Raw genomic sequence first — 56,108 nt, 5'->3', positions numbered from 1 at the left:
CTGGAACAGGCGGTGCTGACGGTCGCCAACACGGTCAACCGCCAGTTCCTGCAGGTCGACAGCGTGCTCGCCAGCCTGCCGGTGCTGTTCTCCACCATCGAGGGGACGCGCGGCGAGGTCACGGCCGAGGCGGCCGGGCGCCTGCTGCGCGGCTTCAACGTCCAGAGCACGCTGTTTCGCGACGTCTTCCTGGTGCGGCGCGACGGGTCGCTCTGGGCCTCGGCCCGCGTCCGGGCGCGCCCGCTCGCCTTCCCGATGGAGGAGCTGATGCCGCGCCGCGCGACCGGCGCCATCGTGCTCGCGGGCCCGACGCACAACCGGATCACCGGCGAGTGGGTGCTCTACCTCGCCCGCACGGTCACCCTGCCGCGGGAGGGGGAACTCCTGGCGGTCGCCGAGATCCCGCTCGCCGCCGTCCAGGCGCTGCTCGGCGAGGAGGAGGCGGCGCCCGGATTGCGCCTCCTGCTCGAAGGCCCGGACGCGCGCCTCGTGGCGAGCCTGCCGCACGACGAGGTGGCGACCGGCCGGGTGCAGCCCCGGCGCATCGCCGGCCTGCGCGACGACGGCACGGCCTTTGACCTCCCGGCCGGCCCCGGAGAGGCTGGGCTGATCGCCGCCGCCCGGCCCACGCTCTACGGCGACGTCGCGGTGGTCGCCACGCTCGATCCGGCCGCCGCCTTCGCCGCCTGGGCGCGCGACCGCGACCGGCTGCTCGTGGTGGTCGCGGTGGCCGAACTCCTCGTGCTGCTGTGCGCCGCCGCGCTGTTCGCCGCGTGGCGCGCGCTCCACGACCTGCAGGAGGCGCGCGACCGGGCGCATCTGAGGCTGGAGAACGCCATCGAGGCGATGTCGGACGGTTTCGTGATGTGGGACCGGGACGACCGGCTGGTCACCTGCAACACGCGCTACCGCGACCTCTACGCGCTCAGCGCGCCGGCGATCCGGCCGGGAGCGACCTTCGAGGAGATCCTGCGCTTCGGCGCGGCGCGGGGGCAGTACCCCCAGGCGGGGGCCGACACCGAAACGTGGCTCCGGGACCTCATCGCCTGGCACCACGGCGCCAACGGGACGATCGAGCGCCTGCTGCCGGACGGCCGCTGGCTGCTGATCACCGAGCGCCGCACCGCCACCGGCGAGACCGTCGGCATCCGCACCGACATCACCGCCCTCAAGGGCGCGCTCGACGACCTCGCGGCGGCGAATGGGCGCGCGCGCGCCGCGATGGCGGAGGTGCAGGCGCAGAACGACGCCCTGCTCGAACGCGACCGCTCGCTGCGCAAGCAGAACCTGCTGTTCGACGCAGCGCTGAGCAACATGTCCCACGGCCTGCTGATGGCCGACCTCGCGGGCCGGCTCATCGTGCGCAACCGGCGCTTCGCCGAACTCTTCGGCCTCGCGGAGGACGCGGCGCCGGCCGGCGCGGCGTTCGACGCGGCCTTCGCGCAGATCGCCGCGAGCAGCTCCTTCGGCGCGGCGGCCGAGGAGATCCGGCGCCGCCAGCGGGACCTCGCCGGGCGCCAGCGCTCCGGCACCTTCACGGCGGCGGGCGCGGACGGGCGGGCGCTCACGATCACCCAGCGGCCGATGGCGGATGGCGGCTTCGTGGCGATCTACGAGGACGTCACCGAGCACCGGCAGGCCGAGGATCGCGTCCGCTTCCTGGCCCACCACGACGCGCTGACGGGCCTGCCCAACCGCGTGCTGTTCCGCATCCGCCTCGACGAGATGCTGCGGGGGGTGGCCGGCCCGCAAAGGGGTCTCGCGCTCCTCTACCTCGACCTCGACGCCTTCAAGGACGTGAACGACACCCTGGGGCATCCGGTCGGGGACGCGCTCCTGGCGGCGGTGGGCGACCGCCTGCGGGGCTGCGTGCCCGAGGGCGGCATCGTGGCCCGGCTCGGCGGGGACGAGTTCGCGGTGGCCTGCCTCGCGCCGGAGGCCGCCGTCGCGGCGGAGGGCCTCAGCACCGCGATCATCGCGGCCGTGAGCGCGCCCTACGACCTCGCGGGCCGCACCGTGACGGTGGGCGTGAGCATCGGCGTCGCGCTCGCGGGGGCGGAGGCCCCCGACGCCGACACCCTGCTCAAGCACGCCGACATGGCCCTCTACGAGGCCAAGGGGCGCGGACGCGGCGTGCACCGCTTCTTCGAGACGCAGATCGCCACGCGCCTGCACGCCCGCCTGACCCTGGAGACCGATCTCGCGGCGGCGCTCGGTGCCGGCCAGTTCGAACTCGCCTACCAGCCGATCGTCGACCTCCGGGCGGAGCGGCCCTGCGGCTTCGAGGCCCTGCTGCGCTGGAACCATCCCGTGCGCGGCGCCGTGAGTCCCGCGAGCTTCATCCCGCTCGCCGAGCAGACCGGGCTGATCGAGGAGATCGGCGCCTTCGTGCTCGACCGCGCCTGCGCGGATGCGGCCGGCCTGCCCCCCGGCCTCCGCATCGCCGTCAACCTCTCGCCGGTGCAGCTGCGCAGCGAAGGCCTCGTGGAGCGGGTCGCCGCCGCCCTGGACCGCGCGCGGCTCGACCCCGCCCGGCTCGAACTGGAGATCACCGAATCGGCCCTCCTCGAAAACAACGACCGCATCGCCGCCATGCTCGACCGCCTGCGCGGGCGCGGCGTGCGGATCGTGCTCGACGATTTCGGGACCGGCTACTCGTCCCTGAGCTACCTGCGCACCTTCCCGTTCCAGAAGATCAAGATCGACCAGTCCTTCGTGCGGGAGATGACGACGCGCGCCAACTCGCTCGCTATCGTCAGCGCCATCGTCGGGCTCGCCGACGAACTCGGCATGACCACCACGGCGGAGGGCATCGAGACCGCCGACCAGCTCGATTTCGTGCGCAAGGTCGGCTGCCGCGAGGCGCAGGGCTACTTCCTCGGCAAGCCGCGCCCGCTCGCGCAGGCCTGCGAGATCCTGCGCGGCCCCGCCCTCCCGCCACTCCCTCCCCTCCGGGCGATCGCCTCCTGAGGCCCCGCGCCCGCCAGCACAGGTGGGCTGGCCGAGGTCCATGCCTCGGAGTTGCGGATGGCCGGAGAGAATCCTTGAGAGCGGCTGCGCGATACCGCCCGGGAGCCACCCGCCGGTCACCCCGACAGGGCAGGCGCGACGATCGCGTGCGTCACCAGGCTGGCATTCCACATACCAGGAAGCAGGGCAGCGCCCGGTCGGACGAAAGTCCGGATGGTTCGGGCCGGCCTGCAAGATATGGCATGTCGCCGTGAAACAGGGATCATGTGGGCCGCCCCAGAACAGCCGGGCGGGGCGGCGGCCTGCGGACAACCACTAAGCACAGGTTGGCATACCACCGCGATCTGCCTTATGTGGATCTGCGGAAGATCCGGTGGATCGGAGGCCGAAAGCGTGGGCGGGCAGCCCGTGCCAGGCTTCCGTCTTGCCGGCACGGGCCGGGTGCCGAACCCGGCGAGGAGGATCCGCACCGCCCGTGTCAGCGCCGGGCGGTGCCTCGAAGCGTTCAGGTGATGCGATGGCGAGCGACAAGAGCTTCGCGGTGAAACCGATCGTGACCAATTCGAGCCTGCGTACGCTCGCGTACGAAGCCTTGAAGTCGGCCATCACCAACATGGACATCTACAGCAGCGACGAGGAGATCCGGCTCGACGAGCGCAAGCTCTCGCAGGATCTCGGGGTCAGCCGCACGCCGGTGCGGGAGGCCCTCACGGTGCTGGAGCAGGAAGGCTTCGTGCGCTCGGAGCCGCGGCGCGGCGTGTTCATCGTCAAGAAGACCAAGCGCGAGATCATCGGCATGGTCCACGCCTGGGCCGGGCTGGAGAGCATGGCGGCCCGTCTCGCCTGCACGCGTGCCACGGACGCCGAGCTGCGCTCGCTGCGCCAGACCTTCCCGGAATTCTTCCTCGACGCGCCGGCCGAGCACCTCACCGAGTACTCGGACGCCAACATCCGCTTCCATCAGAAGATCATCGCGCTCGGCCAATGCGAGGTGATCGAGGGGCTGGCGAGCAACCTCCTCATCCACGTGCGGGGCATCCGCAACATCGCCCTCACGCAGGGCAACCGAGCCTCGAAGTCGATCCAGGAGCACGTCCAGATCATCGCGGCCCTGGAAGCCCGGGACGCCGCCCTGGCCGAGCGCCTGGTGCGCGACCACGCCCTCGGCTTGGCCGAGCACGTCCAGCAATTCGGCGACTTCCTGGCCTGAAGGCCGCAACTCAATCCCGTTCGATCCTCAGCGCAGGTAGCCGAAGAAGAGCAGGATCAGGATGATCGGTATCGGAATACCGATCAGCCACAGGAGACCACCTTTCAGCATCTTCTCGTTCTCCGATCCGAATCCTTCGACCGGAGAGCAACGACGAGCTGTGATTGGAGTTCCGCGCAACCTTCAGGCGCCGTGGCGGGCCGGCAGCATCCGCCGCAGGGTGCCGTCGCGGCGGATCAGGTGGTGGTGCAGCGCCGCCGCCGCGTGGATGAGCGCCAGGAAGACCAGCAGGAAGGCGGCGAGCTTGTGCACGCCCAGGATCCTCTCGCCCACCGGCATGCCGCCCGAGATCGGCAGCGTCAGCGAGACGAGGCCGAACCAGCTCACCGGCGCACAGCAGGCGGAGGTGCCCGCCCAGCCGAGCAGCGGCACGAGCAGGATCAGGCCGTAGAGCGCCGCGTGCGACGCGTGGGCCGCCCGCCGCTGCCAGGCGGGGATGCCCGCCTCCAGCTCCGGCGCGCCCCGCGACAGCCGCACCAGGATGCGGGCCAGCACCAGCGCGAGCACGGTGAGCCCGAAGGACTTGTGCAGCTCGTAGAGCCGGTTCTGGAGGTCGCCCTCGCCGAGGTTCACCATCGTGATCGCCACCGGGACCAGCCCGGCGATCAGCACCGCGACGGCCCAGTGCAGGGCCTTCTGGGTCGGCGAGTAGTGGGCGGGCGTCATCGGCTCCTCCGTCAGGCCTCGGCGCAGCGGCGCAGGTCGCAGTCGAACAGCACGTCTCCGTCGCAGAGCAGGTAGCTGCGGGTCAGGGGGCGCATCGCCTCGCGCAGGGCCGCGATGGGGCGCAGGTCGAGGCCGGGACGGCCCGAGCCCATCAGCAGCGGCGCCACCATGACGTGCAGGCGGTCGATCGCGCCCGCGTCGATGAAGGCCGAGACCGTCCGTGCCCCGCCCTCGATCAGGATGCGGCCGAAGCCGAGCCGCCCGAGCGCGGCCACGACGGTGCCGGGCGGGAAGGTGCCTGGGCCGGCGACGCGCACCGCCTCCACGCCCTGCGGCACCGGGACCTCCGGGCGGCAGATCACGATCCGGCGCGCGCCGTCGTCGCGCAGCACCTGGGCGCAGGCGGGAATGCGTCCGGCCGGATCGAGGATGACCCGGGCCGGGCTGCGGCCCGCCACCCGGCGGACGGTCAGCAGCGGGTCGTCGGCCAGCACCGTGCCGATCCCGACGACGACCGCGTCGACATGCGCGCGCAACCGGTGCAGATGGTCGAGGGCGGCGTCGCGGTTGATATACTTCGAATCACCCGAGAGCGTGGCGATCCGGCCGTCGAGGGATTGACCAAGCTGGGCAATCACGAAAGGTTGATCGGGGGAACCGGTCGCCAGGGGCGCGAAAAGAGCGGCGGCGACCCCATCTGACGCGGCGTCCGCCCCGCGCGTTCCGCAAGGACGCGCAGGCGGCCGCCCGTCATCGTACACCACCTCGGCCTTCATCACGATCTCCCGACGCGGTCTCGTCCCGGGCGGCACGTCCCAGAGCAAGATCCGATCACGAGGCGATCGGATCTTGCTCTAGGTCTTTGATTTTGCCGCATTTTCTACGACGAACCGGTATCCACTCCGTCGGAAAATGCTCTAGGATCGCTTAATGCCCTTCGTCACGAATGTAGAAGAGCGGCGCCGCCGCGAACAGGTGCGCGAACAGGTGGATGTCGAGCGCGCCGTCGCCGAGATGCGCGCCGGACGTGCCGTGGCGATCCTGGCCGAGACGCCGGTCCTCGCCGTCTCGGCCGAGGCGGTCGAGGCCGCGGGCATGCCGGACCTGCCGGACTTGGGCGCGCGCCTGATCCTGCCCGCCCCGCGCCTGCGCCGGATCGGCCTCGCGAGCCGCGCGGAGGCGGGCGCCGTCGCGCTGCCGGTCCTCGATCCGGAGCGGATCGCCGCCCTCGCGCTCAAGATCGACGGCCGCATCGACGCCCCCGTGGCCCCGGCCGGCCGCGCGGACGCGGTCGCCCTCGAACTCGCGCGGCTGGCGCAGGTGCTTCCCGCCGTCGTGGTGGCGCCGGTCGCCGCCGTGCCCGAGGGCACGCTCGCCGTGGCACCCGGCGCCGTCGAAGCCTTCCGCACCCGGCAGGCCGCCGCCCTGGCGATCGTCAGCCGCGCGCCGGTTCCCCTCGACGGGGCGCCCGAGACCGAGTTCGTGGTCTTCCGCGGCGGCGAGGGCCTGCGCGACCAAGTGGCGGTGGTGGTCGGCCGGCCGGACCTCGCCCAGCCGGTGGCGGTGCGGATCCACTCGGCCTGCCTGACCGGCGACCTGTTCGGCTCGCTCAAGTGCGATTGCGGCGACCAGCTGCGCGGCACCGCCCGCTGGATGGCGGAGCACGGGGGCGGCATCATCCTCTACCTCGACCAGGAGGGACGCGGGAACGGCCTCGCGAACAAGATCCGCGCCTACGCGCTGCAGGCCAAGGGCTTCGACACCTACGCGGCCGACGAGGTGCTGGGCTTCGGCCTGGACCAGCGCCGGTTCGACTTCGCGGCCGCGATGCTGCGCCACCTCGGCGTCGCGGCGGTGCGGGTGCTGAGCAACAACCCCGAGAAGGTCGCGGCGCTCGCCGCGGCGGGCATCGCGGTCGTCGGCGAGCAGCGGGCGCTGGGGCGGGTGACGCCCGAGAACCTGCGCTACCTCGCCGCCAAGCGCGACGTCGCCGGCCACGCCCTCGACCTCGACGCCTTCACCTGCCTGTCGATCACCGAGCCGTAACCCGCCGTCGGGTCGCGCACGGCCCGGATCGCGCGACGCAACGCCGGACCATCCCGGACGTTGAGCGGCACGACGGCCGCGCCGGGCCGGCGCGCCGCCAAGGCGCCGGCCACCGCGCCGCGGAGCATGGCTGCAATGCGGCGCGGACGGCTTTGCCACGGTCGACCACGCGTGCTATCGGCCGGTGCCAACTCGTTGACGGCCCGAGGCTCCGCAGGCCCGGCCCGCACGTCCTCCAGGAGTTGGTTCATGGCCCGCATCGTTGCCGACAGCATCATCGAGGGCCTGACCTTCGACGACGTCCTGCTCCGGCCCGCCGCCTCCTCGGTGATGCCCGCCGAGGTCAAGCTCGGCACCCGGCTCACCCGCTCGATCCGGCTCAACCTGCCGATCATCTCCTCGGCCATGGACACCGTCACCGAGGCCCGCATGGCCATCGCCATGGCGCAGAACGGCGGGCTCGGCGTCATCCACCGCAACCTCGAACCGCACGAGCAGGCCGAGCAGGTGCGGCTGGTGAAGAAGTACGAGTCCGGGATGGTGCTCAACCCGATCACCATCCACCCGGACGAGACCCTGGCGGACGCCCATCTCCTGATGCGCCAGAACGGCATCTCGGGCATTCCGGTCGTGGAGCGCGGGCCGAACGGCTCGAAGGGCAAGCTCGTCGGCATCCTGACGAACCGCGACACGCGCTTCGCCACCGACACGGCCCAGCCGGTCGCCGAGCTGATGACCCGCGACCGCCTGATCACGGTGCGCGAGGGCGTGACGCAGGACGAGGCCAAGCGCCTGCTGCACCAGTTCCGGATCGAGAAGCTGCTCGTCGTCGACGACCATTACCGCTGCATCGGCCTCATCACCGTCAAGGACATCGAGAAGCAGGTCGCCTATCCGGGCGCCGTCAAGGACGAGCAGGGCCGCCTGCGCGTCGCCGCCGCGACCACGACGGGCGAGGGCGGCTTCGAGCGCGCCGAGCGCCTGATCGACGCGGGCTGCGACGTCATCGTGGTCGACACCGCCCATGGGCATTCCGCGAAGGTCCTCGACAGCGTGCGGCGGGTGAAGACCCTGTCCAACGCCGTGCAGGTGGTGGCCGGCAACGTGGCGACCCGCGAGGGCGCGCAGGCGCTGATCGACGCGGGCGCGGACGCGATCAAGGTCGGCATCGGGCCGGGCTCGATCTGCACCACCCGCATCGTCGCGGGCGTCGGCGTGCCCCAGCTCACCGCGCTCCTCGAAGCCGTGGAGGCGGCCCACGAGGCCGACGTGCCGGTGATCGCCGACGGCGGCATCAAGTATTCGGGCGACCTCGCCAAGGCGCTGGCGGCGGGCGCCTCCGTGGCGATGCTCGGCTCGCTGCTCGCCGGCACCGACGAGGCGCCGGGCGAGGTCTTCCTCTACCAGGGCCGCTGCTACAAGAGCTACCGCGGCATGGGCTCGGTGGGCGCGATGGCCCGCGGCTCGGCCGACCGCTACTTCCAGGCCGAGGTCAGCGACACCCACAAGCTGGTGCCGGAGGGCATCGAGGGGCAGGTGCCCTACAAGGGCCCGGTCGCCGCGGTGCTCCACCAGCTCGCCGGGGGCCTGCGCGCCGCGATGGGCTACGTCGGCGCCGAGGACTTGGCCGCCTTCCGCGAGCGGGCGCAGTTCATCCGCATCACCAATGCGGGCCTGCGCGAGAGCCACGTCCACGACGTGACCATCACCCGCGAGAGCCCGAACTATCCGAGCCGGGCCTGAGGAGGGGCGCGATGCCGGATCTGACGATCAGGGACCTCGACGAGGTGGTCTACGACACGATCGTCGACCAAGCCGAGGTGATGAACCTCTCCGTCGATGAGGTGGCACGCAACCTCATCCGCCTCGGCCTGCTCCACGACGTGGAGGGCCGGGTCGTGGTCGCGGACAGCATCCGCGCCAAGACGAAGGGTCCCGTCGAGGACAGCACGGACATCATCCGACGGGTGCGGGATCGAGGGTACGGCAGCGGCGCCTCCGCATGAGCCGCCGGCCGGGACGTGCTAGGGTGGCCGCATGTCGGATCTGACCATCACGAACATCGACGACGCGCTCCTCGAGGAGATCACCTTCCAGGCGCGGGTCACGCACCGCTCCGTCGAGGACGTGGCGCGCGACCTGATCCGTCTCGGTCTCCTCATGGACGGCCAGGGACGGGCCGCCGTGGCCGAGCACATCCGCGCCATTACCCCCGGCCCCGTGACGGAGGACAGCACGGACATCATCCGCAGGATGCGGGACGCCGTGTGATCGTGGTCGATGCCAGCGTCGCGGTGAAGTGGTTCGTCGCCGAGGCGGATTCGGCGCAGGCGGCCACGATCTTCGCGGCCGCCCTCGCCGCCACGCCCTGGCGCGCCCGCGTCACCCTGCTGCGCGACTGGCGCGACCCCGGAGAGCCGTGAGCCCGCGATGAGCGTCCAGGCCGTCCTCGCCCCCGTCTTCGTCCAGGTTCTCCTGACCTTCTGGCTCCTGATCTGGACCGGGCGGGCGCGCTTCGCCGCGGCCCGGTCCGGCGCCGTCGCGGTCGGGGACATCGCGCTCGGCGAGCGCTCCTGGCCCGCGCCGGTGCAGCAGGTCTCGAACGCCTTCGCCAACCAGTTCGAGCTGCCGGTGCTGTTCTACGCGCTCACCGCGCTGGCGCTCGTCACGCGCAAGGCCGACCTCGCCTTCGTGGTCATGGCCTGGATCTTCGTGCTCACCCGCATCGGCCATGCGGCGGTCTACGCCACCACCAACACGGTGATCCGCCGCTTCCAGGTCTTCCTGGCGGGGGCGCTGGTGCTGATGGCGATGTGGCTCGTCTTCGCGGCAAGGATCCTCCTCGCGCCCACGGCGTGAGGAGGACGAAGGGATTCAGGAGCGCGGCGGGCGCGGCGCACCGTATTCGAGCTGCGTCTTGGCGTCGTAGGGCCGGGGCGGGGGCGGCGTGAGATCGGGCGCGGGGGCCGGCGCGGTGGCGCAGGCGGCGAGCGCCAGGAGCAGGCCCGCCAGGGCGAGGGACGAGAGCGGCGACATGGATGGACAACTCCCGGATGGGACACGGCACAGCGGTGTCGCGGCGCATGAGGCCGAAAGCTTGGCCGTGATGGGCCGGGACGCCGGCGCAAGCGTGGCGGTTTCGCGATGACGCCCGCCGCCCGCCTCTCCGCCGCCATCGAGGTGCTGGCCGACCTCGCGGCGCGCCGCCGCCCCGTGGCCGACGCGCTCAAGGATTGGGGCCTCGCCCACCGCTTCGCCGGCTCGGGCGACCGGGCGGCGATCGCGAGCCTCGTCTACGACGCCCTGCGCCGCCGGGCCTCGGCCGCCTGGATCATGGGCGAGGACACGCCGCGCGCCGTGCTGATCGGAACCTTGCGCCTGCAGCGGGGCCTCGCCGGCCCGACCATCGCGGGCCTGTTCACGGGGGAACGCTTCGCCCCCCCTCCCCTCTCGGAGGACGAGCGCGCCCGCCTCGACACCGCGACGCTGGCGGATGCGCCGCCCCACGTCGCGGGCGACGTGCCGGACTGGGTGCTGCCCTCGCTCGCCCGCACCCTCGGCGAGGACCTCCTGCCGGAGCTGAAGGCGCTGGCGCGCCGCGCGCCCCTCGACATCCGGGCCAACACCCTCAAGGCCGATCGCGAGCAGGTGCGCGCGGCGCTCGCGCACCTCGCCCCCGTGCCCACGCCGCACGCCCCCCACGGCCTGCGGGTGCCGGTGCCCGAGGACGGGCGCGGGCCGGCCCTGCACGTCGAGCCGGAATTCTTGGAGGGCTGGTTCGAGATCCAGGACGAGGGCTCGCAGCTCGCCGCCGCCCTGGCCGGGGCGCAACCGGGCGAGACGGTGGTCGACCTCTGCGCCGGGGGCGGCGGCAAGACGCTGGCGCTCGCGGCCGCGATGGGCAACGACGGCCGGCTCGTCGCCACGGACGGCGACCCGCGCCGGCTCGCGCCGATCCACGAGCGCCTGCGCCGGGCGGGCGCCCGGGCCGAGGTGCGCACCCCGCGGGGCGGGCGCGCCGCCCCGGACGGGCTGGCGGATCTCGACGGCGCCGCCGACCTCGTCCTCGTGGACGCGCCCTGCACCGGCTCCGGCACGTGGCGCCGCAACCCGGACGCCAAGTGGCGCCTGCGCCCCGGCAGCCTCGCGACGCGGCAGGCCGAGCAGATCACGGTGCTCGACCGCGCGACCCGGCTCCTCAAGCCGGGGGGCCGCCTCGTCTACGTCACCTGCTCGCTGCTGCCGGAGGAGAACGACGAGGCCGTGACGGGCCTGCTCGGGCGCCGGGCGGACCTCGCCGCAGCCCCTCTTGCCAAAGCCTCCCTTGCCAAAGCCCCCCTGGCCTTGCCGCCCGACCTCTCCGCCGCGCTCCGCCGGACGGCCCACGGCGTGCAGATGTCGCCGGGTCTGACCGGCACGGACGGCTTCTACGTCGCCGCCCTCACCCGCCGCTGACCATCCCGCTCGCGGAGTACGGACGACGAGGCGCCGCGCACCCCGATCCGGGCGCGCGACTGGACAAGGCGGCCCCGCGATGGTTCAGGGTCGGCGGGGTTTTCGGAACGACCGGACATGGCGCTGCATCGCAGGACGTTGCTCACGGGAGCGGCCGCGCTCCCGTTCGCACGGCCTGCGGATGACGCCGCGGCGCAGGCCGCCGCGCAGGAGGCACCCCGCCCTCCGGCCGACAGGACGGATGCCGGCAAGCCGGGAGCCGACAGACCAGGGGCCGACAGACCAGGGGCCGACTTGGAGATGCTGCCCCTGTGGCCCGGCCCGATTCCCGGCGGGGGCGGACCCGAGGCGGGCGGCGCGGCCTTCGACGAGAGCCGCGAGGGCGTGATCCAGCGCGTGGCGCACCCGTGTCTCCTCGTCATGCGCCCGCCTCGTCCCAACGGCACGGCCGTGCTCGTCGCGGCGGGCGGCGGCTACCGGCGCATCGATATCGGGCACGAGGGCCTGCCCACCGCGCAGTGGCTGGTCTCGCTGGGCATCACCGCCTTCGTGCTCGTCTACCGACTGCCGGGCGAGGGCTGGGGCGCGGGCGCCGAGGCGCCGCTGCAGGACGTGCAGCGGGCCATGCGCCTCGTGCGGGCGCGGGCGCTCCGCTACGGCTACGATGCCGGCCGCATCGGCGTCATCGGCTACTCGGCCGGGGGCCACCTGATGGGCACGGCGGCGGTGCGCTTCGCCGCCCGGGTCTACGAGCCGGTGGACGAGGACGACGCGCTCTCGGCCCGGCCCGACCTCGCGGCGCTGATCTACCCCGTCATCACCCTGCGCCCGCCCTTCGACCGCACGTCGAGCCGGCGCGTCCTCGTCGGCGAGAGCCCGACGCGCTTCGCCACCGCGACCTACTCGGTGGAGACCCACGTCCGCACGCAATCGACGCCGACCTTCCTCGCCCAGGCGGCGGACGATCCCGTGGCGGTGGTGGACAATTGCCTGCTGATGTACGGCGCCCTGCGCGGTGCCGACGTGCCGGCCGAGATGCACCTGTTCGAGCGTGGCGGCCACGGCTTCGGCCTCGGCGTCCCGGGCTCGCCGCCGGCCGCGTGGCCCGGCCTGTTCGCGGCCTGGGGCCGGCGGCGCGGGTTCATCCGCGCCTGATCTTCCCCAGCGGAATTCATTTTCTTGCGCAACGCACCCCTTGTCATCCATGAGCCTCCATGCTCATGTCAGGAACTGGAAATTCGATGATTTGCGATGACGCAGTACCGAAGCCTGCTTCTCATGGCGGAGAATGCAACCCCTCAGCAGATCGAGGCAGTATCCGAACACCTCACTGAAGTCGTCTTCGAGAACGGCGGCAAGGTCGAGAAGACAGAGATCTGGGGGATGAAGTCCCTCGCCTACCGTATCAAGAAGAACCGCAAGGCCCACTTCGCGCTCCTCAACATCGACGCCCCGCCGGCGGCGCTCGCCGAGATGGAGCGGCAGATGCGGATCTCCGAAGACATCCTGCGCTTCCTCACCATCCGGGTCGAGGCGCTGGAGGCCGAGCCCTCCGCGATGATGCAGAAGCGTGATCGCGACGAGCACCAGGACCGCGAGCGCGATCCGGCGCGCACGACCCGTCGCAGCCGTGCCAAGACCCTGGATCCCCAGGCCGAACTCGACGCCTATTCGGAGGCGATCCTGACCGAACTCCGGGCGATCAACGAGCGCCTGGAAGGCGCCTCCTGAAGGCCGAGCGACTCGTGAGCAGGACCATGCTGGGCGCCTTGAAGGACGCCGTCCTCATCCTCGACGAGGTCAAGCGGTTGGGCGGCAACATCCAGAAGCTCGCCGACCGTGTCGAGGCGCTGGAGCAGCGGACCGATCAGGCGGAGAAGGACCGGGCCGTGGAGTTGGCTCACGATGAAGCTCGTGTAGCGAAGTTCGAGGCCCGGTTCGAGAGCAGGATTGTGGGGGTCGAGGCTCAGATGGTGAAAGTCGAGGCCGCCGCCCGCGTCGCCGTGGCCGAAACCTATGCCGCCCTTGCCGAGCGCGTGACGCGCCTTGAGATGGGGCCGCCCAACGGTGGTGGATCTCCGCGCCTCAATCCCCCGGGGCTGCCGGCGCCGGAGACGTGAGGAGCGGCCCGGCCCGGGCCGCTCCGTCTCGGGTGTCCGCTCAGAAGCAGCGGCGGGTGCGGTTGACGACCACGCGGCCGAACGGGCCCCGGCGCTTCGTCACCACGGTGGTGCAGCGCGGGCCGCGGCGCACGACGCGGCGGGTGACGTACTGCGCCTGTTCGATCGACGCGTCGGGGGCGACGATCCGCGACCCGGCGACCGGCAGGGCGGCGGCCGGACCGGCGGCCGCGAGGGTGGCGCCGAGAACCGCGGCGATGCCGAGGACGGTGGCTCTCATGGGAGTCTCCTGTGTCGTGGCTTCGGGAGGCGCCCCGTCTCGCCGCGCAGCGATGAACGGCGGGTTAATGCGATCGATCGTGACGCGCCGCCATGATCCGGGCGCCGCGCCGCGTTGCGCGGGGACCAAGGCTCGTCTAACTCACCCGTCATGACGGCCGAGCACGACAAGATCCTGATCATCGATTTCGGGAGCCAAGTGACCCAGCTCATCGCCCGCCGGGTGCGGGAGGAGGGGGTCTACTCCGAGATCGTGCCCTTCCACGCGGCCGAGGCCGCCTTCGCGGCCCTGAAGCCCAAGGCGGTGATCCTGTCGGGCGGGCCGGAATCGGTGACGACCGACACCTCGCCGCGCGCGCCTCAGGGCGTCTTCGAGGCGGGCGTGCCGGTGTTCGGCATCTGCTACGGCGAGCAGACCATGGCGGCCCAGCTCGGCGGCGAGGTCGAGGGCGGGCACCACGCGGAGTTCGGCCGCGCCGAGGTGGAGGTCATCGCCGATTCGGCCCTGTTCCGGGGCGTCTGGCACGTGGGCGAGACCTACCCGGTCTGGATGAGCCACGGCGACCGCGTGACGAAGCTGCCGGACGGTTTTTCCACCATCGCGATCTCGCCGAACGCCCCCTTCGCGGCGGTGGCCGACGAGGCCCGCCGCTTCTACGCGGTGCAGTTCCACCCCGAGGTGGCGCACACGCCCCACGGGGCGCTTCTCATCCGCAACTTCGTGCGCGACATCGCCGGCTGCTCCGGCGACTGGTCGATGCGCGCCTTCCGGGACGAGGCGATCGAGCGCATCCGCGAAAAAGTCGGCACCGGCAAGGTGCTGTGCGGCCTCTCGGGGGGCGTCGACTCGGCGGTCGCCGCGGTGCTGATCCACGAGGCGATCGGCGAGCAGCTCACCTGCGTGTTCGTCGATCACGGCCTCCTGCGCCTGGGCGAGGCCGAGGAGGTGGTGCGCCTCTTCCGCGACCACTACAACATCCCCCTGGTCCACGTGCAGGCGCAGGACCTCTTCCTCGGGGCGCTGGCGGGCGTCACCGACCCCGAGGTGAAGCGCAAGACCATCGGGCGCCTGTTCATCGACGTGTTCGAGGCCGAGGCCAAGAAAATCGGCGGGGCGCAGTTCCTGGCGCAGGGCACCCTCTATCCGGACGTGATCGAGAGCGTGTCGTTCACCGGCGGCCCCTCGGTGACGATCAAGAGCCACCACAACGTCGGCGGGCTGCCCGAGCGCATGAACATGACGCTCGTGGAGCCCCTGCGCGAGCTGTTCAAGGACGAGGTGCGGGTGCTCGGCCGCGAACTCGGCCTGCCCGACGCCTTCGTGGGCCGCCATCCATTTCCGGGACCGGGCCTCGCCATCCGCTGCCCCGGCGAGATCACGGCCGAGAAACTCGACGCGCTGCGCAAGGCCGACGCGATCTACCTCGAAGAAATCCGCAAGGCCGGGCTCTACGACACGATCTGGCAGGCCTTCGCGGTGATCCTGCCGGTGAAGACCGTGGGCGTGATGGGCGACGGGCGCACCTACGACCACGTCTGCGCGCTGCGCGCCGTCACCTCGGTGGACGGCATGACGGCCGATTTCTACCCCTTCGACATGGCCTTCCTGGGCCGCGTCGCGACCCGGATCATCAACGAGGTCAAGGGCATCAACCGCGTCACCTACGACATCACCTCGAAGCCGCCGGGCACGATCGAGTGGGAGTGAGGCTCAAACCACCGATATCCCGCCATTGTCGCCAAGCCGGCTGACAGTATTGCAGGTTCATTCAGCACGCGCGGCCCTGGCCCGAGTGCCTCGACTCGGCCTGTCACGTTTCTCCACGGACTCGGTCCCGGCACCCACGACATCGCCCAGCCGTTCGATGCGGATGGGCGCGCGCGAGGGGAGGTGCACGATGAGGTCGAGCCGTCCCCCGATCGCCTCGACGTAGCTCCTCAGGGTCGACAGGTACATGTCGGCCTGTTTCTCGATCTTGGAGACCGAGGGCTGCTTGATCTTGAGCGCGGACGCGATCTCCGCCTGGGCCTTGCCGGCTGCGCGGCGCAACTCGCCCAGGCTCTCGACCTCCACCTTCAACTCGCCGAAACGCGCCTCGACGCGCGCGCGACGGTCGTCGGGGAGCGCGGCGATCACATCGTTGAGCCTGCGTCCCATCACATCTTCTCCTTCACGGTGGCCAAACGGTCGAGATGTGCCTGATATCGCGTGTCTGCTTTGGCGATCAGGGTCTTGTAGAAGCGCTTCTCGTTCACTCCCGATTTGTCCCCGGCGACGATCAGGATCGCTTTCCGCTCCGGGTCGAACGCGAAAGCCACCCGCCAAACGCCGTCCCCGGCGTCGAAGCGGAGTTCCTTCATGTTCGCGAACGACGAACCGTTCAGGGTGTCGACATGCGGCCGTCCCAGCTGAGGACCGAACGCGACGAGCAGCTTCGCCGATGCCAGGAGTTCGTCTTGGACCGGCTGAGGCAAGGCTTCGAACTCCCCGTCGAACGCGTCGTCGAAGACCACCTCCCAGGTCATATATAGCTCCTAAGCTATGTCGGCAATGGTTAGGGCGCCCGCCTGCCTGCGGTCGGACGGATGCGTGTCCGTTGGGGAAGGTGGATGATATAGCGAGGCGTGGCGCGACCCGCACTTGGCCCGGGTCACTCATAGTTCCATCCGAGTCGAAGAGAATGGGTGGCGGGACCTAATCGATCGGGATGCGCCCGTTCTGCAGGATCGGTCATGGCCCGCCCCGGCCCCTCGGCACCCCCTCCCCGCATTCCCCAACCCCCTCAGCCGGCGTCCGAATGCTCCCTCCGGGCCAGCCAGGCGTCGCCTTGCGCCCCCCGTGAACCCATGCTACGGCCCCCGCGCCGGGGAGGGGGTCGTTCCGCGCCGGCGCCTTCCATCATCGACGGGCCGCGCGCCGCCATTGCTCCTGTTCCGGCGTGATGCGGGCGGGCCCGCCGGGCCAGGTAGAGAGAGATCGCTGGTGGCTCAGAACGGATCGGAATCGGGTTCCCTGCTCGGTGGCGTCGCCGGGCGCTACGCCTCGGCCCTGTTCGAGCTGGCCCGCGAGGAGCGCGCCGTCGATGCGGTCTCCGAGGGCCTGGACCGGTTCGATGCCCTGCTCGCCGAGAGCGCCGACCTCCAGCGCCTCGTGAAGAGCCCCGTCTTCTCCGCCGAGGACCAGGTCAAGGCCATCGAGGCGGTGCTCGCCCGCGCCGGCATCCAGGGCCTGCCCGCCAACTTCATCCGCCTTGCCGCCGCCAACCGCCGCCTGTTCGTGCTGCCGAACATGATCCGGGCCTTCCGCCGGCTGGTGCGCGCGTCCAAGGGCATCGTGCAGGCCGAGGTGCGCCTCGCCGAAACACCCTCCGACGCCGTGCTGGAGGAGATCAAGGCCTCGCTGCGCGACGTCGCCCGCGCGGAGGTCGACGTGGACCTGCGCATCGACCCCGCCCTGATCGGCGGCATCGTCGTCAAGCTCGGCAGCCGCATGGTCGACGCGTCCCTGCGCACCAAGCTCAACAGCATCCGCCTCGCGATGCGGGACGCCCGCTGACGGCCGCGTCTGAAGACGGCCCGCGACGCCCCGCCCCGACACCCAAACCCGAACGAGAGAAGGTCCGACGATGGACATCCGTGCCGCTGAGATCTCCGCGATCCTGAAGGAGCAGATCAAGAACTTCGGCCAGGAGGCCGAGGTCACCGAGGTCGGTCAGGTGCTCTCCGTCGGCGACGGCATCGCCCGCGTCTACGGCCTCGACAACGTCCAGGCCGGCGAGATGGTGGAGTTCGAGTCGGGCGTGCGCGGCATGGCCCTCAACCTCGAACAGGACAACGTCGGCGTCGTGATCTTCGGCTCCGACCGCGAGATCAAGGAAGGCCAGACCGTCAAGCGCACCGGCGCCATCGTGGACGTGCCGGTCGGCAAGGGCCTGCTCGGCCGCGTCGTCGACGCCCTCGGCAACCCGATCGACGGCAAGGGCCCGATCCAGTCGACCGAGCGCCGCCGCGTCGACGTGAAGGCCCCGGGCATCATCCCGCGCAAGTCCGTGCACGAGCCGATGGCCACGGGCCTGAAGTCGGTGGACGCGCTGATCCCGATCGGCCGCGGCCAGCGCGAGCTGATCATCGGCGACCGCCAGACCGGCAAGACCGCCATCGCGCTCGACACCATCCTCAACCAGAAGCCGGCCCACGAGGGCAGCGACGAGAAGGCCAAGCTCTACTGCGTCTACGTCGCGGTGGGCCAGAAGCGCTCGACGGTGGCCCAGTTCGTGAAGGTGCTGGAGGACAACGGCGCGCTCGACTACTCGATCGTGATCGCCGCCACCGCCTCGGACGCGGCGCCGATGCAGTTCCTGGCGCCCTTCTCGGGCTGCGCCATGGGCGAGTTCTTCCGCGACAACGGCATGCACGCCGTGATCATCTACGACGACCTGTCGAAGCAGGCCGTCGCCTACCGCCAGATGTCGCTGCTGCTGCGCCGCCCGCCGGGCCGCGAGGCCTATCCGGGCGACGTGTTCTACCTGCACTCCCGCCTGCTGGAGCGCGCCGCCAAGATGGGCGACGCCGCGGGCGCCGGCTCGCTCACCGCGCTGCCGGTCATCGAGACCCAGGCCAACGACGTCTCGGCCTACATCCCGACCAACGTCATCTCGATCACCGACGGCCAGATCTTCCTTGAGACCGACCTGTTCTACCAGGGCGTGCGCCCGGCGGTGAACGTCGGCCTCTCGGTGTCGCGCGTCGGCTCGGCCGCCCAGACCAAGGCGATGAAGAAGGTCGCCGGCAAGATCAAGGGCGAGCTGGCCCAGTACCGCGAGATGGCGGCCTTCGCGCAGTTCGGCTCCGACCTCGACGCGGCGACGCAGCGCCTGCTCAACCGCGGCTCGCGCCTGACCGAACTCCTGAAGCAGCCGCAATTCTCGCCGCTGAAGATGGAAGAGCAGGTCGCGGTGATCTACGCGGGCGTGAACGGCTACCTCGACCCGATCCCGGTCAACCGGGTGCGGGCCTTCGAGGACGGGCTCCTGTCGCTGCTGCGCGGCAAGCACGCCGACCTCTTGGAGGCGATCCGCTCCTCCAAGGACCTCAGCGACGATTCGGCCGCCAAGCTCAAGGGCGTGGTCGAGTCCTACGCCAAGTCGTTCCAGTAAGCCCCGGCGCGAGCCTCACGAGGGACACCCCAAGGGACAGCCGATGCCGAGTCTGAAGGACCTGCGCAACCGCATCGCTTCGGTGAAGGCGACGCAGAAGATCACCAAGGCGATGCAGATGGTCGCCGCGGCCAAGCTGCGTCGCGCGCAGAACGCGGCGGAGAACGCCCGTCCCTACGCCGAGCGCATGGCCGCCGTTCTCGGCAACCTCGCCAGCAACCTGACCGCCGGGGCGGAGACGCCCCGGCTCCTGTCGGGCACCGGCCAGGACCGGGTGCACCTGCTCCTCGTCTGCACGGCCGAGCGCGGCCTGTGCGGGGCGTTCAACTCCTCGATCGCGCGCCTCGCGCGCGATCACGCCCGGCGCCTCCTCGCCGAGGGCAAGACGGTCAAGATCATCTGCGTCGGCAAGAAGGGCTACGACATCCTGCGCCGCGAGTTCCGCGAGCAGATCGTGGAGCTGATCGAGCTGCGCGGCGTGCGCCAGCTCGGCTTCGAGAACGCCGAGGCCATCGCCGAGAACCTGCTCCGCCGCTTCGAGGCGGGCGAGTTCGACATCGCGACGCTGTACTACTCGCGCTTCCGCTCGGTGATCGCCCAGATCCCCACCGCCCAGCAGATCATCCCGGCCGAGATCGTGCCGGCGAGCGAGGCCGTGCAGACCGACGCGGTCTACGATTACGAGCCGGGCGAGGGCGAGATCCTGGCCGCGCTGCTGCCCAAGAACCTCACCGTCCAGATCCTCCGCGCGCTCCTGGAGAACGCCGCCTCCGAGCAGGGCGCGCGCATGAGCGCCATGGACAGCGCCACGCGCAACGCCGGCGAGATGATCAAGAAGCAGACCTTGATCTACAACCGGACCCGCCAGGCCATGATCACCAAGGAGCTGATCGAGATCATCTCCGGCGCCGAGGCGCTCTGACCGCACTCATTCAGGGATAAACAGACGATGGCGAACACCGCTACCCCCGGCGCCGGCTCCAACAAGGTCGGCCACATCACCCAGGTCATCGGCGCGGTCGTGGACGTGCAGTTCGAGGGCCACCTGCCCGAGATCCTGAACGCGCTGGAGACTTCGAACCAGGGCAACCGCCTCGTGCTCGAAGTCGCCATGCAGCTCGGCGAGAATACCGTGCGCTGCATCGCGATGGACACCTCCGAGGGCCTCGTGCGCGGCCAGGAGGTCACCAACACCGGCGCGCCGATCCGGGTGCCGGTGGGCGCCAACACGCTCGGCCGCATCATGAACGTGATCGGCGAGCCGATCGACGAGGCGGGCGAGATCAAGGCGGACAGCTTCCGCGCCATCCACCAGCCGGCCCCGACCTACGCCGAGCAATCCACCGAGGCGCAGATCCTCGTCACCGGCATCAAGGTGGTGGACCTGCTCGCTCCCTACGCCAAGGGCGGCAAGATCGGCCTCTTCGGCGGCGCGGGCGTCGGCAAGACCGTGCTGATCATGGAGCTGATCAACAACATCGCGAAGGCCCACAGTGGTTATTCGGTCTTCGCCGGCGTGGGTGAGCGCACCCGCGAGGGCAACGACCTCTACCACGAGATGATCGAGTCCAAGGTCAACATGGACCCGAAGGAGCACGGCTCGGCCGACGGCTCCAAGTGCGCCCTGGTGTACGGCCAGATGAACGAGCCCCCGGGCGCCCGCGCCCGGGTCGCGCTCACCGGCCTCACCGTCGCCGAGCATTTTCGCGATGAGGGCCAGGACGTGCTCTTCTTCGTGGACAACATCTTCCGCTTCACGCAGGCGGGCTCCGAGGTGTCGGCGCTGCTCGGCCGCATTCCGAGCGCCGTGGGCTACCAGCCGACGCTCGCCACCGACATGGGCGCGCTGCAGGAGCGCATCACCACCACCACCAAGGGCTCGATCACCTCGGTGCAGGCGATCTACGTGCCGGCCGACGACCTGACCGACCCGGCGCCCGCCACCTCCTTCGCCCACCTCGACGCCACGACCGTGCTGTCGCGATCGATCGCCGAGAAGGGCATCTACCCGGCGGTGGACCCGCTCGACTCGACCTCGCGCATGCTCTCGCCGACCATCCTGGGCGAGGAGCACTACAATGTCGCCCGCCGCGTCCAGCAGGTGCTGCAGCGCTACAAGGCGCTCCAGGACATCATCGCCATCCTGGGCATGGACGAGCTGTCGGAAGAGGACAAGCTGACGGTGGCGCGCGCCCGCAAGATCGAGCGCTTCCTCAGCCAGCCCTTCCACGTGGCCGAGGTCTTCACCGGCTCGCCCGGCAAGCTCGTGGCGCTCGAAGACACGATCAAGGGCTTCAAGGGCCTGGTCGAGGGCGAGTTCGACCACCTCCCGGAGGCGGCCTTCTACATGGTCGGCACCATCGAGGAGGCGGTGGAGAAGGCGCAGCGTCTCGCCGCGGCGTAACCCCGCCGGCGCGGCCGCGCCGCGCCAGGATCCTGACTGCGGGGCCGAGCGGCCCCGCGGCCTCACGTCTGCAACCGGGATCGATCCTTCGTCATGGCCACCTTCCAGTTCGACCTCGTCGGCCCCGAGCGGGTTCTCTACTCGGGTCCCGTCGATGCCGTGCAGCTCCCGGGCTCCGAGGGCGAGATGACGGTGCTGCCCGGCCACGCCCCGGTGCTCACCACACTCAAGACCGGCGTGCTGGTCATCACCGAGGGTCCCCAGCACGGCAAGCGCGTGCTGGTGCGCGGCGGCTTCGCGGAGATCAACGCCACCGCCCTCACGGTGATCGCCGAGCGTGCGAGCCCCATCGAGGAGCTGACGCCCGAGATCATCGACCGCGAGATCGCGGCGGCCGAGACGCTGCGCGACGCCACCGACGACCTCGACAAGCGCCAGGAGATCGACGCCTCGATCGCGCAGCTGCGCGAGTCGAAGGAGGCGCTGAAGTTCTGACCCGCCCCACGAAGGCGCCATCGCCGACCTAGAGCAAAACCCCTCGCCCGCTCCCGGGACGAGGGGTTTTTCGTGGCCCGATCAGGCCGCCGCGGTCTGGCCGCTCGGCGCGCCCGGGGGCCGCAGCGGCAGCGTCGGCAGCCAGGACGCCCCCTCCTTGACGACGTAGTCCCAGAAGGAGCGGGCGGCCGGCGACAGCACCTTGTCGGCCCGGCGGACCACGAACCACTCGCGGCGGATCGGCAGGCCCTCGACGTCGAGAAGGACGAGCCGGCGGCTCGCCACCTCCGCCGCGACGGTGTGGCCGGAGATCAGCGCCACCCCGAGGCCCGCCATCACGGTCTGCTTGATGGTCTCGTTCGAGCCGCTGTCGATGCCGAGCCGGGCGCGCTTGATCATCACGCCGGTCATGAACTCCTCGAACACCGTGCGGGTGCCCGAGCCGTATTCCCGTACCAGAAAGGGTTCTTCGGCGAGTTCGCGCTTGGTCAGCCCGACCCGGCCGGCGAAGCGGTGGCCGGGCGCGGCGATCACCACCAGCGGGTGCGGGCCGAACGACTCGGCCGAGATCGGGAAATCCCGCGGCGGCCGGCCCATGATCGCGAGATCGACCTTGTAGTCGCGGACGGATTCGAGCGTGGCGCCGCGGTTGCCCACCACGAGGTCGATCTCGACCGAGGGGTGGGAGTGCACGAAGCCGCTGATGATCTGGGGCGCGAAGTACTTCGCGGTCGACACGACGCCGATCGACACGCGCCCGCCGCTGCCGCCCCGCAGGGCCTTCAGGCGCTCCGAACAAGTCTCCAGCACCGTGTTGATGCTGTCGATCGCCCACAGCATCTCGCGCCCGGCATCCGTGGGCTTCAGCCCCGCGCTGGTGCGGTCGAACAGCAGCAGGCCGGCCTCGTCCTCAAGCGCCTTGATGCGCGCCGTGAGCGCCGCGGGCGTCACGTTCAGCTCCTGGGCCGCCCGGGTCATCGTGCCGAGCCGCGCGATGGAGGCCACCGCCTGAAGCTGCTTGAGCGAGAGGTTCCGCATACAATCCTGCCACGTTGGCCGCATGCTCAGTTTTTCTGAAGGCGCACGCAAGTTTTTTCAGATTTGCTCCGTGCATGATTGCACCGCATAGTCGCGTCAAGGTGACCTTAGGCGCGGTTCGTCCCGGCGGGCCGCGACTCGTCGTGGGCGCGGTTCAGCGTCGCCAGAAGCGAAAAGGGGACGGCGCGATGATGGTCGGCTCACGCCTCGCCGCCTGCCTCGGGGAGGACGAGGCGACCGTCGACCGTGCGGTGGCCGGCGTCATCACGGCGCTCGCCCGGGCCGCCGCCGAGACCGGCGCTCTCCTCGCCCGCGTCACGCCGAACGGCGCCGGCGGCTCCTCCCCCCAGGATCTTCCCGGCATGGTCGCGGCGGGCTTCGCCCGGGCGCTCCGCGAGGCTTCCGTCGCGGCGCTGGCGCAGCGCGGCGCGGCCCCCGAGGCGCTCGACCCCTCCGCCCCCATCGCCGCCGCCGTCTCGGCCCTCGACGGCGCGGCCAACCTCGCAGGCAACATGCCGGCGGGCAGCATCGTCTCGCTGCGTCCGGCCGGCCCGGACGCCTTCTCGTGCCCTGGGCGCGCCCAGGTCGCGGCGGGCGTCGTCACCTACGGCCCCCGCACCGAATTCGCGCTCGCGCTCGGCGGCCGGACCCGGGTCTTCACCCTGGACCCCGCCGAGGGCGAGTTTCGGCTCAGCCGCGAGGCGGTGACGATTCCGCTGACCAGCCCCCGCTACGCGGTCGACGCCGCCCAGGCGCGGTTCTGGGAGGCGCCGATGCGCGCCTTCGTGGACGATTGCCTGCGCGGCGCGGAGGGGCCGCGGGGCCAGGATTTCACGATGAGCTGGTGCGCCTCCCTCGCCGCCGGCGCGCAGCGCGTGCTCGCCCAGGGTGGCGTCCACCTGAGCCCCGGCGAGACCCGGCGCGGCGGGACGAACGGCCCGACCCTGCTGCTGCACGAGGCGCAGGCGGTTGCGCTCGTGATCGAGGCCGCTGGCGGCGCCGCGACGGACGGGCGCGACGCCCCGATCCTCGACCTGCCGGTGCTCGACCCGCACCAGTGCACGCCCTTCGTGTTCGGCTCGGCCGAGGAGGTCGCCTGCGTGGGCAAGTATCATGACGGGCGGCGCCACAGCGCGGGGCGCTCGCCGCTCTTCGGCCAGCGGGGCTTGCTGCGGGCCTGAGATCCGGGAGCCTTTGGGCCGGATCCCTTGGGCCTTTGGGTTGGTCGCCTTTTGCGCCGCGGCGCGGCATCCATGAGGGGCAGGAAGCAGTCACGGAACCGGCCGCGCGATGTCCGCCCTCCACCCGATCATCTCGGTGACGGGCTCCTCGGGAGCCGGCACCACCTCGGTGCGCAACACCTTCGAGCAGATCTTCCGCCGCGAGAGCGTGACGGCGGTCTACATCGAGGGCGATGCGTTCCATGCCCTCGACCGCGCCGCCATGCGCAAGGCGATGGCCGCCGAGCCGACGCTGAGCCATTTCGGCGAGCGGGCGAACCTGCTGCCGGAGCTGGAAGCGGTCTTCCGCACCTACGCCGAATCCGGCCGCGGCCGCACCCGCCACTACATCCACGACCGCAACGATTCCGATCGCTGGGGCGGCGCCCCGGGCACCTTCTCGGCCTGGGAGGATTTTTCCGAGGGCTCCGACCTGCTGTTCTACGAGGGCCTGCACGGCGCGCTCGCCAACGAGCGCATCAACATCGCGCAGTACGCCGACCTCAAGATCGGCGTCGTGCCGGTGATCAACCTCGAATGGATCCAGAAGCTGCACCGGGACCGGGCGACGCGCGGCTATTCCACCGAGGCCGTGACCGACGTGATCCTGCGCCGCATGCCCGACTACGTGACCACCATCTGCCCGCAATTCACCAACACGGACATCAACTTCCAGCGCATCCCGACGGTCGACACCTCGAACCCCTTCATCGCCCGCTGGATCCCCACCGCCGACGAATCGATGGTGGTGATCCGCTTCCGCGATCCGAAGGGCATCGACTTCCCCTACCTGATCTCGATGATCGCCGGCAGCTTCATGTCCCGGGCGAATTCCGTGGTCATCCCGGGCGGCAAGCTCGACCTCGCGATGCAGCTCATCCTGACCCCGATGATCCTGCAGCTCGTGGAGCGCCGCCGCCGGCTGCTGTGAGGCGGCCCCCGGCAACCGTTTCGTGATCGCGGCCCGGGCTGAGGCGCTCGGTTGCCGGCTCCCCTTGCGGACGCCGCCGCGCTATAGACCAAAGCATCATTCGCCGAAGTGGTCACCGGTTCGGCGATGAAAATGATGCAATATCAAAAGCCTTAGCAGAATTGCCTGGGGCAATTCTGCTAAGGTCCGAACCGGAAGCCTCGCCCGTGCTCAAGGCCTTGATCTTCGACGTGGACGGCACGCTCGCCGAGACGGAGCCCGTCCACCGCGCGGCCTTCAACGCCGCCTTCGCCGAGGCCGGGCTGGCATGGTCGTGGGACGAAGCTCTCTACGGCGACCTCCTGCAGGTCACGGGCGGGCGCGAGCGGCTGCTGCACTACCTCGCGCATCACCGGCCCGCGGAGGCGGCCCGCCTCGCGCCGCGCGTGCCCGAGATCTACGCGGCCAAGACCCGCGCCTACGTCTCGCTCCTCGCCTCGGACCGGCTCGCGCCGCGCCCGGGGGTGCTGCGCCTGATCGCGGAGGCGCGGGCGGCGGGCCTGCGGCTGGCCGTCGCCACCACCAGCCACCCCGACAACGTGGCGGCCCTGCTCGACCGCCTGCTCCCGGAGGGCGGCTTCGACGTGGTCGCGGCGGGCGATGCGGTGGCGGAGAAGAAGCCTTCCCCGGCCGTCTACGCGCTCGCCCTCGACGGGCTCGGGGTCGCGGCCGACGAGGCGGTGGCGTTCGAGGATTCGCTCAACGGCATCCGGGCGGCGCGCAGTGCGGGCCTGAGCGTCGTGGCGACGCCGAGCCGGGCGCTGCCGGACGACGATCTCGGCGAGGCGCAGGCGGTGATCTCCGACCTCGGCGAGCCGGATGCGCCGCATCGGCTGATCGCGGGCGCGCCCTGGCCGGGCGGCCACGTCTCCCTGTCGGCCCTGCGGGACTGGCATGCCCGGCAGGCGGCCGCTTGTCCTGCGGTCGGGATGGCGTAAGAGTCATGACGTATCGTCCGGTGCGGGACGCATCGGTGCCGCGGGTGCCCTGACGATGTCGAGCGAGGTGCCGAATCGGGAGCTGGCGGAGGCCGGACGGGCCGAGTTGCCCTATCGCCTCCGGCAGCAGGGGCTGCTCGGCGCGTTCGCCCGCTTGGCGCTGCAGAGCCGCGACCTCGACGGCCTGCTCCAGCGCGCGGCCGATGTCTGCGCCGAGGGCCTGGGCGCGCCGTGCAGCCAGATCCTCGAATACCGCCCCCAGGAGCACAGCTTCCTGATTCGCGCCGCCACCGGCTGGCCGGAGGGCACGGTGGGCAGCGCCTACCCGGCCGGCGACGAGGCGGCGCCCGCGGCCTACGCCTTCCGCACCGGGGCGGGCGTGCTGGCCAACGCACTCTCCGACTCGCCCCGCTTCCGCCTGCCCGACCCCTTCGCGCAGGCCGGCATCCGCCACGCGGTCAACGTGCCGATCGTGCTCGGCGAAGAGGGCCGCCGGGCCTACGGCGTGCTGGAGGTCTGCGGGCGCGCCGATCCCGGCTTCGACCGGGCCGATCAGGATTTCCTCGCCGGCATGGCGGCGCTGATCGGCCTCGCGGTCGAGCGCCAGCTCGCGGACCAGCGCCTGCGGGACGCCCTCGACCATCAGGCGCTGCTCGCCCGCGAGATGAGCCACCGGGTGAAGAACAGCCTCGGCGTGGTGGCCGGCCTCCTGCGCCTCCAGGCCCGCGACGCCCATTCCCACGAGGTGCGCTACGCCCTGGAGGATGCGGGCGCCCGCATCGCCACCGTGGCGCAGGTCCACGACCATCTCTGGCGCGGCCTGCACGTCAGCACGGTCGAGGTCTCGGATTTCGTGCGCGAACTCGTCGGCCGGCTGCAGGAGGCCGCCCCCGGCCACGCCCTGCACTGCGAGGCGGATGCCCGGGTGATCGCGGCCGATCAGGCGATCCCGATCGGCCTGATGGTGAACGAACTCGTCACCAACGCGGTCAAGTACGCCTACCCGGCGGGCACCGGCCCGGTGCGCGTCGCGGTGGCGGTGCGCGGCGACCGCCTGCGCGTCGACGTCTCGGACGAGGGCGTCGGCCTGCCGCCGGGCTTCGACATCCATGCCCGCCAGCGCAGCCTCGGGCTCAAGATCATCCACAACCTCACCCGCCAGCTCGACGGGCGCCTCTTCGCGGAGGCGAACAACCCGGGCGCGCGCTTCGTGCTGGAGATGCCGCTGGGCTGAGACTGCCTCAGGGAGAGGCAGCCTGCCCGCCGATATGTCTATACAACATCACGCGTCGCCGTTACGAAAAGGGCGGTTCGGGACAGCGGCGGGGACACGTGATGAGAGCGGCTGCGATCGGGATGTGCCTCGCCTCGGCGCTGGCGGCCACGGGTGTCGTGCAGGGGGCCGCGGCGCAGGAGACCAAGGTCACCATCGGCATGAGCGGCTGGACCGGCTTCGCGCCGCTGACGCTGGCCAAGGAAGCCGGGATCTTCAAGAAGAACGGCCTCGACGTCACCATCAAGAAGATCCCGCAGGCGAGCCGCCACCTCGCGATCCGGTCGGGCGACGTGCAATGCGCCGCCACCACGGTGGAGACCTGGGTGGTGTGGAACGCCAACGGCGTGCCGACGAAGCAGATCTTCCAGCTCGACAAGTCCTACGGCGCCGACGGCATGGCCGTGCGCAACGACGTCGCGGCGATCAAGGATCTCAAGGGCAAGACCGTGGCGGCCTCGGTGCCGGGCACCGCGCCCTACTTCACCCTGGCCTGGATGCTCAAGCAGAACGGCCTCTCCCTCAAGGACGTGAAGGTCGTCAACCTCGAACCCGGCCCGGCCGCGCAGGCCTTCATCGCCGGCCAGAACGACGCCGCGATGACCTACGAGCCCTATCTCTCCTCGGTCCGTGCCGCGCCCCAGTCGGGCAAGATCATCGCCACCACTCTCGACTACCCGATGATCATGGACACGTTCGGCTGCACGCCGGAGTTCCTGGCGCAGAACCCGAAGGCCGGCCAAGCCCTGGCCGACAGCTACTTCGAGGCGCTCGACCTCATCGCCAAGGATCAGGCCAAATCCTTCGAGACCATGGGCGCGGACGTCAAGCAGACGGGTGAGGCGTTCGGCAACTCCGCCAAGTTCCTGCGCTGGCAGGACCGCGCCGCCAACAAGGCCTTCTTCTCCGGCGAGATCCAAAAGTTCTCGAACGAGGCCGCCGACCTGCTCCTGGAGATCGGGGTGATCAAGCAGAAGCCTGAGATCGAGACCCTGTTCGACAGCCGCTACGTGCAGTAGCCCGTGCGCCCGCTCCAGCCGGTCGGGCAAGGCGCCCGCATCGTCCTCGGCATCGGCTTCTTCGTCCTTTTTCTCCTGGCCTGGAGCGTCGCGACCTTCGGCGGCTTCGTGCCCGCGACCTTCCTGGCCAGCCCGCTGGCCATGCTGCAGGACGGCTGGCTGCTGCTGACGCGGTTCGACTTCCTGCACGACATCGGCATGACCGTCTGGCGGGTGATGGGCGGCTTCGTCCTGGCCGCCGCGGTGGCGGTGCCGCTCGGCATCGTGATGGGCGCCTACAAGCCGGTCGAGGCGTTCTTCGAGCCCTTCGTGTCCTTCGCCCGCTACCTGCCGGCCTCGGCCTTCGTGCCGCTGCTGATCCTGTGGGCGGGCATCGGCGAGACGCAGAAGCTCCTCGTGATCTTCATCGGCTCGGTGTTCCAGATCATCCTGATGGTGGCGGTGGCCGTGGGGCAGGTGCGGCGCGACCTCGTGGAGGCCGCCTACACGCTCGGCGCCAGCGATTCCGGCATCATCCGCCGGGTCCTGATCCCCGCCACCGCCCCCGACATCGCCGAGATCCTGCGCCTCGTGCTCGGCTGGGCCTGGACCTACGTCATCGTGGCCGAGCTGATCGGCTCCTCGTCGGGCATCGGCCACATGATCATCGAGAGCCAGGCGCTGCTCGCCACCGGGCAGATCATCTTCGGCATCATCGTCATCGGGCTGATCGGCCTCGTCTCGGACTTCCTGTTCAAGGGGGCGAACCGGATGCTGTTTCGCTGGAAGCTCGCGTGAGCGCCCCCGCCGTCTCCATCGAGGGCGTCGCGCGGGAGTTTCCGGGCGTGGGCCGGCGCGGGCCGGTGCAGGCGCTGGCCCCCACCGACCTCACGGTGGCGCAGAACGACTTCATCACCATCCTGGGGCCGTCCGGCTGCGGCAAGTCCACGCTGCTGCGCATCGTGGCGGGGCTCGACCGCCCGACGCACGGCCGGGTGCTGGTGGGCGGGCGCGAGGTGCGCCGGGCGGGGCCCGACCGGGGCATGGTCTTCCAGTCCTACACCCTGTTTCCGTGGCTCACGGTGGCGGAGAACATCGCCTTCGGCCTGCGCGAGCGCGGCGTGCCGGCCGCGCAGCGGCGCGAGATCGTCGCGGCCTACATCGACACGGTGGGGCTCTCCGGCTTCGAGGGGCATTATCCCAAGCAGCTCTCGGGCGGGATGCAGCAGCGCACGGCGATCGCCCGGGCGCTCGCCAACGACCCGGCCATCCTGCTCCTCGACGAGCCCTTCGGCGCGCTCGACAACCAGACCCGGGGCCTGATGCAGGAATTGCTGCTCGGCATCTGGGAGCGCGACCGCAAGACCGTGATCTTCGTCACCCACGACATCGAGGAGGCGGTGTTCATGGCCTCGCGGGTGGTGGTGATGACGGCCCGGCCCGGGCGCATCAAGGCCGACCTGCCGGTCGACCTCGACCATCCGCGCCACTACACGGTGAAGACCAGCCCCGAATTCTCGCAGCTCAAGGCCCGCCTGACGGAAGAGATCCGCAGCGAGGCGGTGCTCGCCGCCCGGGAGCAGTGAGCGGACCGAGCGGGCGTCATCACCGCTCCGGCTTGAGTCCCGAGCGGCTGGCGAGTTCGTTCAGGGTCCGGACCGGCACCTGGGCCGGACCGGGCAGGCTGCGCTCGCGCTCGAAGCGCGCCAGGGCCGCCCGCGTCGTCGGCCCGAGCAGCCCATCGATCGCGAGCGGCCCGTAGCCGAGCTTCACCAGCGCCCGCTGGGCGAAGGCGATCTGCGGATCGCTGGCGGGCGCGGCGGCCTTGGCCGAGGCAGTGGCCGGCGGCGCGGCGGGCAGGGATTTTGGCCGCGAGGGCGGCACGACCGCCAGCGCCTTCTGGGCCGCGGCCCGGGCGGGCTCGCGCGGGGCCAGCGACGCGGTGGTCTGGGCGGTGGTCGGGGTCTCGCCCCGGATCACCTCGGCGATCGCGTCGCGCGGCGTCTCGGCGGGCTTGTCGGTAGGTCTGGCCGGCCGGGCCTGCCGCGCTTCGGCCGGGGAGGCCTCGGGCCGGCCCGAGCCGGACTTGCCGGAGTCCTGCTTGGCCGGATCATGTTTGGCGAAGAGCGGCGCGGGATGCCGGCCCTTCTGGGAATTCAGGGCATTGACGGCCACCGCCGAGATCGCGGCGAGCCCGACGATGCCCCCGACCACCCAGGCGGGCCGGCGCAGCACCTGGGCCACGCCCTCCTGCAGGCGCAGGACGCTGCGCGACGGCGCCGGCGCGCGGGGGCCAGGAGCCCGCGGGGCGGGCGCGCGCCGGGACGCGCCCGACGCCGACCGGGGGCGCGGCGCGGGCCGGGCCTCGGGCGTGATCGTCAGGTTGGGGTCGCTGGGCCGGGCGGGCGCCTCGGACATCGGATCTCCTCGGGCGGACACGTCAGCCCGCGCGCAGCAGCGGCAGGCCGGATTCGGGCAGCGGCGCGGTGCGGATCGGGACCGGCTCGCCCGGCCGGTGTCCGAGGCGGCCGTCGATCGGCAGGGCGAGCACGACGCGGGTGCCGCGGGCGGGGGCGCTCTCGAGCGTCATCTCGCCGTTGTGCAGGCCCACGAGGCCGCGCACCACCGACAGGCCGAGCCCGGTGCCCTCGTGCATCCGCGCGTAGGTCGCCGCCGAGCCCGCCTGGAAGAACGGGTCGCCGAGGCGCGGCAGGTCCGCCTCCGCGATGCCGATGCCCGTGTCGGCCACCCCCAGTTCGATGCGGTCGAACGTCCGCCGCACCGAGACCGTGATGCGCCCGCCGCGGGGCGTGAACTTCACGGCGTTGGACAGGAGGTTGATGAGCATCTGGCGGCAGGCGCGCGGGTCGGCCGTCAGGTCCGGCAGGTCGCGGGGCACCTCGCGCACGATCTCGATCCCGGCCTGGTCGGCCCGCAGCTGCATCAGGTCGCAGCAGCCGTGCACCACCGTGCCGAGGTCGAAGGGCTCGGGGGCGAGGTCGAAGCTGCCGCTCTGGATCTTCGACAGGTCGAGGAGGGCGTTCACGACCTCCAGCAGGTGCCGGCCGGAGCCGTGGATGATCGCCGCGTATTCGTGCTGGCGCTCCGGCGGCAGGGTCAGCTTGGCCTCGGCCGAGAGCATCTCGGAAAAGCCGATGATCGCGTTGAGGGGGGTGCGCAGCTCGTGGCTGACGACCGCGAGGAAGCGGCTCTTGATCTCGTCGGCGCGCTCGGCCCGCGCCCGGGCGTGGTCGAGTTCCTCGGCGTGGCGCTGGTGCTCGGAGACGTCGCGCGTCACCGCCACCACCGCCGCCTGCCCGGCGGCGCCCGCGCCCGCCGGGACGCGGTGGGCGCGCATCTCGGCCCAGATCACCCGGGCGGGCTGGTCGGGCCCGCGGGCCTCGACGTGGAGGCGGAACTGCACCGTGACCGGCAGGTCGCGCCCGCCGGCATCGTTGAGCGCCTTGAGGAAGGCCGGACGGTCCGAGACGTGGACGCGGGCGAGCAGGCCGCGCCCCTGGAGCGCGGGAGGCGCGGCGCCCATGAGCCGGACCGAGCCGCCGCTCGCCTGCAGCACGCTGCCGCTGCGGTCGTGCCACGTCACGAGGTCGTCGACCACGTCGAGCAGGAGGGCGTTGCGGGCCGAGGCCGCCCGCAGGCGGTCGCTGAGCGAGCCCTCCCGGCGCCGGTACTCGATGGCGAGCGAGAGGACGTGGCAGATCGCCGTGATGGCGAAGATCGGCATGGCGAGCCCCGCCGGCCAGGCGAGCCGCGCGGGCTCGGGCGCCGGACCGAGGAGCGCGATCGCCACCGCGCCCGCCGTCGCGAGCAGGGCCGCCACGATCGCGGCCCGGTGCGTGCCGGCCATCAGGGCCTCGATGGGAATCATCACCAGCCAGATCGCCGCCGCCGAAGTGGGACCGCCCGTGAGGTGGGCGAGGCAGACCACGAGCCCGGTGAGGGCCGCCGACGAGATGGCGTGGGCGAGCGTGAGCCCCCCGGTGCGGGACAGGAGGAAGGCCGCCACCACCGGCAGGATGAGGCAGACCGCCACCGCCGCCTCGATGCCGGACGGCACGCCGCGCCAGACGAGGTAGGGCGGCAGCAGCGCCATGGTCACGGCGCCGGTGGCCAGCCGCGAGATCAGGAACCGCTCGTGACGCGCCCGCTCCCCCGACTCCTCGGTGACCGAGTCGTGGACGAGCCCCGCGAGGCGGGCGTCGATCAGGGCCGCAAAGGCATTGTTGATACGCACACCGCCACGCCTGCGCAGGGAATCCCGAGGACCCGTGCGCCCCTCGACTCCGGAGCCCCGACCCTCGCAGAGGCGGCTTAAACGATCGTTAGAGCGCGCCCGGCCGGTCCGGACACCGCGCCGGCCGCGAGAGACCGCGTCCGATCAAGGCGTTAGGGCCGCCGCCACCGCATTCCGATTGGGGCCGGCCCCGAGAAAGGGGCCGGCCGAAGGTGCGGCGGCGCACGCGGCGGGCGCCGCCGGTGGCTCACCCGGTGACGGCGCGGGCCTCGTAGCCGGCGCGGCCGAGGGCCTGCGCCACGTCGAGCGCCTGCGCGCCGGTGGTGACGGACACCCGGCCCTGGTCGAGGTCGACCGCGACCTCGGCGGTCGGGTCGAGCCGCTGCACCGCCCGGGTCACCGCCTGCACGCAGCCCTGGCAGGTCATGCCCTCGACCCGCATCAGCAACGCGATCCGCTCCCCGGCGGGGACCTGTCCCTGGTGTGCCATCGTCCGTTCGCTCCTCGCCTGCCCGGCCGCGATTCCGCGAGGCCCGGGCCGCGAGCGGCATGTCGGGCGCCGCCGCCTGATCGGCAAGGGCCGGCCCGAAACGGTCGTCTAGCGTGTCTCCAAGTCCAGTATCGTGCCCGGCCACTGCGAGTTTGTGGACCGCAATACTGCCGAACGCAGGCCGGGATGTCGTAATCGGCGCGCGGGGCGCCCCGGGGAATGCGTGAAAAGGTCGGGGGTGGATCGCGGCGACGTCTTGCATCGCCGCGGGCGCCTGAGCGACAAGTGCCGAGGGAGCGTCGTCTGCCGGCGCCCGTGTTCGCTCCGGGAGTAGTACCGCCATGGCCCCCACGAACGGCCGGCGCGCCGATGGGCCTTCAGCGGGATGGGTGTCGCTCTGCCTCGCCGCACTGCTCGGCGGCGGCCTGTGCCTGGTGGTGGCGTTCCTGGCGGCCCCGGCGCTCGGCGTGGTGGCGGGGCTGGCCCTGGCCTGGGCGATCGGGGCGAGCCTCGCGGCGGGTTTCGCGCTGCGGCGGGCGCGGCGCCTCGCGGCCCAGGGCGAGAAACTGTCGGGAGAGATCGACCTGCTGTCGCGGCGCCTGCTCGCCGTCGAGCGCGGCGCCGCCCAGGCCTCGCCAGCGGGGATGGCCCCGTCCAACCTCCCGCCCCGTCCCGACCGGCTCGCCGAGGAGGTGGCCGAGGTGACCGCGGAGATCGGCCTCCTCGGCGGCATCGTGCGCGAACTCGCGGTGGCGGTGGCGGCGCAGGACACCGAACTGACACGCTTGAAGGAGCAGGCCGCCTCCGCCCCGGTGGCGCCCGTCCTGGCCCCCGTCCCTGCCCCCTTGCCGGCCCCTGCCCCGGCCGCCCCCGAGTCCCCTCCCCCGCCGGCCGCACCGTCCCCCGCGCCGACGATCCTGCCGCGGGCGAGCGTGGCCCCGCGCCCGTTCGTGCCCGAACCGGCGGTGCCGGCCCCGTCCGCGGAGGTCCGGCGGCGCGAACCCGAAGAAACCGCCCGGCGCCGCGAGCAGGCGATCCTCGATGCGCTGGCGGAGGTCGGGCCGGAGGTGCACCTCCAGCCGATCGTGAGCCTGCCCCAGCGCCGGGTGGCTTTTTACGAGGCGCTGGCGCGGCTGAGCCTCGGCGAGACGCGCCTGACCCCGGCCGAGTTCATGCCGGCCCTGGAGCGGCACGGCCTGACGATCGAACTCGACCGGCTGATGCTGGCGCGGGTGACCGCGATCAGCCGCCAGCTCGCCGCGCGGGGCAGCGCCGCGGCGGTGGCCTACGCGCTCTCGCCCGCCTCGCTGTTCGAACCCGGCTTCCTGCGGGCGCTGAGCCGGCTCATCGAGCTGCATCCCGAGCTCGCCGGCCGGCTGATCCTTTTTCTGCCGCAGCGCAGCTGGCGCTCGCTCGATGCCGAGCAGACGAGCGCGCTCGCGGCCTTGCGGGAGCGCGTCACGCTCGCCCTCGACCGGAGCGTCGATCTGCGCTTCGACGCACCCGCGCTCGCCGCCCAGGGCGTCGCCTACGCCAAGGTGCGGGCCGACCTGCTGCTCGGCCGGGGCGCCGCCGGCACCGACATCGCCGTGGAGGATCTGGCCGCCTCCCTTGCGCGGGGCGGCGTGCGGCTGGTGGCGGAGGGGGTCGACCGCGAGAGCGACGTGCCGGACCTGATCGACCTCGACCTGCCGCTCGCACAGGGAACGGCCTTCGCGCCGCCCCGGATCGTGCGCCCGGAGGTGCTCTCAGGCCACGCCGAGGCGCCCGCCCCGCCGCCGGACCCGGCCCCCGACGACCCGCCCCCGGTGCGCCGGCCTTTTCGGGATTTCTTGCGGCGGGCGGTCTGAGGACCGGCCCCGAGAGCATTGTCCGACGAAGGGGACGCCGGTTCGTCGCAGACCATGCGGCCCATCAAAGACGTGGAGCGGCGCCGGATGGCACCGTCACGGTCCACGACCGTCGCACACGGCCATGCCGTCGTGCGGCGACCGTCAGGACCGGATCGAGGAGGGTCCAGGAAGCGGTCGCGCGGCAGCCTCTCGGCGATGCGCCCTGTCATGCCGAACGAAGCGCGGGGAACCCTTCTCCCGTGCGGGAGAAGGGCAGGGATGAGGGTCCCGGGAGGGAGCCGCAGTAAGGCGCAGAGGATGGTGAGGGGAGCGGAGCGGGTCAGCTTCAAACACTGACCGAGGTGCTGGTAGCGGTCAGCGTTCCGCCTTCTTGCTGCACCCTCCCGGGACCCTCACCCCTGCCCCTCTCCCGCACGGGAGAGGGGATCCCGCGCTCGTCCATTGACAGCGGGGATTGCCGCGGAGACGACCTGTGCGGGTCAGCCCCCATGTCAGGCATCCGCCAGAAGCGCTGGCAGAAGCGCGGGGGTGTTGGCCGCCCGCCCCACCATCACGTGGTCGTGGACCGTGGCGCAACGCGATCGGGCGTTGCGCTAGCGCCCGTAGGGGTAGCAGCGCGTGCGGTCGAGGTCGCGGCCGAGATGGGCGGCAAGCGCGCGGATCGCCGCGGCCTGCTCGATGTAGGGGTCGCGGTTGCCCGGACCCACGACGATCGGACAGGAATCTTCCTGCCAGGGCACCATCGCGGTGGCCAGGCCCTCACCCTCCGGGTCGCGCAGGGTGAAGAACCGGGGCATCGTGCGGCGGAGATGCGCCTTGAGGCCGATCTCCTGCTCGAAGAAGGGGCCGGGCGCCGGGACGTAGGCGGCGCTCGCGCGCGCCTTCGCCTGGCGGAAGTGCTTTTCGACCGCGTGACCCATCAGCGCCGATTCCCGGATCGCCTCGGCCTCGGTCTCGATCAGGAACCAGGTCGTGCCGCCTGGGGCGTCGCAGACGTACTCCATCACTCCTCCGCGGCTTCGACGGAAGCGGCCCGAACGGGCCGGGCACGCCCTAGTCTAACCCCGGAGCGCCCGCGCCCCAACTGACCTCGCGTCGCGGCCCCAACGCGATCACCTCGGTGATCGCTCGGCCCCCAAGCCGATCGCGTCGGTGATCGCCTGGGGCCACCGCCTACTCGGCGGCGGTCGCCAGCGGCGCCTCGGGGGCGCGGAAGCGGGCGAGCAGCGCCGCCTCCTCCGCCTTGACCGCCGCGAGCGCCTTCGCCTTCACCGGCCCGAAGCCCCGGATGCCCTGGGGCAGGTTCGCGAGCCCCACCGCCAGCGCGTGGTTGCGGGGCGTGAGGTCGCGCAGGATCTCGGCGACGAGGGCCTCGAAGGCGATGACGAGCCGGCGCTCCTCGCGGCGCTCGTGCGTGTAGCCGAACGGGTCGAGGGGGGTGCCCCGCAGCCGCTTCATCCGGGCGAGGACCCGGAAGGCCCGCATCATCCAGGGGCCGAAGCGCATCTTGCGCGGGCGCCCGGTGCGCGGGTCGGTGCGGGCGAGGAGCGGCGGCGCGAGGTGGAACTCGTAGGTCAGGTTCTCGCCCTCGAAGGCCTGTCTGACCTGCGCCTCGAAGTGCCCGTCGGTGTAGAGGCGGGCGACCTCGTACTCGTCCTTGTAGGCCATCAGCTTGAACAGCGAGCGCGCCACCGCCTCGGTGAGCGGCTGCCCGCCCGGATGCACCGCGGCCTCGCGCGCGCGGATCGCCTCCACCGTCCTGGCGTAGCGCGCCGCGTAGGCCGCGTCCTGATAGGCGGTCAGGAAGGCGGTGCGCCGGGCGATCAGGGCGTCGAGGTCGTCCGGGACCTCGGGCTCGGAGGCCGCGAGCACGGAGAGCGTCTCGGGGGCGGCCGCGGCCCGGCGGCCCCAGGCGAAGGCCGCGAGGTTCATCGGCACCGCCTCGCGGTTCATCTCGATCGCCCGCAGGATCGCGGCGCGCGAGAGCGGGATGCGCCCGCGCTGCCACGCGTAGCCCAGCATGAACATGTTGGCGGCGAGCGCGTTGCCGAGCGCCGCGAGCGCGAGGCCCGTCGCGTCCGTGAGGTCGGCGTGCGCGGAGCCCGCCGCCTCGCGGATCGCCCGCTTGATGCGCTCGGCCGGGAGCGAGAAGTCGGGCTTGCGGGTGAAGTCGCCCGGCATCACCTCGGCGGTGTTGACGACCACGTGGGTGCGCCCGTGGCGGACCGCGCCCAGCACCTTGCGGGTGCCCGTCACCACGAGATCGCAGCCGAGGATCAGGTCGGCGGCGCCCGCGGTGACGCGGATTGCGTGGATGTCGTCCTGGTGGTGGGCGAGCCGCACGTGGCTGTAGACCGCCCCGCCCTTCTGGGCGAGGCCGGCCATGTCGATCATGCCGAGCCCCTTGCCCTCGAGATGGGCCGCCATGCCGAGGATGGCGCCCACCGTGACGACGCCGGTGCCGCCCACCCCCGTGACGACGATGTTGTAGGTGCCGTCGATCGCCGGCAGCGCCGGCTCGGGCAGGCCGGCATCGGGCGCATCGTCGAGCGCCACCGCCGTGCCGGTGCGGGGCTTGGCCCCGTGCACGGTCACGAAGGACGGGCAGAAGCCGTTGAGGCAGGAAAAGTCCTTGTTGCAGCTCGACTGATCGATGCGGCGCTTGCGGCCGAACGGGGTTTCCAGCGGCTGCACCGCCACGCAGTTCGACTGCACCGAGCAGTCGCCGCAGCCCTCGCAGACGAGATCGTTGATGATCACCCGCTTGTCGGGGTCGGGGAAGGCGTTGCGCTTGCGGCGGCGGCGCTTCTCGGAGGCGCAGGTCTGGTCGTAGATCATCACCGAGACGCCCGGCACGGTGGCGAGGTCCCGCTGGACGTCGTCCAGTTCGTCGCGGTGATGGATGCTGAGGCCGTCCGGCCAGCGGAATCCCGGCGGGTACTTGCCGGGCTCGTCGGTGACGAGCGCGATGCGCTCGACGCCCTCGGCGCGCACCTGTGCGGCGATGCGGTCGACGGTGAGCCCGCCCTCGTGGGGCTGGCCGCCGGTCATCGCCACCGCGTCGTTGAACAGGATCTTGTAGGTGATGGTGGTGCCGGTATCGACCGCCCAGCGGAGCGCCAGCGAGCCCGAGTGGTTGTAGGTGCCGTCGCCGAGGTTCTGGAAGACGTGGCCGCGCTTCGAGAAGGCGGATTCGCCGATCCAGTTCGCGCCCTCGCCGCCCATCTGGGTGAAGCCGTCGGTGCCGCGCTCCATCCACTGCACCATGTAGTGGCAGCCGATGCCCGCGTAGGCCCGCGATCCCTCCGGCACCTTGGTCGAGGTGTTGTGCGGGCAGCCCGCGCAGAAATGCGGCGTGCGGGTCGCGATGTCGGTGGTCTGCGCCAAGCGCTCCTGCGCGGCGCGCAGGGCGGCGACGCGGCCCGCGAGGTCGTCGTTGCGGTGGTAGCGCAGCAGGCGCTCGCCCAGGGCCACCGCGATGTCGTTGGGGTCGAGCGCGCCCTTGACGGGAAACAGCCAGCGGCCCTCCTCGTCCCGCTTGCCGACGCAGATCGGCTGGTCGGGGGTGCCGTACAATTCCTCGCGGACCTGGACCTCGATGAGGGAGCGTTTCTCCTCCACCACCATGATGAGGTCGAGGCCCTCCGCGAAGGCCACGAGTTCGCGCCGCGACAGCGGCCAGGGGCAGGCGACCTTGTAGAGGCGAAGCCCCATGTCGTTGGCCTTGACCTCGTCGAGGCCGAGGTCGTCGAGGGCCTGGCGGACGTCGAGGTAGGACTTGCCCACCGTGATGACGCCGATCTTCGGCTGGCGCCCGCCCGAGAGCACGATGCGGTTGAGGTTGTTGGCCCGCACGAAGGCCATCATCGCGTCGCGCTTGAAGTCCTGGAGGCGGGCCTCCTGCTCCAGGATGTTGTCCGGCGTGCGGATGTTGAGGCCGCCCGGCGGCATCAGGAAGTCGTCGGGCAGGAGGATTTTCACCCGGTCGAGGCGCGCATCCACGCTCGCGGTCGACTCGATGTTCTCCTTCACGCACTTGAAGGCGACCCAGGCGCCACAATAGCGGCTCATGGCGTAGCCGTAGAGGCCGTAATCGAGGATCTCCTGAACACCCGCCGGGTTCAGGATCGGCATCATCACGTCGACGAAGTGGAACTCGGACTGGTGGGCGACCGTGGAGGATTCCGCCGTGTGGTCGTCGCCCATCAGCGCCAGCACACCGCCGTGCCGGGAGGTGCCCGCCATGTTGGCGTGGCGGAAGACGTCGCCCGAGCGGTCGACGCCCGGCCCCTTGCCGTACCAGAGCCCGAACACGCCGTCGTGGCGGCCCTCGCCGCGCATCTCGGCCTGCTGCGAGCCCCACACCGCGGTGGCGGCCAGCTCCTCGTTGAGCCCCGGCTGGAAGACGATGTTGGCCTGATCCAGCACCTTGCGGGCGCGGAAGAGATTCTGGTCGAGGCCGGCGATCGGCGAGCCGCGGTAGCCGGAGACGAAGCCCGCGGTGTCGAGCCCGGCGGCCTTGTCGCGGGCCTGCTGCATCAGCAGCATCCGGATCACCGCCTGCGTGCCGGTGACGAAGACCTGTTCGCGCGAGAGATCGTACTTGTCGTCCAGGCTCACGGACCTGAGGGTCGGGACGACCGGGCGCTGGCCCATCGGGTTTCCTCCGTCACACTCCCCCCAAGGCCGCGGGCGGTCCGGTTCGGCCGGACCTGCATGCGCCCCGATACGTCAGTAATGCTGACATTCTTTGGTACGGTCGTCAATCTGGAGATGCCCGGCACGCGCCCCGCGCCTTGCAGGGGGTCGGCGCCTTGCCCGCACGGCGGATTACCGGCATCACGGACCCCCTTCGCCGCGGAAGCCCGCCATGCCGCCCAAGCCCGACATCCTCGCCGCGATCGGCCGCACGCCGCTGATCCACCTGAAGCGCGCCTCGGCCGAAACCGGCTGCCGCATCCTCGGCAAGGCGGAGTTCATGAATCCGGGCCAGTCGGTGAAGGACCGGGCCGCCCTGTTCATGGTGGAGGCGGCGGAGCGCGCCGGGCTGATCCGGCCGGGCGGCACCATCGTGGAGGGCACGGCGGGCAACACCGGCATCGGGCTCGCCATGGTGGGCAACGCCAAGGGCTACCGCACCGTCATCGTCATCCCGGAGACGCAGTCGGTGGAGAAGAAGGACGCGCTGCGGCTCGCGGGCGCGACCCTGGTGGAGGTGCCGGCCGTGCCCTTCGCCAACCCGAACAACTACGTGAAGGTGGCCGGCCGCCTCGCCGAGCGGCTGAGCGCGACCGAGCCGGCCGGCGCCTTCTTCGCCGACCAGTTCGACAACACCGCGAACCGGGACGCCCACGTGGCGACCACCGGGCCGGAGATCTGGGAGGAGACCGGGGGCGAGGTGGACGGCTTCATCTGCGCGGCCGGCACCGGGGGCACGCTGGCCGGCACCGCCGCGGCGCTGCGCGCGCGCAACCCGCGGGTGACGATCGGCCTCTCCGACCCGCAGGGGTCGGCGCTCCACCGCCACTACGCCACCGGCACCCTCAAGGCCGAGGGCAACTCGATCACCGAGGGCATCGGCCAGGGCCGCATCACCCGCAACCTCGACGGCTTCACCCCCGACGTCTCCTACGAGATCCCGGATGCCGAGGCCCTGCCCCTCGTCTTCGCGCTCCTGGCCGAGGAGGGCCTGTGCCTGGGCGGCTCCTCGGGCATCAACGTGGCGGGCGCGATCCGGCTCGCGCGGCAGCTCGGCCCCGGCCACACCATCGTGACCATCCTGTGCGACGGCGGCACCCGCTACGCCTCGAAGCTGTTCAACCCGGCCTTCCTGCGCGAGCGCGGGCTGCCGGTGCCGCCCTGGCTCGCGGCGGCGCGCACGATCGACCCCGGACTCGTGTGATGACGCGCGGGGCGGGATTAAATCCGCGCCCTCGCTCGTTCATCAGGGTATGAAACCTCGCAAGCGACTCGACGTCGTCGACCTCGTGGTGCCCCTGCGGCGCTACGCCCGGGCGCTCACGCGCGACCCGACCCAGGCCGACGACCTCGTGCACGACGCCCTGGTGCGCGCCCTGGAGCACCAGGGCTCGCTGCGCGGGGGCACGAACCTGCGCACGTGGCTGATGACGGTGCTGCATAACGCCTTCATCGACGGCCAGCGCCGCCGGCAGGTGGAGGCCCGCTACGCCGACTCGCTCGGGCACCTCGCCGACGAGGCGGTGCCCCCCGCCCAGGACAGCCACGTCCGGCTCGCCCAGATCCGCGAGGCCTTCGGGCGCCTGCCGGAGGAGCAGCGGGCGGCCCTGCACCTCGTGACCATCGAGGGCCTCGCCTATCAGGAAGCCGCGGACGTGCTCGGCATCCCGATCGGCACGCTGATGTCGCGCCTTGGGCGCGCCCGCGCCGCCCTGCGCAGTTTCGAGAGCAACGCCCCGGCCCTGCCGGCGCCCGCCCCGCAGCCCCCGCGCCTGCGGGTGGTCCAGGGGGGCGGGGGACGCGGGGACAACAATCCGTGACGGGACCCATGCCGCGCCCCGTCCCGTGGAGCACAGACCGATGACCGACCCGATCACCGAGAGCGACCTGAACGCCTACATCGACGGGCAACTCGACCTCGGGCGCCGGATCGAGGTCGAGGAGCACCTCGCGGCGAACCCGCAGGCCGCCGCCCGCGTGATGGCCGACCTGCGCACCCGCGACGCCCTCAGCGCCGCCTTCGCGCCCGTCCACCCGAACGTCCGGCCCGGCCCGGTGCCGGAGCGACTGGCCCTCGCGGCGCGCCGCCTCGACCGCGCCCTGACGTGGCGCCGGATCGGCGCCCGCTTCCAGCGCGCCGCCGTGGTCGCGCTGCTGGTCGGGACCGGCTGGCTGATGCACGCGGATTCGGGGCTCGTCGCCTCGGCCCAGACGCCGCCCTTCCTGGAGGAGGCGATGCAGGCGCGCCAGACCGCGCAGCTGCGCGCCCGCGTGGCCTCGCTGCGCCCGACCCTGGCCTACGACCGGGCGGGCGTCGAGGCGGCGACCGGGATCCGGCTGCCCGATCTGCCGCGCGACTGGCGCGTGAACGACCTGCAGATCTTCCCCGGCCGCAGCGGCGCGGGGGTCGAGATCGCCATCGAGGCGGGGGCGCTCGGCCCGGTGGCGCTGTTCGCCACCCGCACGCCGGATGCGGAGGCGCTCTCACCCGAGGTCGTGCGCGCCGCCGACGCCGTGACGGTCTACTGGAAGACCGGCCACACCGCCTTCGCGCTCAGCGGCTCGCGCGACGAGCCGGCGCTCGGGCGCGCCGCCGCGACCCTCGCGGCGCTGACGCCCTGAACTCCCCTCTCCCGCCCGGCGAGGGCCGGCGGAGCCAACCCGAGGACCATGAACCGATGAACACGCCTTACGCCTGGCAGGCCCGCCCGGCCGCCTCCGCCGCGGCCTTCGACGAGGGCCTGCGGCAGCACATGCTGCGGGTCTACAACTACATGGGGCTGGGGCTGGCGCTCACCGGCCTCGTCGCCTTCGCGGTGGCCTCGACCCCGGCCATCGCCCAGCCGCTGTTCGGCACGCCCCTCAAGTACGTGGTGATGCTGGCGCCGCTGGCCTTCATCCTGTTCCTGTCGTTCCGCATCGAGCACATCTCGGCGGGCACCGCCCAGATCCTGTTCTGGACCTTCTGCGCCGTGATGGGCCTCTCGCTCGCCTCGGTGTTCTTGGTCTTCACCGGCACCAGCATCGCCCGCACCTTCTTCATCACGGCGGCGATGTTCGGCGCGACCAGCCTCTACGGCTACACGACCAAGCGCGACCTGTCGGGAATGGGCTCGTTCCTGATCATGGGCCTGATCGGCTTGGTGATCGCGAGCCTCGTGAACATCTTCCTGGCGTCGAGCGCCCTGCAATTCGCCATCTCGCTCATCGGCGTCGTGATCTTCGTCGGCCTCACCGCCTACGACACGCAGTCGATCAAGGAGCAGTATTCCGAGCACTGGGGCCAGGAGGCGAGCACCAAGCTCGCGGTATTCGGCGCGCTGTCGCTCTACCTGAACTTCATCAACCTGTTCCAGCTGCTGCTGAATCTCACCGGCGAGCGGGAGTGAGGTCAGAGGACCCCTCTCCTCCGGGAGAGGGACACCGCGCGCACCGTTCGGCCGGGGCGCTTGGTCCGACGGCCCGGGGTTTCGGCCCCGGGCCGTCGTCGTTCGGGGGAAGCGTTACGGCTTCTTGGACTCCGGATTCTTGGGCTCCTGGGCCTTCGGCGCCGCGTCGGCCTTCTCGATCTTGGCCTGCTCGCGCAGCTTGGTGATGATGTCCTGCTGCGTCTTGCGGGTCAGGTAGGCGTCGATCTGCTCCTTCATCTCGTCGAAGCCCGGCACTGGCTTGGTGCGCTTCTCCTCGACCTTGATGACGTGCCAGCCGAACTGCGTCTTGATCGGGTCCGAGACCTTGCCGGCATCGAGCTTGAAGGCGGCCTCCGCGAAGGGCGCCACCATGCGCTCCTTGGTGAACCAGCCGAGGTCGCCGCCCTCGGCCTTGGAGCCGGGATCCTTCGAGGTCTCGGCCGCCACCTTGGCGAAATCCTCGCCGCCCTTGATGCGCGCGGCGATCTTCTTGGCCTCCGCCTCGCTCTCCACGAGGATGTGGCGGGCGTGCACCTCCTCCTCCGGCTTCATCGCCTTGACGGTCTCGTCGTAGAGGGCGCGGGCGGCCTCCGGCGTCACGGCCTTCTTGCCCTCGCGCTCCAGGTACTCGTCGAGCAGGAGCTTGTCGCGAAAATAGGCGAGCTTGCGGGTGAAGTCGGGGCTCTCGCCGATCTTGGCCTTCTCGGCCGCCTGGGCGCCGAGCTTCAGGTCGACCATGTAGTCGACGAGCAGGGATTTCTTCTGGTCGTCGCTCACGCCCGGCAGGGACAGGGCCGGGTCGTCGGCCGCCACCGCGAGATCGCCCGCCGTCACCGGCGTGCCGTTCACCCGGGCCACCACCGTGTCGGGCGCCTGAGCCGGCGCTTGGGCTGCAGGCGCTTGCGCCGGTGCTGGCGTCTGGGCCGCGGCCGGGACCGCGAGGACGAGCGCGAGGGCGCCCGTGCGCCAGAGGAGGGAGCAGGTCTTCATCGGACGATCCTTGGGCCTGTGCCTTGGGTCTGTGCGCGATTGCCGTCTCGGGCAAGGTCGGCGGACAGGTGGCTCAGATCGGCCGGCAACACAAGCGGCGCGGGGCCGCAGCGTCGCCCCGGGGGACGACGCTGCGGCAGCACGCGAGGCCGGAATCAAAAGGTCGGAATCAGAGGGTCGTCATCAGAAGGTCGGCTTGCCCGGCAGCACGACCTCCAGGCGGTCGCCGCGGCGGGCGAAGGCGATCTCGGTGGCGCTCGTGCCGGCGGCGCCGGGCACCGAGAGGCTGACGCGCTGGTCGGGCGCGAGGGTCGTCACGAGACGGACGGGCGTCTCGTCGGAGGCGAGCGTCGCGACCACGCGCAGACCGTCACGCTCGACCGTGTAGTAGGCGGTGCCCTGGACGCGGCCGAGATCGAGGCTGTGGGCCTGCTGCGGGCGCAGTTCGGTGGCGCTCGCGGCCGTGGAGCCGAGGAGGCCGAGGGCGAGGAGGCTGAGGGGACGCATGGGATCCTGGTGCGGTTCTGTCCGGCGCAATGGGCGCTTCGGAAAGCCGGCGTGACCGGGAGACATCAATTTAATTTGCCTAGCATGCGCTGCAACGCAAATTTTTGCATCGCACAAATGCTGACGACGCATGGCCAAGCCGCCCGATGCCTGGCCAGGACGCCGCGCCGGCCGAACCGACCCACGGCGCAGCCGTTGCACCTGCGGCCTCAGCACGCGAAAGTTGATCGGATGGCCCGATGAGCACCTATCGCTTCGACCGGATCCTGAGGCCCCGTTCCGTCGCGCTCGCGGGCGCGAGCGGGCGCGAGACGTCGTTCGGTGCCGCGATCCTGCGCAACCTGCGCGGGGCGGAATTTCCCGGGCCGATCTGGCCCGTGAACCCGCAGCGCGACCGCGTGGACGACCTGCCGTGCTACCCCGATATCGGCGCCCTGCCGGAGGCCGCCGACCTCGTGGTGGTGGCCTCGCCGCCCGAGACGGTGGCCGGGATCGTGGCGGCGGCGGGGGCGCGCGGCTGCGGCGGCGCGGTGATCATCACGGCGAACCTCGACAGCGGACCGGATTCGCCCGCCGAGACCGCCCGCCGCGCCGCGCGCGCCCACGGCCTGCGGCTCCTCGGCCCGGAATGCATGGGTCTCGCGGTGCCGGGCGCGCAGCTCAACGCCAGCCTGCTCGCCCGCATGCCGCCGAAGGGCGACCTCGCGCTGATCGCGCAGTCGCGCACCGTGGCGGCCGGCATCGTCGAGTGGGCGGCGGGACGGGGCTACGGCTTCTCGGGGGTGCTCTCGCTCGGCCTCGCCCTCGACGTCGACATCGCCGATTGCCTCGACCACTTCGCGGAGGATCGCCACACCCGGGCGATCCTGCTCCACCTGGAAGCCATCGCGGACGCGCCGAAGTTCATGTCGGCGGCCCGGGCCGCCGCCCGCGCCAAGCCCGTGGTGGTGCTGCGCTCAGGGCGGCACGAGGCCGCCGCCCCGGGGCCGTTCGCCACCCACAGCGGCATCCTGGCGCGGCCGGACGCGGTCTACGACGCCGCCTTCCGGCGCGCCGGGCTGCTGCGCGTCCAGGCGCTGCCCGAGATGTTCTCGGCCGTGGAGACGCTCGGGCGCCAGCGTCCCTTCCCGGGCAAGCGCCTCGCCGTGGTGACGAACGGGCGCGGGGTCGGGGCGCTGGCGGTGGACCGCCTCGCCGATCTCGGGGGCACGCTGGCCTCGCTCTCCGAAGACACCTGCGCGCGCCTCGCCGCGGCCCTGCCCGCCCTCGACCTGCCGCCCGCTTCCTGGCGCAACCCGCTCGACCTCGGGGCCGACGCGGACGGGGCGCGCTACGCCGCCGCCCTGGACCCGCTGCTGGCCGACCGCGGCAACGACGCCGTGCTGGTCGTCAACGTGCCCACCGCCCTCTCGGGCGGCCAGGACGTGGCCGAGGCGGTGGCCGGCGCCGTGCGGCGCGCCCGGCAGGCGAGCTTTCGCGCCAAGCCGGTCTTCGCGGTCTCGATCGGGGACGGGGCGGCGGCCACCGAGGTGTTGCGTGCGGCCGGCATCCCGCGCTTTCCCACCGACGCCGAGGCGGTGGAGGGCTTCATGCACCTCGTGCACTACCGCGAGGCGCAGGACGACCTGATGAAGACCCCGGCCTCGCTGCCGCAGGACTTCACCCCCGACGTCGCGGCGGCGCGCCGCATCGTCGGGGCGGCGGTCGCGGCCGGGCGCAGCTGGCTCGACCCGCGCGAGGTCGCGGGCCTGCTGGCCTGCTACGCCATTCCGACCCTGGAGGTGCATTTCGCAGCCGACGCCGAGGCGGCGGCGGGCGCGGCCTGGCCGTTCATCGCCGCCGGGCGCACGGTGGCGCTCAAGGTCGTCTCCCCCGCCATCGTGCACAAGTCCGACATCGGCGGGGTGCATCTCGACCTCACCAGCGAGGCGGCGGTGCGCGAGGCGGCGGCCGAGATCCTGGCCCGCGCCGCCCGCGACCGGCCGGACGCGGCGGTGACGGGCTTCGTGGTGCAGCCGATGCTGCGCCGGCCCAAGGCCCGCGAGCTGATCGCCGGGCTCGCCGACGATCCGGTCTTCGGGCCGGTGGTGGTGTTCGGGCGCGGCGGCACCGCCGTCGAGGTGGTGGACGACCGCGCGCTCGCCCTGCCGCCCCTCGACCTGCGGCTCGCCGCCGAGCTGATCGGGCGCACCCGGGTCTCGCGCCGGCTCAAGGCCTACCGGGACGTCGCGGCGGCCGACGAGCACGCGGTGGCGCTGGTGCTGGTCAAGATCGCCCAGCTCGCCGCCGACCTGCCGGAGGTGCGCGACCTCGACATCAACCCGCTGCTCGCCGACGAGACCGGCGTGATCGCCCTCGACGCCCGGGTCGCGGTGGCGCCCGTGACCGGACGGCGGCGCGATGCCGGGGCGGGCCTCAGCCACGCGCGCTTCGCCGTGCGCCCCTACCCGGCCGAGTGGGAGCGCCGCATCCGCCTCGACGATCATCCTATCCTCGTCCGGCCGGTGCGGCCCGAGGACGAGGGCCTGTTCGAGGAGTTTTTCCGGCACGTGAGCGAGGCCGACCTGCGGCTGCGCTTCTTCGCGCCGGTGCGCGACTTCAGCCACGCCTTCCTGGCCCGGCTGACGCAGCTCGACTACGCCCGCGCCATCGCGTTCGTGGCCGTCGACGCGGCGAACGGCGCGATGATGGGGGCCGTGCGCCTGCACGCCGACGCCAACCACGCCTCCGGCGAGTACGCCATCCTGGTGCGCTCCGACCTCAAGGGCCTGGGGCTCGGCTGGGCGCTGATGGGGCTGATGATCGAGTGGGCGCGGGCCGAGGGCCTGCGCCACGTCGAGGGCCAGGTGCTGCGCGAGAACACGACGATGCTCGCCATGTGCCGCAAGCTCGGCTTCGCGATGCGCAGCGATCCGGCGGACCCGGAGGTGATGCTGGTGCGGCTCGCCCTCGACGAGGCAGCAGGGCCGGCCGATCCGTGATCCGGCGTCGGGGCGGCCCGGGGAGCCTCGCGCGCCGGCGATGCAGCGTGACGATGGGGGACGCGGGAAGTCAGGTGGGGCCGCCGGGTGCGGCCCCGCTCAGCGCCGCCGCGGTGAGATCGCGCGTGCGCCTCGCCTCCGCCAGCAGTGCCGCGTAGTCCTGGCCGCCCTGCGCGGCCAGTTCCAGCCGGCGGCAGACCTCCGCGAGGCGGGGGCAGCCCATCATGCCGGCGGTCGAGATCAGCCCGTGGGCCTCCTGCGCCACCGCGTCGCGCGCCTCGCCGTGGAAGGCCGCCCGCATCAGCTCGATCAGGCGCAGGACGAGCCGCTCGACGGTCGGGACGCCGATCATGTCGCGCAGGTCCTGATGCGACTCCCGGTCGACGACCGGCAGCGCCTCCATCTCCGGCGCACCGGGTCCGGCCGCGTCGTCCGTCATCGCGAGATTCCTCGGCGAAACCCTCGGCGAAGCGCTTGCGTCGCCCGCAGGTGATAGCCTGTGCGGGAAGGCCCTGCTACGGCGCCCGCCGCGAGCTGCCGGCGGCCGATGCCCTCACCCGATCATCGACGGCACGCTATCCTCCGCGAGGATCCGGCGCGCCGCCGCCGCGTCCTCGTGCATCCGGGCCGTGAGGGCCTCGGCGCTGGCGAAGCGCGCCTCGCCGCGGATGTAGCCCACGAACTCGACCGCGATCGTCTGGCCGTAGAGGTCGCCCGAGAAGTCGAACAGGGTCGTCTCGAGGAGCGGCGCACCGTTGTCGAAGGTCGGGCGGCGGCCGTAGCTCGCCACCCCGTCGCGCAGGCGGCCGTCGGGCAGGCGCGCGCGCACCGCGTAGATGCCGTGGGCGAGCCCGCAGCCCGGGAGCGCGACGTTGGCGGTCGGGAAGCCCAGCGTGCGCCCGCGCTTCTCACCGTGGCGCACCTCGCCCTGCACGAACCAGCGGAAGCCGAGCAGGCGGTTGGCCCGCGCCACGTCCCCTGCCTCCAGGCTCGCGCGGATCGCGCTCGACGAGACCGGGCTCTCGCCGGTCTCGGCGGTCACCGCCTCGACCACCCGGCAGGTGAGCCCGTTCTCGGCGCAGAGCGCGGCGAGCACTTCGGGCGTGCCCTCGCGGCCGCGGCCGAAGTGGAAATCGTGCCCGATCACCACGCCCGAGAGCCCGAGTTCGCCCTTGAGGAGCCCGGCCACGAAGGCCGCCGCCCCGGTGCGCGCCAGCGCGGCGTCGAAGCGGCGCACGAACACGCCGTCGACGCCCAGACGGTCGAGCACCGCGAGCTTCACCGCCTCGCCGGTGAGGCGGAACATCGGGGTCTCGGGGGCGAAGAAGCTGCGCGGATGCGGCTCGAAGGTCAGGACGGCGCTCGGAACCCCGGCGGCGGCGGCCTCGCGGCGCACCGCCGCGATGAGCGCACGGTGGCCCTGGTGGAGGCCGTCGAAATTGCCCAGGGCCGCCACCGCCCCGCGCAGACCCGGCGGGACCGGCGCGCCGTCGCGGTTCACGATCAAGCGCGGAGGGGCGGACGCCGCCGCCGGATCCTTCGCGGCGGTCTCGTCGCTCGACGGCATGAGGCTCCGAATCGGTTCGACGCAAGGAACTCCCCGGAGCGGGGAGAGGCCTCCGGCCGAGGCGGGCGCGACCCTGTCGAAAAGCACCCGGGGGGTCAAGCAGGGTGGAGCGGGCGGGCGCGGACCGCCCCGCCGGACCGGAGAACCCTCCCGACAGTACGCCCGAGCACCGAGACAATCCCGGCGCATCGGCCCCGGTGCGGGAGGTCGCAGTCGCGTGGTCGCCGGCCGGGCTCCCGGCCTGCGGGGAGCTTCGCGGCGGACGCGAACACTCCGGCGCGCCGCGCGAAGTCTCGCGGTGACAATCATCGCCGGCCCGGCCCGTGATCTCGGGGGGATGCCGGCAGTTCCGGGCCGCGAAATCACGGCCGCGCGCGCATTGTGTTCCGAGTGTGGCACGTGAATCACGCCGCTTTGCGCAGAGTCGTGCAAGTCTCCAGCTCGGCTGATTCGGGGGCTGGTGATGGCGTCGGGGCGTGGGCGGACTTCCTTTGTTAGGTCATTGTTAACGAGCGGGAGCCTGATTCTGCTCGGGGGTGCGTCGCCGGCCGTCGCGCAATCGATCTTCTGCCCGAGCGGCGCCGTGACGGCGCAGATCGGCAACAACCTCTGGGACGGGACCACCGCGCCCTACACGCTCCAGAACGGGAGCTGCACCAACGGCGTCAACGGCGCGGGTGCCTTCTCGGGCGCCGCGCTCGCGAGCCAATCCCTCAGCGACCTGTCGCAATCCGCCACCACCGAGACCAACCGCACCACGTCGAACGCCATCGCCAACCGGCGCGCCGAGGAGACGCAGCGCTCCGCCGACGCGGACCGGCAGCGGCAGCGGGATGCGGATTCCCGCAACGAGCAGGCCCGCGAGCGCCGCCGCGCCGATCGGCCCCAGGACACGCGCAGGCAGGAGTCGCGCCGACAGGATGCGCGCACCGAACGCGCGGCGGAGCGGCGGCGCGAGAGCGACCGGCGCGACGAGGCGTCCCGCACGCGGCGGTCCGAGGCGCGGGCGCAGGCCGCCCGGACCCGCCAGGAGGAGGCGCGCCGGGATGCCGAGCGCACGCGCCGGGCCGACGCCGCCGAGGAGCGCCGCGAGGCCGCCGCCGCGTCCCGCCGGGCGCAGGCGCGTCGGGACGCGGAGCGCCGGGCGCAGGCCGAGGAGCGCCGGGACGAGGTCGCCGCCCGCCGCATGCGCGCCCGGCCGGATTACGACGCCCGCGACTACGACGCCCCGCCGCCGGCCGGTCCCGGGCCGCGCCCGATCGTGCGCAAGGGCTACGACGTCGAGCCGGTGCCCGTGTTCGTCCCGCCGCCGCAAGGACCGCGCTTCGGCGTCTTCGCGACCGGCTACGGCGACTTCGAGCAGCGCTCGGGCCGGACCGCCGGGTCGATCCAGTACGATCCGGGCGGCGCGCCGCAGAACTTTCCCTTCACCGTCCTGCAGCGCAGCACCACCCGCACCGGCGGCTTCCTGGGCGGCATCGACCTGACGGTGCGCGACCTCGCCGAGCCCGGCGACGGCGCGATCTTCGGCCTGATCACCGGCTACACCGACACCTCCATCACCATCTCGACCCGGACGCTGTCGCCGAATCCGGCCCTGCTGCCGAACGGCGCGGCCTCGACCCGCGTGTCGCTCACCGGCCCGTCGGTCGGCGCCTTCGCGACCTACTTCAACGGCGGGTTCTCGTTCGATCAGACCCTCAAGGCGGATTTCTACGGCCTCGATCAGACCTTCACGGAGGCCGCGGGCTTCGCCGGCATCGTCACGGCCGTCGCCAACCTGGCGGGCTCGGGCCGCACCGGCGTGACGCAGCTCTCCGCCTTCGGCAACGCCAATTACCGGTTCTTCGCCAGCGACACGGTCTGGTTCGAGCCGACGGTCGGCTACCAGGTCACGCACTCCTTCTACGAGGCGAGCGCGGCCCAGCTCGGCCTGCGGGACGGCAACCTGATCCGGGTCCAGGGCGGCGCCCGCTTCGGCTTCGAGACCTTCCTGGGTTCGACCCGCCTCACCACGATCCTGACCGGCCTCGCCTACGAGAACGTCGTCATCGACGGCGGCTTCATCCAGGCGGGGGCGTTCGGCAGCAACGTGCTGGCGCTCAACGACGAGGGCAAGCTGCGCGGCCAGGGCATCCTCACCTTCGCCCTCGACCACGGCAACGGCCTGTCGAGCTTCGTGCAGGGCGACGTGCGGGGCGGCGACCGCTACTTCGCGGCGGGCGGGCGCGCGGGCTTCCGCTACCAGTGGTGAGCCTTCACTCCACCCGCACCACCGCGTAGCCGTCCTGCGCCAGGAGGCTCACCAGCCCGGCCTCCCCGGGCAGGTGGGCGGTGCCCACGGCGATGAAGGCGCCGCCCTGGTCGAGGAGCGGGCGCGCCCGCTCTCGCAGGCGGCGGTTGCGCCGGTCGATCAGCCGGTCGAGGAAGGCGGCGGGCAGGCGCGCGCCGGGCTCGCCCGGCAGCGGCTCGCCCGCGCGCATCCAGGCGAGCAGCCCGCCCCCGTCGCGGGCGACGTAGCGGGCGATCGTGGTCTCGACCGAATCCTCGGCCAGGGGCGCTTGGCGCAGCACGGCGCGCAGGAGGTCGCGCTCCGCCGGCGCCGGGAGGTCGGCGAAGGTGCCGATCTGCTCCTCCAGCGTCTCCAGCCCCACCACCGCGATGCCGCGCTCCCGGGCACGGCGGGCGAGCACCCGCTCGGCATGGGCCGCACGCCCCTCCCCCGACGTCTTGGCGCAGGGCGGCAGGTCGAGCACCAGCGCCAGCACGGCGGGCTTCAGCGACGCGGCCGAGGGCGGCAGGCCGCGCGCGGCGATCAGCGCGCGCAGTCCCGCCGCCTCCTCGGCGTCGAGCAGGTCCGCGGCGGCGCGGCCGGGCTGCGCCGCCAGGGCGGGCGCCACCGCGAGCGCCCGCCGTGCGCGCAGGCTGCGCGGCGCCTCGTCGATCTCGACCGCGAGGCGGCGCGCGCCGTCGAGCGCCGCGAGGGCCGCGGCCGGGAAGCCCACCACCCGCGGGTCGCTCAGGTGCAGGGTGCCGAACAGGTGGGAGGGCGCCACGCCCTCCCGGCTCACGCGAAACAGGATGCCCTGCGCGTGCGGCCCGCGCCGCCCGGCCTCGATCTCCGCCCAGGCGGCGGGAGCGGTCGCCTCGATGCGCGGGAAGAGGTCGTGACCCGCGCAGGCCGCCCCTGCGGGGCCGGCAGCGGCCGCCGCGAGCAGCAGGCCGGCCAGCGCCCGCGCGGCACCCCATCCGCGCGCCCGCCCCGCACGATACCTCCGGCTCCCCATCGCATGCTCCCGGTCCCGCCCACGCTTATGCCACGTCCAGCGCCCGCACGCCTCTCGGCGCCCGATTCGGCCGTCTGTGACCCGGATCACGGACGGATCGCCCGGAACGATGCGACGCGCGCGCGGCCGGTGCGCGCCCGCACCTCCGCGGCGGGCGGGCGGTGCGAAGGACGATCCGTCCGCGCCGCCACCTGTGCTATGCTGGCGCGGTGCCTGGGGGGTGCGCGATGCGTCTCGGCCGCGGGTTGATCGGAGGTTTCTTCGCCATCGTGGTCGCCGTCGCGGCGATCCGGCCCGCTTTGGCGGGCGATGCCGAGACCTGCGCCCGCTCGGCCGCCGACCCGGATGCCGGCATCCCGGCCTGCACCCGGCTGCTCGACCAGGAGCGCAATCCCGCCGCCGTGCCGGGCCTCTACAACAACCGCGCGGTCGCCAAGGTGATGCGCGGCGACCACCGCGGCGCCATCGACGACCTCACCCGCGCCCTCGACCGCCAGCCCGCCTTCACGGACGCGCTCAAGAACCGCGGCATCGCCTGGCACATGCTCGGCGAGTACGACCGCGCCATCGCGGACTTCACCCAGGCGCTCCGCCTCGACCGGCGCTCGCCCGCCATCCTCAACGCCCGCGGCGCCGCGCTGCTGGCCAAGGAGGAGTTCGACCGGGCGGTGACCGATTTCGACGCGGCGATCGCCCTCGACGGCAAGTTCTTCCGCGCCTTCGCCAACCGCGGCCTCGCCTACCTGCACAAGCGCGACCTCGACCGGGCGCTCGACGACTTCAACGCGCTGATCCGGCTGCGGCCGACCGATCCGCTGGGCTACGAGAACCGGGCCGCGCTGCTCATCGACCGGGCCGAGTTCGACGGCGCGATCGCGGACTACAACACGGCGATCCGCCTCACCCCCACCGCGTGGCGGGCCTACAGCCGGCGGGGCGAGGCGTGGCGCCTGAAGGGCGAGCTGCAGCGCGCGCTCGCCGACCACGCCAAGGCCATCGCCCTCGAACCGGCGCCGGAGGCCTACAACAACCGGGCGCTGGTCTGGAAGGACATGGGCCAGCTCGACAAGGCCCTGGCCGATTGCGACGAGGCGCTCCTCAACAACCCGCGCCACGCGCTGGTGCTCGCCAACCGCGGCGAGATCCTGCGCCTCAAGGGCGATCTCGGCCGCTCCCTGGAGGACCTCAACCGCGCGGTGGCGGCCAATCCCCGCTCGCCCATCGCCCTCACCTTCCGGGGCGACACCTACCGGGCCGGGCGCCAGACCGAGCGGGCGATCGCCGATTACGACGAGGCGCTGCGGGTCCTGCCGGATTTCGTCGCCGCCTATACGGGGCGCGGGCTCGCCCACGAGCAGAAGGGCGAGACGGCGCTGGCCCGCGCGGATTTTGAGAGGGCGATGAGCCTCTCGCCCGACCGGGACGCCGGCGTGGCGCGCCCCGCCCAGGCGCTGGCCCACGAGCGCATCGCCGCGCTGGCCACGGCCCAGACCGAGCAGGCGCGCAGCGTCGTGCGGGCGGCCGAGTCGCGGGTCGCCGAGGAATCGGCCAAGCGCGCCTCGGCCACGCAGGCGGCCGCGGACGCGCGCGAGGCGCGGCTGCGCGCCGAGGCGGATGCCCGCGAGAAGGGCCGGGCCGAGAACCAGGCCCGGGCCGAGTTCGAGGCGCGGGTGAAGGCCGAGGCGCGGGCCGAGTCGCTCGCCGGCCTGCGCATGGCCGACGAGGCGCGCCGCACCGCGCTCGCGGAAGCCGCCCAGGCCCGTGCTACCGCCGAGGACGCGATGCGCACCGCCACCGCGGCCCGCGCGGCGGCGGAGGCCGAGGCGAAGCTCCGGGGCGAACAGGAGACGCGGGCCCGCGCCGACCTGATGGCGCAGATCGCCGCCTCGAACGCCGCGCTCGCCACCAGCCGCGCCGAGGCCGAGCGCGCCAAGGCCGCCGAGGAGCAGGCCCGCAGGAGCGCCGCCGAGGCCGAGGCCCGCGCCAAGGCCGCGGAGGCCGAGGCCGGCAAGGCCCTGCGGGAACTGAAGGCGAAGCTCGCCGAGGCGCCGAAGGCCCCGGCCGCCGTCGAGACCGGCCGCCGCGTGGCGCTCGTCATCGGCAACTCGTCCTACCGAGATTTCGCGCTGCTCAACAACCCGCGGCGGGACGCCGACGCGGTGGCGAACGCCTTCCGCAGCCTCGGCTTCCAGACGGTGATCGCGGAATCGAACCTGTCGCGCCAGAATTTCGTAGCGGCCCTGCGCCGGTTCGAGGATCAGGTCGAGAGCGCGGATTGGGCGGTGGTCTACTACGCCGGCCACGGGCTGGAGGTCGGGGGCATGAACTACCTGATCCCCACCGACGCGCAGCTCAACGCCGACCGCGACATCCAGGACGAGGCGATCACGGTCGAGCGAGTCCTCGTCGCCACCGAGAAGGCGCGCAAGCTGCGCCTCATCGTGCTCGATGCCTGCCGGGACAACCCCTTCGTGCCCCGCATGCGCCGCACCCTGGCCTCGACGCGCTCGGTGGGACGGGGGCTGGCCAAGATCGAGCCGGAGGGCGGCACGCTGGTCGCCTTCGCGGCCCGCGACGGCCAGGTGGCGCAGGACGGCACCGGCGCCAACAGCCCCTTCGCGGCCGCCTTCGTGAAGCTGATCATGGAGCCCGGTCTCGAGATCAACATGCTGTTTCGCCGGGTGCGCGACGAGGTCTTCGCCGCCACCAACCGCAAGCAGGAGCCGTTCACCTACGGCTCGCTGCCCGGCGAGGCGTTCTACTTCCGGCCCAAATAGCCGGACCGCGCCGCCGTCAGGCATCCGCATCATCGCGCCCTCAGCCGAGGTCGTGATCCGACCGCCGGCGGCGCGCAACCAGCGCGGGCGCTAGAGCAGTGCCCGATCGCGTTGCCATCGGGCTGCTCTAAATCTTTGTGTCGCTGCATTTTCTGCGACGAACCGGTATCCACTTCGTCGGAAAATGCTCTAAGGGCCGGAACGCCGGCACCCCGGACGAATGGCCCCGGCGATGGCCGGCACGACCGTCCGGCCGCGTACCGGTCTCATAGCCCCGGTCTGCACCCGTCGATCGCTCGCTGCGGCGCGGCGTCCCGCGAGCAAGACGCACCCCCGAATCAGGCCGGAGAGGCGCGCAAGGCAGCCGTCTTCGACGCGCTCGGCCGTCCCGTCGTCCCGCTCCGGCGCCCATTACCGACCGGGAGAGCCGCCCCTCGTTCAAGCACGATCGCTGCGAGCCGAAGGCGGCAGGTTCGATTCCGTTCGCTGTCGCAACGCATACGATCGGAGACCTCGACACACATCGCAGCATTCGCGCGCTGAACCTGTGCCCGGCCCGCCGCAATGCAGCAACATCGAGAAACAAACCTGCCGCGGTGCCACAATGCTGCCACAATGCGACCTATGACATTAACCATAGTTATTAACTTGAATCAGCGCTGAGCGTGAGTTTGCGTACGGCGTCGTACAGAAGCGCTGATTTGTACTTCCAAATACAATCCACTTCCCTCCCATCCCGGGAGTGAAGCTTGCCCGCCGAGCCGTGCTCGACGCGGTGCCGCTCGTCCGAGCGGCACCGGCCGGACCGTCGTGCGCGGTGCACGCCTCCGCACCCAGCCACCACCCGTGGCCGGGATGATCGCCTGCGCCCAGGCTTGAGGGCTGGCGCACCACCGTCAGGAAAGATTATGGCCGATACACCTTCGATCCCGCTCACCCGTTACAACGGGACGATCTACGCGAAGAGCGGTGACGTCATCGAGAACCTCGACATC

At 72.1% G+C, this 56,108-nt stretch carries 49 protein-coding genes and 1 pseudogene (1 of these 50 running past the window's edge); 33 read left to right on the top strand and 17 right to left on the bottom strand.

Annotated elements, in window-relative coordinates; translation table 11 throughout:
• Both ACKUB9_RS21970 and ACKUB9_RS21965 read left to right on the top strand, forming a co-directional pair.
• Positions 1-2,970: the 3' portion of a bifunctional diguanylate cyclase/phosphodiesterase gene (locus tag ACKUB9_RS21970; RefSeq protein ID WP_407526549.1), read on the top strand. Its footprint begins 174 nt before the window's first position; the window shows 2,970 of its 3,144 coding nt (coding positions 175-3,144); its start codon lies beyond the left edge, outside the window; the stop codon is at positions 2,968-2,970.
• Between the two features lie 517 nt (positions 2,971-3,487).
• Positions 3,488-4,180, top strand: coding sequence for a GntR family transcriptional regulator (locus tag ACKUB9_RS21965; protein WP_407526552.1), 693 nt, complete (start codon positions 3,488-3,490; stop codon positions 4,178-4,180).
• Positions 4,181-4,363: 183 nt separating this feature from the next.
• Here ACKUB9_RS21965 and ACKUB9_RS21960 read toward each other — a convergent pair whose 3' ends face one another.
• On the bottom strand, positions 4,364-4,906 hold the full coding sequence (locus ACKUB9_RS21960) for a cytochrome b (RefSeq protein WP_407526555.1): 543 nt from the start codon (positions 4,904-4,906) through the stop codon (positions 4,364-4,366).
• 11 nt (positions 4,907-4,917) lie between these two features.
• Positions 4,918-5,544 carry a RibD family protein gene (locus tag ACKUB9_RS21955; protein ID WP_407526557.1) on the bottom strand — a complete coding sequence of 209 codons (627 nt, stop codon included), beginning with the start codon at positions 5,542-5,544 and terminating at the stop codon, positions 4,918-4,920.
• Between the two features lie 292 nt (positions 5,545-5,836).
• On the opposite strand from ACKUB9_RS21955, the gene ribA reads away from it, so the two are divergent.
• The 6 genes from ribA (at position 5,837) to ACKUB9_RS21925 (ending at position 9,811) form a co-directional block, all read left to right on the top strand.
• Positions 5,837-6,952, top strand: coding sequence for a GTP cyclohydrolase II RibA (ribA, locus tag ACKUB9_RS21950; RefSeq protein WP_407526559.1), 1,116 nt, complete (start codon positions 5,837-5,839; stop codon positions 6,950-6,952).
• Positions 6,953-7,201: 249 nt separating this feature from the next.
• On the top strand, positions 7,202-8,695 hold the full coding sequence (guaB, locus tag ACKUB9_RS21945; RefSeq protein ID WP_407526562.1) for an IMP dehydrogenase: 1,494 nt from the start codon (positions 7,202-7,204) through the stop codon (positions 8,693-8,695).
• An 11-nt stretch (positions 8,696-8,706) separates the two neighbouring features.
• Positions 8,707-8,958 (top strand): hypothetical protein, encoded by a 252-nt coding sequence (locus ACKUB9_RS21940; RefSeq protein WP_407526564.1) that lies wholly within the window; start codon positions 8,707-8,709, stop codon positions 8,956-8,958.
• A 31-nt stretch (positions 8,959-8,989) separates the two neighbouring features.
• Positions 8,990-9,223 (top strand): hypothetical protein, encoded by a 234-nt coding sequence (locus ACKUB9_RS21935; RefSeq protein WP_407526567.1) that lies wholly within the window; start codon positions 8,990-8,992, stop codon positions 9,221-9,223.
• Positions 9,220-9,375: a hypothetical protein gene (locus tag ACKUB9_RS21930; RefSeq protein ID WP_407526570.1), complete on the top strand. Its 156-nt coding sequence runs from the start codon at positions 9,220-9,222 to the stop codon at positions 9,373-9,375. The genes ACKUB9_RS21935 and ACKUB9_RS21930 overlap by 4 nt, the downstream gene beginning before the upstream one ends.
• Positions 9,376-9,382: 7 nt before the next feature.
• The gene (locus ACKUB9_RS21925) at positions 9,383-9,811 is read left to right on the top strand and encodes an MAPEG family protein (RefSeq protein ID WP_407526572.1); all 429 of its coding nucleotides are present in this window, start codon (positions 9,383-9,385) and stop codon (positions 9,809-9,811) included.
• 15 nt (positions 9,812-9,826) lie between these two features.
• On the opposite strand, the gene ACKUB9_RS21920 is transcribed toward ACKUB9_RS21925, so the two are convergent.
• A complete protein-coding gene (locus ACKUB9_RS21920) occupies positions 9,827-9,988 on the bottom strand; it encodes a hypothetical protein (RefSeq protein ID WP_407526575.1) in 162 nt (53 codons plus the stop codon).
• A gap of 108 nt (positions 9,989-10,096) precedes the next feature.
• Here ACKUB9_RS21920 and ACKUB9_RS21915 point away from each other — a divergent pair, with 108 nt between their 5' ends.
• From ACKUB9_RS21915 to ACKUB9_RS21900, 4 genes and pseudogenes are all read left to right on the top strand, one after another.
• Positions 10,097-11,407, top strand: a complete 1,311-nt coding sequence (locus tag ACKUB9_RS21915; protein WP_407526577.1) for an RsmB/NOP family class I SAM-dependent RNA methyltransferase — start codon at positions 10,097-10,099, stop codon at positions 11,405-11,407.
• Between the two features lie 117 nt (positions 11,408-11,524).
• Positions 11,525-12,562, top strand: coding sequence for an alpha/beta hydrolase (locus ACKUB9_RS21910; protein WP_407526581.1), 1,038 nt, complete (start codon positions 11,525-11,527; stop codon positions 12,560-12,562).
• 96 nt (positions 12,563-12,658) lie between these two features.
• A pseudogene (gene rpsF / locus ACKUB9_RS21905) lies at positions 12,659-13,009 on the top strand (30S ribosomal protein S6); the annotation flags it as partial.
• 155 nt (positions 13,010-13,164) lie between these two features.
• Positions 13,165-13,527, top strand: a complete 363-nt coding sequence (locus ACKUB9_RS21900; RefSeq protein WP_407526587.1) for a hypothetical protein — start codon at positions 13,165-13,167, stop codon at positions 13,525-13,527.
• A 40-nt stretch (positions 13,528-13,567) separates the two neighbouring features.
• Here the strand turns inward: ACKUB9_RS21900 and ACKUB9_RS21895 are convergent, their stop codons facing one another.
• On the bottom strand, positions 13,568-13,807 hold the full coding sequence (locus ACKUB9_RS21895; RefSeq protein ID WP_407526589.1) for a hypothetical protein: 240 nt from the start codon (positions 13,805-13,807) through the stop codon (positions 13,568-13,570).
• Between the two features lie 150 nt (positions 13,808-13,957).
• Between ACKUB9_RS21895 and guaA the strand changes: the two genes are divergently transcribed.
• Positions 13,958-15,514 carry a glutamine-hydrolyzing GMP synthase gene (gene guaA, locus ACKUB9_RS21890; RefSeq protein WP_407526592.1) on the top strand — a complete coding sequence of 519 codons (1,557 nt, stop codon included), beginning with the start codon at positions 13,958-13,960 and terminating at the stop codon, positions 15,512-15,514.
• A 57-nt stretch (positions 15,515-15,571) separates the two neighbouring features.
• On the opposite strand, the gene ACKUB9_RS21885 is transcribed toward guaA, so the two are convergent.
• Positions 15,572-15,964: an XRE family transcriptional regulator gene (locus ACKUB9_RS21885; RefSeq protein WP_407526595.1), complete on the bottom strand. Its 393-nt coding sequence runs from the start codon at positions 15,962-15,964 to the stop codon at positions 15,572-15,574.
• Positions 15,964-16,332 carry a type II toxin-antitoxin system RelE/ParE family toxin gene (locus tag ACKUB9_RS21880; RefSeq protein ID WP_407526598.1) on the bottom strand — a complete coding sequence of 123 codons (369 nt, stop codon included), beginning with the start codon at positions 16,330-16,332 and terminating at the stop codon, positions 15,964-15,966. The genes ACKUB9_RS21885 and ACKUB9_RS21880 overlap by 1 nt, the downstream gene beginning before the upstream one ends.
• A gap of 457 nt (positions 16,333-16,789) precedes the next feature.
• On the opposite strand from ACKUB9_RS21880, the gene ACKUB9_RS21875 reads away from it, so the two are divergent.
• The 5 genes from ACKUB9_RS21875 (at position 16,790) to atpC (ending at position 21,861) form a co-directional block, all read left to right on the top strand.
• Positions 16,790-17,362, top strand: coding sequence for a F0F1 ATP synthase subunit delta (locus ACKUB9_RS21875; RefSeq protein ID WP_407526601.1), 573 nt, complete (start codon positions 16,790-16,792; stop codon positions 17,360-17,362).
• A gap of 70 nt (positions 17,363-17,432) precedes the next feature.
• Positions 17,433-18,962, top strand: coding sequence for a F0F1 ATP synthase subunit alpha (atpA, locus tag ACKUB9_RS21870; protein WP_407526604.1), 1,530 nt, complete (start codon positions 17,433-17,435; stop codon positions 18,960-18,962).
• A 43-nt stretch (positions 18,963-19,005) separates the two neighbouring features.
• Entirely contained in the window at positions 19,006-19,884 is an 879-nt protein-coding gene (locus ACKUB9_RS21865; RefSeq protein WP_407526606.1) for a F0F1 ATP synthase subunit gamma, read from the top strand.
• A 27-nt stretch (positions 19,885-19,911) separates the two neighbouring features.
• The gene (gene atpD / locus ACKUB9_RS21860; protein WP_407526609.1) at positions 19,912-21,366 is read left to right on the top strand and encodes a F0F1 ATP synthase subunit beta; all 1,455 of its coding nucleotides are present in this window, start codon (positions 19,912-19,914) and stop codon (positions 21,364-21,366) included.
• Positions 21,367-21,459: 93 nt separating this feature from the next.
• Positions 21,460-21,861, top strand: coding sequence for an ATP synthase F1 subunit epsilon (gene atpC, locus ACKUB9_RS21855; protein WP_407526612.1), 402 nt, complete (start codon positions 21,460-21,462; stop codon positions 21,859-21,861).
• A gap of 81 nt (positions 21,862-21,942) precedes the next feature.
• On the opposite strand, the gene ACKUB9_RS21850 is transcribed toward atpC, so the two are convergent.
• A complete protein-coding gene (locus tag ACKUB9_RS21850) occupies positions 21,943-22,899 on the bottom strand; it encodes a LysR family transcriptional regulator (RefSeq protein WP_407526615.1) in 957 nt (318 codons plus the stop codon).
• Between the two features lie 188 nt (positions 22,900-23,087).
• Between ACKUB9_RS21850 and ACKUB9_RS21845 the strand changes: the two genes are divergently transcribed.
• The 7 genes from ACKUB9_RS21845 (at position 23,088) to ACKUB9_RS21815 (ending at position 29,884) form a co-directional block, all read left to right on the top strand.
• A complete protein-coding gene (locus tag ACKUB9_RS21845; protein ID WP_407526618.1) occupies positions 23,088-24,080 on the top strand; it encodes a fructose-bisphosphatase in 993 nt (330 codons plus the stop codon).
• A 109-nt stretch (positions 24,081-24,189) separates the two neighbouring features.
• The gene (locus ACKUB9_RS21840; protein WP_407526621.1) at positions 24,190-25,050 is read left to right on the top strand and encodes a phosphoribulokinase; all 861 of its coding nucleotides are present in this window, start codon (positions 24,190-24,192) and stop codon (positions 25,048-25,050) included.
• A gap of 206 nt (positions 25,051-25,256) precedes the next feature.
• On the top strand, positions 25,257-26,027 hold the full coding sequence (locus ACKUB9_RS21835; protein ID WP_407526623.1) for an HAD-IA family hydrolase: 771 nt from the start codon (positions 25,257-25,259) through the stop codon (positions 26,025-26,027).
• 55 nt (positions 26,028-26,082) lie between these two features.
• On the top strand, positions 26,083-27,261 hold the full coding sequence (locus ACKUB9_RS21830; RefSeq protein ID WP_407526626.1) for a sensor histidine kinase: 1,179 nt from the start codon (positions 26,083-26,085) through the stop codon (positions 27,259-27,261).
• Positions 27,262-27,383: 122 nt separating this feature from the next.
• A complete protein-coding gene (locus tag ACKUB9_RS21825; RefSeq protein WP_407526687.1) occupies positions 27,384-28,319 on the top strand; it encodes an ABC transporter substrate-binding protein in 936 nt (311 codons plus the stop codon).
• A 3-nt stretch (positions 28,320-28,322) separates the two neighbouring features.
• Positions 28,323-29,096 (top strand): ABC transporter permease, encoded by a 774-nt coding sequence (locus ACKUB9_RS21820; protein WP_407526629.1) that lies wholly within the window; start codon positions 28,323-28,325, stop codon positions 29,094-29,096.
• Positions 29,093-29,884, top strand: coding sequence for an ABC transporter ATP-binding protein (locus tag ACKUB9_RS21815; RefSeq protein ID WP_407526632.1), 792 nt, complete (start codon positions 29,093-29,095; stop codon positions 29,882-29,884). Before ACKUB9_RS21820 ends, ACKUB9_RS21815 begins: the two co-directional genes overlap by 4 nt.
• Positions 29,885-29,903: 19 nt before the next feature.
• Here ACKUB9_RS21815 and ACKUB9_RS21810 read toward each other — a convergent pair whose 3' ends face one another.
• The 3 genes from ACKUB9_RS21810 to ACKUB9_RS21800 form a co-directional block, all read right to left on the bottom strand.
• Positions 29,904-30,716, bottom strand: coding sequence for a peptidoglycan-binding domain-containing protein (locus ACKUB9_RS21810; RefSeq protein WP_407526635.1), 813 nt, complete (start codon positions 30,714-30,716; stop codon positions 29,904-29,906).
• Positions 30,717-30,738: 22 nt separating this feature from the next.
• The gene (locus ACKUB9_RS21805) at positions 30,739-32,553 is read right to left on the bottom strand and encodes a sensor histidine kinase (RefSeq protein WP_407526638.1); all 1,815 of its coding nucleotides are present in this window, start codon (positions 32,551-32,553) and stop codon (positions 30,739-30,741) included.
• Between the two features lie 247 nt (positions 32,554-32,800).
• Positions 32,801-33,043: a heavy-metal-associated domain-containing protein gene (locus ACKUB9_RS21800; RefSeq protein WP_407526641.1), complete on the bottom strand. Its 243-nt coding sequence runs from the start codon at positions 33,041-33,043 to the stop codon at positions 32,801-32,803.
• A gap of 341 nt (positions 33,044-33,384) precedes the next feature.
• Between ACKUB9_RS21800 and ACKUB9_RS21795 the strand changes: the two genes are divergently transcribed.
• Entirely contained in the window at positions 33,385-34,893 is a 1,509-nt protein-coding gene (locus ACKUB9_RS21795; protein ID WP_407526644.1) for an EAL domain-containing protein, read from the top strand.
• Positions 34,894-35,489: 596 nt separating this feature from the next.
• Here ACKUB9_RS21795 and ACKUB9_RS21790 read toward each other — a convergent pair.
• Both ACKUB9_RS21790 and ACKUB9_RS21785 read right to left on the bottom strand, forming a co-directional pair.
• Positions 35,490-35,900, bottom strand: a complete 411-nt coding sequence (locus tag ACKUB9_RS21790) for a hypothetical protein (RefSeq protein WP_407526647.1) — start codon at positions 35,898-35,900, stop codon at positions 35,490-35,492.
• A 169-nt stretch (positions 35,901-36,069) separates the two neighbouring features.
• Complete coding sequence (locus tag ACKUB9_RS21785) at positions 36,070-39,552, bottom strand: indolepyruvate ferredoxin oxidoreductase family protein (protein ID WP_407526649.1); 3,483 nt, start codon at positions 39,550-39,552, stop codon at positions 36,070-36,072.
• A gap of 214 nt (positions 39,553-39,766) precedes the next feature.
• On the opposite strand from ACKUB9_RS21785, the gene ACKUB9_RS21780 reads away from it, so the two are divergent.
• Genes ACKUB9_RS21780 through ACKUB9_RS21765 form a run of 4 tightly spaced genes read left to right on the top strand, consistent with a single transcriptional unit; the run spans position 39,767 to position 42,983 of the window.
• Positions 39,767-40,798 carry a cysteine synthase A gene (locus ACKUB9_RS21780; RefSeq protein ID WP_407526651.1) on the top strand — a complete coding sequence of 344 codons (1,032 nt, stop codon included), beginning with the start codon at positions 39,767-39,769 and terminating at the stop codon, positions 40,796-40,798.
• Between the two features lie 49 nt (positions 40,799-40,847).
• Positions 40,848-41,414: a sigma-70 family RNA polymerase sigma factor gene (locus ACKUB9_RS21775; RefSeq protein ID WP_407526653.1), complete on the top strand. Its 567-nt coding sequence runs from the start codon at positions 40,848-40,850 to the stop codon at positions 41,412-41,414.
• A gap of 40 nt (positions 41,415-41,454) precedes the next feature.
• Positions 41,455-42,216: an anti-sigma factor family protein gene (locus ACKUB9_RS21770; RefSeq protein ID WP_407526655.1), complete on the top strand. Its 762-nt coding sequence runs from the start codon at positions 41,455-41,457 to the stop codon at positions 42,214-42,216.
• Positions 42,217-42,272: 56 nt separating this feature from the next.
• The gene (locus ACKUB9_RS21765; RefSeq protein WP_407526659.1) at positions 42,273-42,983 is read left to right on the top strand and encodes a Bax inhibitor-1/YccA family protein; all 711 of its coding nucleotides are present in this window, start codon (positions 42,273-42,275) and stop codon (positions 42,981-42,983) included.
• Positions 42,984-43,097: 114 nt separating this feature from the next.
• Here the strand turns inward: ACKUB9_RS21765 and ACKUB9_RS21760 are convergent, their stop codons facing one another.
• Both ACKUB9_RS21760 and ACKUB9_RS21755 read right to left on the bottom strand, forming a co-directional pair.
• Complete coding sequence (locus ACKUB9_RS21760; RefSeq protein ID WP_407526661.1) at positions 43,098-43,994, bottom strand: peptidylprolyl isomerase; 897 nt, start codon at positions 43,992-43,994, stop codon at positions 43,098-43,100.
• A 183-nt stretch (positions 43,995-44,177) separates the two neighbouring features.
• Positions 44,178-44,501, bottom strand: a complete 324-nt coding sequence (locus ACKUB9_RS21755; protein WP_407526664.1) for a hypothetical protein — start codon at positions 44,499-44,501, stop codon at positions 44,178-44,180.
• Between the two features lie 239 nt (positions 44,502-44,740).
• Between ACKUB9_RS21755 and ACKUB9_RS21750 the strand changes: the two genes are divergently transcribed.
• Complete coding sequence (locus ACKUB9_RS21750; RefSeq protein ID WP_407526667.1) at positions 44,741-47,482, top strand: bifunctional acetate--CoA ligase family protein/GNAT family N-acetyltransferase; 2,742 nt, start codon at positions 44,741-44,743, stop codon at positions 47,480-47,482.
• A 70-nt stretch (positions 47,483-47,552) separates the two neighbouring features.
• On the opposite strand, the gene ACKUB9_RS21745 is transcribed toward ACKUB9_RS21750, so the two are convergent.
• Entirely contained in the window at positions 47,553-47,921 is a 369-nt protein-coding gene (locus ACKUB9_RS21745; protein ID WP_407526671.1) for an Hpt domain-containing protein, read from the bottom strand.
• A gap of 114 nt (positions 47,922-48,035) precedes the next feature.
• Complete coding sequence (locus ACKUB9_RS21740; protein WP_407526674.1) at positions 48,036-49,049, bottom strand: bifunctional riboflavin kinase/FAD synthetase; 1,014 nt, start codon at positions 49,047-49,049, stop codon at positions 48,036-48,038.
• Between the two features lie 583 nt (positions 49,050-49,632).
• Here ACKUB9_RS21740 and ACKUB9_RS21735 point away from each other — a divergent pair.
• On the top strand, positions 49,633-51,303 hold the full coding sequence (locus tag ACKUB9_RS21735; RefSeq protein WP_407526677.1) for a hypothetical protein: 1,671 nt from the start codon (positions 49,633-49,635) through the stop codon (positions 51,301-51,303).
• Between the two features lie 4 nt (positions 51,304-51,307).
• Here the strand turns inward: ACKUB9_RS21735 and ACKUB9_RS21730 are convergent, their stop codons facing one another.
• Positions 51,308-52,336, bottom strand: a complete 1,029-nt coding sequence (locus tag ACKUB9_RS21730) for a TraB/GumN family protein (RefSeq protein ID WP_410823681.1) — start codon at positions 52,334-52,336, stop codon at positions 51,308-51,310.
• A 227-nt stretch (positions 52,337-52,563) separates the two neighbouring features.
• Between ACKUB9_RS21730 and ACKUB9_RS21725 the strand changes: the two genes are divergently transcribed.
• Positions 52,564-55,113 carry a tetratricopeptide repeat protein gene (locus ACKUB9_RS21725; RefSeq protein ID WP_407526682.1) on the top strand — a complete coding sequence of 850 codons (2,550 nt, stop codon included), beginning with the start codon at positions 52,564-52,566 and terminating at the stop codon, positions 55,111-55,113.
• Positions 55,114-56,108 lie beyond the last annotated feature (995 nt).

It is taken from the genome of Methylobacterium oryzisoli, assembly GCF_046557895.1.
Taxonomy (GTDB): Bacteria; Pseudomonadota; Alphaproteobacteria; order Rhizobiales; family Beijerinckiaceae; genus Methylobacterium; species Methylobacterium oryzisoli.
The sequence above is the reverse complement of the archived record's forward strand: the minus strand, read 5'-3'. Positions and strand labels throughout refer to the sequence as shown.

What these genes read in the sequence shown, in the direction of transcription:
- ACKUB9_RS21765 (WP_407526659.1), top strand. Translation starts at nt 42,273, where the DNA reads ATGAACACGCCTTACGCCTGGCAGGCCCGCCCGGCCGCCTCCGCCGCG.
- ACKUB9_RS21840 (WP_407526621.1), top strand. Translation starts at nt 24,190, where the DNA reads ATGTCCGCCCTCCACCCGATCATCTCGGTGACGGGCTCCTCGGGAGCC.
- ACKUB9_RS21770 (WP_407526655.1), top strand. Translation starts at nt 41,455, where the DNA reads ATGACCGACCCGATCACCGAGAGCGACCTGAACGCCTACATCGACGGG.
- ACKUB9_RS21810 (WP_407526635.1), bottom strand. Translation starts at nt 30,716, where the DNA reads ATGTCCGAGGCGCCCGCCCGGCCCAGCGACCCCAACCTGACGATCACG.
- guaA (WP_407526592.1), top strand. Translation starts at nt 13,958, where the DNA reads ATGACGGCCGAGCACGACAAGATCCTGATCATCGATTTCGGGAGCCAA.
- ACKUB9_RS21965 (WP_407526552.1), top strand. Translation starts at nt 3,488, where the DNA reads ATGGCGAGCGACAAGAGCTTCGCGGTGAAACCGATCGTGACCAATTCG.
- ACKUB9_RS21725 (WP_407526682.1), top strand. Translation starts at nt 52,564, where the DNA reads ATGCGTCTCGGCCGCGGGTTGATCGGAGGTTTCTTCGCCATCGTGGTC.
- ACKUB9_RS21920 (WP_407526575.1), bottom strand. Translation starts at nt 9,988, where the DNA reads ATGTCGCCGCTCTCGTCCCTCGCCCTGGCGGGCCTGCTCCTGGCGCTC.
- ACKUB9_RS21750 (WP_407526667.1), top strand. Translation starts at nt 44,741, where the DNA reads ATGAGCACCTATCGCTTCGACCGGATCCTGAGGCCCCGTTCCGTCGCG.
- guaB (WP_407526562.1), top strand. Translation starts at nt 7,202, where the DNA reads ATGGCCCGCATCGTTGCCGACAGCATCATCGAGGGCCTGACCTTCGAC.
- ACKUB9_RS21895 (WP_407526589.1), bottom strand. Translation starts at nt 13,807, where the DNA reads ATGAGAGCCACCGTCCTCGGCATCGCCGCGGTTCTCGGCGCCACCCTC.
- ACKUB9_RS21790 (WP_407526647.1), bottom strand. Translation starts at nt 35,900, where the DNA reads ATGGAGTACGTCTGCGACGCCCCAGGCGGCACGACCTGGTTCCTGATC.
- ACKUB9_RS21755 (WP_407526664.1), bottom strand. Translation starts at nt 44,501, where the DNA reads ATGCGTCCCCTCAGCCTCCTCGCCCTCGGCCTCCTCGGCTCCACGGCC.
- ACKUB9_RS21940 (WP_407526564.1), top strand. Translation starts at nt 8,707, where the DNA reads ATGCCGGATCTGACGATCAGGGACCTCGACGAGGTGGTCTACGACACG.
- ACKUB9_RS21780 (WP_407526651.1), top strand. Translation starts at nt 39,767, where the DNA reads ATGCCGCCCAAGCCCGACATCCTCGCCGCGATCGGCCGCACGCCGCTG.
- ACKUB9_RS21915 (WP_407526577.1), top strand. Translation starts at nt 10,097, where the DNA reads ATGACGCCCGCCGCCCGCCTCTCCGCCGCCATCGAGGTGCTGGCCGAC.
- ribA (WP_407526559.1), top strand. Translation starts at nt 5,837, where the DNA reads ATGCCCTTCGTCACGAATGTAGAAGAGCGGCGCCGCCGCGAACAGGTG.
- ACKUB9_RS21830 (WP_407526626.1), top strand. Translation starts at nt 26,083, where the DNA reads ATGTCGAGCGAGGTGCCGAATCGGGAGCTGGCGGAGGCCGGACGGGCC.
- ACKUB9_RS21775 (WP_407526653.1), top strand. Translation starts at nt 40,848, where the DNA reads ATGAAACCTCGCAAGCGACTCGACGTCGTCGACCTCGTGGTGCCCCTG.
- ACKUB9_RS21730 (WP_410823681.1), bottom strand. Translation starts at nt 52,336, where the DNA reads ATGGGGAGCCGGAGGTATCGTGCGGGGCGGGCGCGCGGATGGGGTGCC.
- ACKUB9_RS21850 (WP_407526615.1), bottom strand. Translation starts at nt 22,899, where the DNA reads ATGCGGAACCTCTCGCTCAAGCAGCTTCAGGCGGTGGCCTCCATCGCG.
- ACKUB9_RS21925 (WP_407526572.1), top strand. Translation starts at nt 9,383, where the DNA reads ATGAGCGTCCAGGCCGTCCTCGCCCCCGTCTTCGTCCAGGTTCTCCTG.
- ACKUB9_RS21740 (WP_407526674.1), bottom strand. Translation starts at nt 49,049, where the DNA reads ATGCCGTCGAGCGACGAGACCGCCGCGAAGGATCCGGCGGCGGCGTCC.
- ACKUB9_RS21795 (WP_407526644.1), top strand. Translation starts at nt 33,385, where the DNA reads ATGGCCCCCACGAACGGCCGGCGCGCCGATGGGCCTTCAGCGGGATGG.
- ACKUB9_RS21825 (WP_407526687.1), top strand. Translation starts at nt 27,384, where the DNA reads ATGTGCCTCGCCTCGGCGCTGGCGGCCACGGGTGTCGTGCAGGGGGCC.
- ACKUB9_RS21910 (WP_407526581.1), top strand. Translation starts at nt 11,525, where the DNA reads ATGGCGCTGCATCGCAGGACGTTGCTCACGGGAGCGGCCGCGCTCCCG.
- ACKUB9_RS21880 (WP_407526598.1), bottom strand. Translation starts at nt 16,332, where the DNA reads ATGACCTGGGAGGTGGTCTTCGACGACGCGTTCGACGGGGAGTTCGAA.
- ACKUB9_RS21935 (WP_407526567.1), top strand. Translation starts at nt 8,990, where the DNA reads ATGTCGGATCTGACCATCACGAACATCGACGACGCGCTCCTCGAGGAG.
- ACKUB9_RS21885 (WP_407526595.1), bottom strand. Translation starts at nt 15,964, where the DNA reads ATGGGACGCAGGCTCAACGATGTGATCGCCGCGCTCCCCGACGACCGT.
- ACKUB9_RS21760 (WP_407526661.1), bottom strand. Translation starts at nt 43,994, where the DNA reads ATGAAGACCTGCTCCCTCCTCTGGCGCACGGGCGCCCTCGCGCTCGTC.
- atpA (WP_407526604.1), top strand. Translation starts at nt 17,433, where the DNA reads ATGGACATCCGTGCCGCTGAGATCTCCGCGATCCTGAAGGAGCAGATC.
- ACKUB9_RS21865 (WP_407526606.1), top strand. Translation starts at nt 19,006, where the DNA reads ATGCCGAGTCTGAAGGACCTGCGCAACCGCATCGCTTCGGTGAAGGCG.
- ACKUB9_RS21900 (WP_407526587.1), top strand. Translation starts at nt 13,165, where the DNA reads ATGCTGGGCGCCTTGAAGGACGCCGTCCTCATCCTCGACGAGGTCAAG.
- ACKUB9_RS21800 (WP_407526641.1), bottom strand. Translation starts at nt 33,043, where the DNA reads ATGGCACACCAGGGACAGGTCCCCGCCGGGGAGCGGATCGCGTTGCTG.
- ACKUB9_RS21745 (WP_407526671.1), bottom strand. Translation starts at nt 47,921, where the DNA reads ATGACGGACGACGCGGCCGGACCCGGTGCGCCGGAGATGGAGGCGCTG.
- ACKUB9_RS21845 (WP_407526618.1), top strand. Translation starts at nt 23,088, where the DNA reads ATGATGGTCGGCTCACGCCTCGCCGCCTGCCTCGGGGAGGACGAGGCG.
- atpD (WP_407526609.1), top strand. Translation starts at nt 19,912, where the DNA reads ATGGCGAACACCGCTACCCCCGGCGCCGGCTCCAACAAGGTCGGCCAC.
- atpC (WP_407526612.1), top strand. Translation starts at nt 21,460, where the DNA reads ATGGCCACCTTCCAGTTCGACCTCGTCGGCCCCGAGCGGGTTCTCTAC.
- ACKUB9_RS21960 (WP_407526555.1), bottom strand. Translation starts at nt 4,906, where the DNA reads ATGACGCCCGCCCACTACTCGCCGACCCAGAAGGCCCTGCACTGGGCC.
- ACKUB9_RS21785 (WP_407526649.1), bottom strand. Translation starts at nt 39,552, where the DNA reads ATGGGCCAGCGCCCGGTCGTCCCGACCCTCAGGTCCGTGAGCCTGGAC.